Annotated in this window: 55 protein-coding genes and 1 tRNA gene (2 of these 56 running past the window's edge); 40 read left to right on the top strand and 16 right to left on the bottom strand. The window is 68.2% G+C overall.

The features are described 5' to 3' along the window. The 11 genes from flhA to LRK53_RS14960 form a co-directional block, all read left to right on the top strand. On the top strand, positions 1-606 hold the end of the coding sequence (gene flhA, locus LRK53_RS15010) for a flagellar biosynthesis protein FlhA (protein WP_027492103.1). 1,485 nt of this gene lie to the left of the window's left edge; the window shows 606 of its 2,091 coding nt (coding positions 1,486-2,091); its start codon lies beyond the left edge, outside the window; its stop codon occupies positions 604-606. 124 nt (positions 607-730) lie between these two features. After that, positions 731-1,993, top strand: a complete 1,263-nt coding sequence (gene flhF, locus LRK53_RS15005) for a flagellar biosynthesis GTPase FlhF (RefSeq protein WP_027492102.1) — start codon at positions 731-733, stop codon at positions 1,991-1,993. Further along, positions 1,990-2,943: a nucleotide-binding protein gene (locus tag LRK53_RS15000; RefSeq protein WP_027492101.1), complete on the top strand. Its 954-nt coding sequence runs from the start codon at positions 1,990-1,992 to the stop codon at positions 2,941-2,943. The genes flhF and LRK53_RS15000 overlap by 4 nt, the downstream gene beginning before the upstream one ends. Beyond that, positions 2,940-3,668, top strand: coding sequence for an RNA polymerase sigma factor FliA (locus LRK53_RS14995; protein WP_027492100.1), 729 nt, complete (start codon positions 2,940-2,942; stop codon positions 3,666-3,668). Before LRK53_RS15000 ends, LRK53_RS14995 begins: the two co-directional genes overlap by 4 nt. A 326-nt stretch (positions 3,669-3,994) precedes the next feature. Next, on the top strand, positions 3,995-4,402 hold the full coding sequence (locus LRK53_RS14990) for a chemotaxis response regulator CheY (RefSeq protein WP_027492099.1): 408 nt from the start codon (positions 3,995-3,997) through the stop codon (positions 4,400-4,402). Next, positions 4,399-5,040, top strand: coding sequence for a protein phosphatase CheZ (locus tag LRK53_RS14985; protein ID WP_027492098.1), 642 nt, complete (start codon positions 4,399-4,401; stop codon positions 5,038-5,040). The genes LRK53_RS14990 and LRK53_RS14985 overlap by 4 nt, the downstream gene beginning before the upstream one ends. Before the next feature lie 11 nt (positions 5,041-5,051). After that, positions 5,052-6,956, top strand: coding sequence for a chemotaxis protein CheA (locus tag LRK53_RS14980; protein WP_027492097.1), 1,905 nt, complete (start codon positions 5,052-5,054; stop codon positions 6,954-6,956). A gap of 5 nt (positions 6,957-6,961) precedes the next feature. Then, complete coding sequence (locus LRK53_RS14975; protein WP_027492096.1) at positions 6,962-7,702, top strand: flagellar motor protein; 741 nt, start codon at positions 6,962-6,964, stop codon at positions 7,700-7,702. Continuing rightward, entirely contained in the window at positions 7,699-8,709 is a 1,011-nt protein-coding gene (gene motD / locus LRK53_RS14970; RefSeq protein ID WP_027492095.1) for a flagellar motor protein MotD, read from the top strand. The genes LRK53_RS14975 and motD overlap by 4 nt, the downstream gene beginning before the upstream one ends. A gap of 37 nt (positions 8,710-8,746) precedes the next feature. Further along, complete coding sequence (locus tag LRK53_RS14965; RefSeq protein WP_027492094.1) at positions 8,747-9,226, top strand: chemotaxis protein CheW; 480 nt, start codon at positions 8,747-8,749, stop codon at positions 9,224-9,226. Then, positions 9,216-9,563 carry a DUF2802 domain-containing protein gene (locus LRK53_RS14960; protein WP_027492093.1) on the top strand — a complete coding sequence of 116 codons (348 nt, stop codon included), beginning with the start codon at positions 9,216-9,218 and terminating at the stop codon, positions 9,561-9,563. Before LRK53_RS14965 ends, LRK53_RS14960 begins: the two co-directional genes overlap by 11 nt. Before the next feature lie 16 nt (positions 9,564-9,579). On the opposite strand, the gene LRK53_RS14955 is transcribed toward LRK53_RS14960, so the two are convergent. Next, positions 9,580-9,840, bottom strand: a complete 261-nt coding sequence (locus LRK53_RS14955) for a hypothetical protein (RefSeq protein ID WP_027492092.1) — start codon at positions 9,838-9,840, stop codon at positions 9,580-9,582. Next, positions 9,837-10,979 (bottom strand): flagellar hook-length control protein FliK, encoded by a 1,143-nt coding sequence (gene fliK / locus LRK53_RS14950; protein ID WP_027492091.1) that lies wholly within the window; start codon positions 10,977-10,979, stop codon positions 9,837-9,839. The genes LRK53_RS14955 and fliK overlap by 4 nt, the downstream gene beginning before the upstream one ends. A 234-nt stretch (positions 10,980-11,213) precedes the next feature. Between fliK and LRK53_RS14945 the strand changes: the two genes are divergently transcribed. The 11 genes from LRK53_RS14945 (at position 11,214) to LRK53_RS14895 (ending at position 22,857) form a co-directional block, all read left to right on the top strand. After that, positions 11,214-11,609: an STAS domain-containing protein gene (locus LRK53_RS14945; RefSeq protein ID WP_235642358.1), complete on the top strand. Its 396-nt coding sequence runs from the start codon at positions 11,214-11,216 to the stop codon at positions 11,607-11,609. Between the two features lie 13 nt (positions 11,610-11,622). Continuing rightward, positions 11,623-11,985 carry a response regulator gene (locus LRK53_RS14940; RefSeq protein WP_027492089.1) on the top strand — a complete coding sequence of 121 codons (363 nt, stop codon included), beginning with the start codon at positions 11,623-11,625 and terminating at the stop codon, positions 11,983-11,985. A gap of 10 nt (positions 11,986-11,995) precedes the next feature. Further along, complete coding sequence (locus tag LRK53_RS14935; protein ID WP_027492088.1) at positions 11,996-14,011, top strand: chemotaxis protein CheA; 2,016 nt, start codon at positions 11,996-11,998, stop codon at positions 14,009-14,011. A 281-nt stretch (positions 14,012-14,292) separates the two neighbouring features. Further along, positions 14,293-15,999: a methyl-accepting chemotaxis protein gene (locus LRK53_RS14930; RefSeq protein ID WP_027492087.1), complete on the top strand. Its 1,707-nt coding sequence runs from the start codon at positions 14,293-14,295 to the stop codon at positions 15,997-15,999. A 399-nt stretch (positions 16,000-16,398) separates the two neighbouring features. Beyond that, positions 16,399-16,905, top strand: a complete 507-nt coding sequence (locus LRK53_RS14925) for a chemotaxis protein CheW (RefSeq protein ID WP_027492086.1) — start codon at positions 16,399-16,401, stop codon at positions 16,903-16,905. An 18-nt stretch (positions 16,906-16,923) separates the two neighbouring features. Then, the gene (locus LRK53_RS14920) at positions 16,924-18,648 is read left to right on the top strand and encodes a methyl-accepting chemotaxis protein (protein ID WP_027492085.1); all 1,725 of its coding nucleotides are present in this window, start codon (positions 16,924-16,926) and stop codon (positions 18,646-18,648) included. A gap of 2 nt (positions 18,649-18,650) precedes the next feature. Continuing rightward, positions 18,651-19,535 (top strand): CheR family methyltransferase, encoded by an 885-nt coding sequence (locus LRK53_RS14915; RefSeq protein ID WP_027492084.1) that lies wholly within the window; start codon positions 18,651-18,653, stop codon positions 19,533-19,535. Then, positions 19,532-20,182 carry a chemoreceptor glutamine deamidase CheD gene (gene cheD / locus LRK53_RS14910; RefSeq protein ID WP_037089273.1) on the top strand — a complete coding sequence of 217 codons (651 nt, stop codon included), beginning with the start codon at positions 19,532-19,534 and terminating at the stop codon, positions 20,180-20,182. Before LRK53_RS14915 ends, cheD begins: the two co-directional genes overlap by 4 nt. A 77-nt stretch (positions 20,183-20,259) precedes the next feature. Continuing rightward, positions 20,260-21,351 (top strand): protein-glutamate methylesterase/protein-glutamine glutaminase, encoded by a 1,092-nt coding sequence (locus LRK53_RS14905; RefSeq protein WP_027492082.1) that lies wholly within the window; start codon positions 20,260-20,262, stop codon positions 21,349-21,351. Between the two features lie 17 nt (positions 21,352-21,368). Further along, positions 21,369-22,547, top strand: a complete 1,179-nt coding sequence (locus LRK53_RS14900; RefSeq protein WP_027492081.1) for a methyl-accepting chemotaxis protein — start codon at positions 21,369-21,371, stop codon at positions 22,545-22,547. Positions 22,548-22,557: 10 nt separating this feature from the next. Beyond that, positions 22,558-22,857 (top strand): STAS domain-containing protein, encoded by a 300-nt coding sequence (locus LRK53_RS14895; protein ID WP_007507420.1) that lies wholly within the window; start codon positions 22,558-22,560, stop codon positions 22,855-22,857. A gap of 85 nt (positions 22,858-22,942) precedes the next feature. On the opposite strand, the gene LRK53_RS14890 is transcribed toward LRK53_RS14895, so the two are convergent. Further along, on the bottom strand, positions 22,943-23,293 hold the full coding sequence (locus LRK53_RS14890) for a hypothetical protein (RefSeq protein WP_027492080.1): 351 nt from the start codon (positions 23,291-23,293) through the stop codon (positions 22,943-22,945). Positions 23,294-23,503: 210 nt separating this feature from the next. Between LRK53_RS14890 and LRK53_RS14885 the strand changes: the two genes are divergently transcribed. Beyond that, positions 23,504-23,866: a hypothetical protein gene (locus tag LRK53_RS14885; RefSeq protein WP_027492079.1), complete on the top strand. Its 363-nt coding sequence runs from the start codon at positions 23,504-23,506 to the stop codon at positions 23,864-23,866. Between the two features lie 28 nt (positions 23,867-23,894). On the opposite strand, the gene LRK53_RS14880 is transcribed toward LRK53_RS14885, so the two are convergent. The 7 genes from LRK53_RS14880 to miaB all read right to left on the bottom strand — a co-directional run bounded on the left by LRK53_RS14880 (position 23,895) and on the right by miaB (position 30,862). Continuing rightward, on the bottom strand, positions 23,895-24,458 hold the full coding sequence (locus LRK53_RS14880; protein ID WP_027492078.1) for an NUDIX hydrolase: 564 nt from the start codon (positions 24,456-24,458) through the stop codon (positions 23,895-23,897). 73 nt (positions 24,459-24,531) lie between these two features. Next, positions 24,532-25,548 carry a magnesium and cobalt transport protein CorA gene (locus tag LRK53_RS14875; protein ID WP_235642357.1) on the bottom strand — a complete coding sequence of 339 codons (1,017 nt, stop codon included), beginning with the start codon at positions 25,546-25,548 and terminating at the stop codon, positions 24,532-24,534. A 40-nt stretch (positions 25,549-25,588) separates the two neighbouring features. Beyond that, complete coding sequence (locus LRK53_RS14870; RefSeq protein WP_027492076.1) at positions 25,589-26,794, bottom strand: lipoprotein N-acyltransferase Lnb domain-containing protein; 1,206 nt, start codon at positions 26,792-26,794, stop codon at positions 25,589-25,591. Between the two features lie 6 nt (positions 26,795-26,800). Further along, entirely contained in the window at positions 26,801-27,640 is an 840-nt protein-coding gene (locus tag LRK53_RS14865) for a CorC family transporter (protein ID WP_027492075.1), read from the bottom strand. A gap of 202 nt (positions 27,641-27,842) precedes the next feature. After that, positions 27,843-28,340: an rRNA maturation RNase YbeY gene (gene ybeY / locus LRK53_RS14860; RefSeq protein WP_051257526.1), complete on the bottom strand. Its 498-nt coding sequence runs from the start codon at positions 28,338-28,340 to the stop codon at positions 27,843-27,845. A gap of 27 nt (positions 28,341-28,367) precedes the next feature. Next, positions 28,368-29,390, bottom strand: a complete 1,023-nt coding sequence (locus LRK53_RS14855; RefSeq protein ID WP_027492073.1) for a PhoH family protein — start codon at positions 29,388-29,390, stop codon at positions 28,368-28,370. Between the two features lie 128 nt (positions 29,391-29,518). After that, positions 29,519-30,862, bottom strand: coding sequence for a tRNA (N6-isopentenyl adenosine(37)-C2)-methylthiotransferase MiaB (miaB, locus tag LRK53_RS14850; protein ID WP_037089269.1), 1,344 nt, complete (start codon positions 30,860-30,862; stop codon positions 29,519-29,521). Positions 30,863-31,086: 224 nt separating this feature from the next. Between miaB and LRK53_RS14845 the strand changes: the two genes are divergently transcribed. Continuing rightward, positions 31,087-32,199, top strand: a complete 1,113-nt coding sequence (locus tag LRK53_RS14845; protein ID WP_037089266.1) for a lytic transglycosylase domain-containing protein — start codon at positions 31,087-31,089, stop codon at positions 32,197-32,199. A 3-nt stretch (positions 32,200-32,202) separates the two neighbouring features. On the opposite strand, the gene LRK53_RS14840 is transcribed toward LRK53_RS14845, so the two are convergent. Then, positions 32,203-33,375 carry a S1C family serine protease gene (locus LRK53_RS14840; protein WP_027492071.1) on the bottom strand — a complete coding sequence of 391 codons (1,173 nt, stop codon included), beginning with the start codon at positions 33,373-33,375 and terminating at the stop codon, positions 32,203-32,205. 162 nt (positions 33,376-33,537) lie between these two features. On the opposite strand from LRK53_RS14840, the gene petA reads away from it, so the two are divergent. The 5 genes from petA (at position 33,538) to LRK53_RS14815 (ending at position 37,352) form a co-directional block, all read left to right on the top strand. Continuing rightward, a complete protein-coding gene (petA, locus tag LRK53_RS14835) occupies positions 33,538-34,143 on the top strand; it encodes a ubiquinol-cytochrome c reductase iron-sulfur subunit (protein WP_008439063.1) in 606 nt (201 codons plus the stop codon). Continuing rightward, positions 34,143-35,444: a cytochrome b gene (locus LRK53_RS14830; RefSeq protein WP_027492070.1), complete on the top strand. Its 1,302-nt coding sequence runs from the start codon at positions 34,143-34,145 to the stop codon at positions 35,442-35,444. Before petA ends, LRK53_RS14830 begins: the two co-directional genes overlap by 1 nt. Before the next feature lie 13 nt (positions 35,445-35,457). Further along, positions 35,458-36,198, top strand: a complete 741-nt coding sequence (locus LRK53_RS14825; protein WP_027492069.1) for a cytochrome c1 — start codon at positions 35,458-35,460, stop codon at positions 36,196-36,198. Positions 36,199-36,271: 73 nt separating this feature from the next. Beyond that, the gene (locus LRK53_RS14820; RefSeq protein ID WP_235642356.1) at positions 36,272-36,910 is read left to right on the top strand and encodes a glutathione S-transferase N-terminal domain-containing protein; all 639 of its coding nucleotides are present in this window, start codon (positions 36,272-36,274) and stop codon (positions 36,908-36,910) included. Further along, a complete protein-coding gene (locus LRK53_RS14815; RefSeq protein WP_027492067.1) occupies positions 36,897-37,352 on the top strand; it encodes a ClpXP protease specificity-enhancing factor in 456 nt (151 codons plus the stop codon). Before LRK53_RS14820 ends, LRK53_RS14815 begins: the two co-directional genes overlap by 14 nt. 46 nt (positions 37,353-37,398) lie before the next feature. Here the strand turns inward: LRK53_RS14815 and LRK53_RS14810 are convergent, their stop codons facing one another. The 4 genes from LRK53_RS14810 to LRK53_RS14795 form a co-directional block, all read right to left on the bottom strand. After that, positions 37,399-37,794, bottom strand: coding sequence for a DUF3301 domain-containing protein (locus LRK53_RS14810; protein WP_027492066.1), 396 nt, complete (start codon positions 37,792-37,794; stop codon positions 37,399-37,401). Positions 37,795-38,095: 301 nt separating this feature from the next. After that, on the bottom strand, positions 38,096-38,953 hold the full coding sequence (gene nadC, locus LRK53_RS14805) for a carboxylating nicotinate-nucleotide diphosphorylase (RefSeq protein WP_027492065.1): 858 nt from the start codon (positions 38,951-38,953) through the stop codon (positions 38,096-38,098). Next, entirely contained in the window at positions 38,950-41,208 is a 2,259-nt protein-coding gene (locus LRK53_RS14800; RefSeq protein ID WP_027492064.1) for a DUF1631 domain-containing protein, read from the bottom strand. Before LRK53_RS14800 ends, nadC begins: the two co-directional genes overlap by 4 nt. Positions 41,209-41,331: 123 nt before the next feature. Continuing rightward, positions 41,332-41,601, bottom strand: a complete 270-nt coding sequence (locus LRK53_RS14795) for a Trm112 family protein (RefSeq protein WP_027492063.1) — start codon at positions 41,599-41,601, stop codon at positions 41,332-41,334. A 58-nt stretch (positions 41,602-41,659) separates the two neighbouring features. Between LRK53_RS14795 and purE the strand changes: the two genes are divergently transcribed. Further along, the gene (gene purE / locus LRK53_RS14790) at positions 41,660-42,163 is read left to right on the top strand and encodes a 5-(carboxyamino)imidazole ribonucleotide mutase (protein ID WP_027492062.1); all 504 of its coding nucleotides are present in this window, start codon (positions 41,660-41,662) and stop codon (positions 42,161-42,163) included. Then, entirely contained in the window at positions 42,160-43,314 is a 1,155-nt protein-coding gene (locus tag LRK53_RS14785; protein ID WP_027492061.1) for a 5-(carboxyamino)imidazole ribonucleotide synthase, read from the top strand. Before purE ends, LRK53_RS14785 begins: the two co-directional genes overlap by 4 nt. Before the next feature lie 69 nt (positions 43,315-43,383). Here the strand turns inward: LRK53_RS14785 and LRK53_RS14780 are convergent, their stop codons facing one another. After that, positions 43,384-43,977, bottom strand: a complete 594-nt coding sequence (locus LRK53_RS14780) for a superoxide dismutase (protein WP_027492060.1) — start codon at positions 43,975-43,977, stop codon at positions 43,384-43,386. 112 nt (positions 43,978-44,089) lie between these two features. Here LRK53_RS14780 and grxD point away from each other — a divergent pair, with 112 nt between their 5' ends. The 9 genes from grxD to nirK form a co-directional block, all read left to right on the top strand. Then, a complete protein-coding gene (gene grxD / locus LRK53_RS14775; RefSeq protein ID WP_027492059.1) occupies positions 44,090-44,413 on the top strand; it encodes a Grx4 family monothiol glutaredoxin in 324 nt (107 codons plus the stop codon). After that, positions 44,410-45,180, top strand: coding sequence for an SDR family NAD(P)-dependent oxidoreductase (locus tag LRK53_RS14770; protein WP_027492058.1), 771 nt, complete (start codon positions 44,410-44,412; stop codon positions 45,178-45,180). The genes grxD and LRK53_RS14770 overlap by 4 nt, the downstream gene beginning before the upstream one ends. 60 nt (positions 45,181-45,240) lie before the next feature. Continuing rightward, positions 45,241-45,840, top strand: a complete 600-nt coding sequence (locus LRK53_RS14765) for a YhgN family NAAT transporter (protein ID WP_027492057.1) — start codon at positions 45,241-45,243, stop codon at positions 45,838-45,840. A gap of 99 nt (positions 45,841-45,939) precedes the next feature. Then, positions 45,940-47,652 (top strand): bifunctional ornithine lipid synthase OlsF, encoded by a 1,713-nt coding sequence (gene olsF, locus LRK53_RS14760; RefSeq protein ID WP_027492056.1) that lies wholly within the window; start codon positions 45,940-45,942, stop codon positions 47,650-47,652. Positions 47,653-48,005: 353 nt separating this feature from the next. Then, positions 48,006-51,248 (top strand): TonB-dependent receptor, encoded by a 3,243-nt coding sequence (locus tag LRK53_RS14755; RefSeq protein ID WP_027492055.1) that lies wholly within the window; start codon positions 48,006-48,008, stop codon positions 51,246-51,248. A 182-nt stretch (positions 51,249-51,430) separates the two neighbouring features. Next, entirely contained in the window at positions 51,431-52,831 is a 1,401-nt protein-coding gene (gene ppnN / locus LRK53_RS14750; RefSeq protein WP_027492054.1) for a nucleotide 5'-monophosphate nucleosidase PpnN, read from the top strand. Positions 52,832-52,898: 67 nt separating this feature from the next. Continuing rightward, positions 52,899-52,975: transfer RNA gene (locus tag LRK53_RS14745), tRNA-Asn, on the top strand. A 219-nt stretch (positions 52,976-53,194) separates the two neighbouring features. Then, positions 53,195-53,956, top strand: coding sequence for a helix-turn-helix domain-containing protein (locus LRK53_RS14740; RefSeq protein ID WP_027492053.1), 762 nt, complete (start codon positions 53,195-53,197; stop codon positions 53,954-53,956). 126 nt (positions 53,957-54,082) lie between these two features. Next, a protein-coding gene (nirK, locus tag LRK53_RS14735) for a copper-containing nitrite reductase (RefSeq protein WP_235642355.1) crosses the window boundary here: on the top strand, positions 54,083-55,217 show its 5' portion. The gene runs 389 nt beyond the window's last position; 1,135 of the gene's 1,524 nt are visible here — the first part of the coding sequence; its start codon is at positions 54,083-54,085; its stop codon lies off the right edge, out of view.

Raw genomic sequence — 55,217 nt, 5'->3', positions numbered from 1 at the left:
ATCCTGCAGGGCCACGCGCACGAACTGCTCAGCCACCAGGACGTGCAGCAGTTGCTGGACCGGCTCGCCGCCACCGCGCCGAAGCTGGTCGAGGACCTGGTGCCGAAGCGGCTGACGCTGGGCGTGGTGGTCAAGGTGCTGCAGAACCTGCTGGCCGAGCGGGTGCCGATCCGCAACATGCGCAGCATCGTCGAATCCTTGGCGGAGCACGCCGGGCAGAGTCAGGATCCCGGCGTTCTGACCGCCGCCGTACGCGTGGCGCTGGGCCGGCAGATCGTGCAGGAGATCACCGGGCTGGGCACCGAAGTGCCGGTGATCACGCTGGCGCCCGAGCTCGAACAGATCCTGCTGGGCTCGCTGTCCGGCGGCGGCGTGGCCGGCGCCGCGGTGGAACCGGGCCTGGCCGACCGCCTGCAGCAGAGCGTGGCCGATGCCGCGCGGCGCCAGGAGTTGAGCGGCGAACCGGCGGTGCTGCTGGTCGCACCGCTGCTGCGGCCATGGCTCGCACGCTTCACCCGCCACGTGGCACAAAACCTGCACGTACTCGCCTACAACGAAGTGCCCGACAACCGCCGGGTGCGACTGGTACAGGCCTTGGGGCGATGACTAGGAGCCGGGATTTGGGATTTGGGATTCGGGATTCGGAAAGAGCGGGTGCGCTACGAACTGGCGCGAACGGCTTTTGCGAATCCCGAATCCCGAATCCCGAATCCCGCTCGCGGAGCGAGCAATGAAAATCAAACGTTTCGTGGCGCCGGACATGCGCCAGGCGATGCGCGAAGTGCGCGAGGAGCAGGGACCGGAGGCGGTGATCCTGTCCACCCGCCGACTGGACGAAGGCATCGAGCTGGTCGCCGCGATCGACTACGACGAATCGCTGGTGCGCGAGGCCGTACGGCATGGCGCGCCGCTCGCCGCGGCACCAGCCGAGACGGAGGCGGCGACAGCCGATCCGCGTGCCGCCGCCGTCGAGGTGGTCGCGCCGCGTCAGCGCAAGGCCGCCGTGCCGCTGCCGGCGGCGCCGGCCAACGAGATGCCGGCGATGCGACCGCTGATGGAACAGGCGGCACAGGACACCGCGCAGCTGCGCAGCGAACTCGGCAGCCTGCGCGAGATGCTGGAGATGCAGCTGTCCAGCCTGGCCTGGAACGACATGGAGCGGCGCCAGCCGCTGCGCGCGCGGATCCTGCGCGAGATGACCCGGCTGGGCATCGAGCCCGACGTGGCGCGCACGCTGGTGGCCGGACTGCCCGAGCAGATCAACGCCGCGCAGGCGCGCTACCTGCCGCTGGGCATGCTCAGCCGCAGCCTGGCGGTGAGCGGCCGCGACCTGTCCGGCGATGACAATGGCGTCGTCGCGCTGGTCGGGCCGACCGGCGTGGGCAAGACCACCACCATCGCCAAGCTGGCCGCCCGCGCGGTGATGCGTCATGGCGCCGACCAGGTGGCGCTGGTCAGCACCGACCACTACCGCATCGGCGCCGCCGCGCAGCTGGAGCACTACGGCCGGCTGCTCGGCGCGCGGGTCTACCCGGCCTACGACGCGGCGAGCCTGCGCAAGGTGCTGGAGATGCTGCGCGGCAGCCATACCGTGCTGATCGATACCGCCGGCGTCGCCGGCAGCGACCCGCGGCTCAACCAGCAACTGGAAATCCTCGCCGACGCCGGCGGCCTGCGCACCTGTCTGGTGCTGGCGGCGAACGCGCAGTCGCAGGCGCTGGACGAGGCGGTGCGCGCCTACCTGCCGCTGAAACCGCAGGCCTGCATCCTGACCAAGCTGGACGAGGCGCCGGTGCTGGGCGGCGCGCTGTCGGTGCTGATCCGTCACCGGCTGCCGCTGGAGTACACCACCGACGGCCAGCGCGTGCCCGAGGACATCGCCGCGGCGGATGCGCGCGTGCTGGTGTGCCGCGCCGCGCAGTCGATGAGGCTGCCGGCGCCCGACGACGGCCTGATGGCCGAACGCTTCGGCTTCGCGGTGGCCGGCGCATGAGCGGAGTATTGGCGATGGATCAGGCTTCCGGGCTGCAGCAGATGTTGGCGGCGATGACCAGCCGGTCCGCCGCGGAGCCGCCGTCCGCGCACCAGGCCAGCAGCCTGCTGGCCGCGGCGCCTGTCGCGCGCCGGCACTGCCGCACGATCGCGGTGGCCGGCGGCAAGGGCGGCGTGGGCAAGAGCACGGTGGCGGTGAACCTGGGCGTGGCGCTGGCGGTGGCCGGGCGCGACGTGGTGCTGCTGGATGCCGACATGGGCCTGGCCAACGTCGACGTGATGCTCGGCCTGACGCCGTCGCGCCACATCGGCCACCTGCTCGACGGCGAGTGCACGCTGGACGAGTTGATGCTGAGCGCGCCGCGCGGCCTGCGCGTGGTGCCGGCCGGCTCCGGCGCGCGTCGGCTGGCGCAGCTCTCCAGCGGCGAGCATGCGGCGATCATCCGCGCCTTCGACGAACTGGCGCAGCCGCCGGAATACCTGCTGGTGGATACCGCCGCCGGCCTGTCGGACAACGTGACGATGTTCGCCGCGGCCGCCGCCGAGGTGATCGTGGTGGTGTGCGACGAGCCGGCGTCGCTGACCGACGCCTACGGCTTGACCAAGGTGCTCAGCCGCGACTTCGGCGTGCGGCGCATCCGCATGGTCGCCAACATGGTGCGCAACGAGGGCGACGCGCGGGCGCTGCACCAGAAGCTGGCGCGGGTCAGCGACCGCTTCCTCGACGTGGTGATCGAGTTCGGCGGCTGGGTGCCGCACGACGAGCGCCTGCGCCAGGCCATCCGCCGCCAAGGCGCGGTGGTCGACCTGTGGCCGTCCAGCCATTCCGCACTGGCATTCAAGCGATTGGCCACCGCGGCCGATAAGTGGGTGGAGCCCGACCGCGCAGGTCTCGACCGGATTGCTTTTTTTGCTGGCCGGACAACACCGGTGGGTGGGATGCCGAGATGAGCGTGGCTTCGGAATATCTGCAACTCTCCCGCGAGAGTGCCGACGAACTGGTGCGTCGGCACGCGCCGCTGGTGCGGAGGATCGCCTATCACCTGATGGGGCGGTTGCCGGCCAGCGTCGACGTGGGTGACCTGATCCAGGCGGGAATGATCGGTTTGCTGGAGGCGGCGCGCCATTTTGCCCACGACAAGGGGGCCAGCTTCGAGACGTATGCGGGCATCCGCATCCGTGGCGCCATGCTGGACGAATTGCGCCGCACCGACTGGACCCCGCGCTCGGTGCACCGCAAGACCCGCGAGGTGGCCGAGACGATCCGCCAGATCGAAACCGAGACCGGCGCCGAGGCGGACGACGCCGAGGTGATCCGCCGGCTCGGCATCAGCGCGGAGGAGTACCACCAGGTACTGGCCGACGCGGCCTGCGTGCGCCTGCTCAGCCTCACCGCGTCGGACGACGGCGAGGAAAGCACGGTGCTCGACGTGGTCGACGAAGGCAGCCTCGGGCCGGCCGAGAACGTCGAGCGCGACGGCATGCGCGAGGCGCTGGCCGGGGCGATCGGTGGCCTGCCCGAGCGCGAGCAGCTGGTGATGTCGCTGTACTACGAGCAGGAATTGAACCTCAAGGAAATCGGCGCCGTGCTCGGTGTGAGCGAGTCGCGCGTGTGCCAGATCCACGGCCAGGCGGTGATCCGGCTGCGTGCCCGGCTCACCGGGTGGCGAAGCTGAGAGCCTGTTTATGACCTCCAAGTACTCCGCGTTGTCATCGAGTGGCCGCCAGGTGGTAGTGCGTGGCGCAGCGCCTGACTGGCTGTCAGGCCAAGCCGCGCGCTGCCGCATGGCGGCCACTCGATGGCAACCCTTCGGGCCGGGTCTGTTTGCCCGCATGCCGGCGTCATCACTCGGTCGTGGACGGACGTCCACTCCCTCGTTCTTCCTTGGCCTGCGCGCAAACAGTTCCCGGCGCGGAGCACTTGGAGGTCATAAACAGGCTCTTAGAACCCCATGAATCCCCGCGGCCGGACCTCGGCCTGTACCGCACGTGGAGAAAGCGTTTGGACAAGAACATGAAAATCCTGGTGGTGGACGACTTTTCCACCATGCGTCGGATCGTCCGCAACCTGCTGGTCGAGCTTGGCTTCAGCAACCCGCTGATCCAGGAGGCCGACGACGGCGAGAGCGCGCTGGCGATGCTGCGCAGCCAGCCGTTCGACCTGGTGGTGACCGACTGGAACATGCCGAACATGACCGGCATCGACCTGCTGCGCGCGATCCGCGGCGAGGACGCGCTGAAATGCCTGCCGGTGCTGATGGTCACCGCGGAGAACAACCGTGACCAGATCATCGCCGCCGCACAGGCCGGCGTGAACGGCTACATCGTCAAGCCGTTCACCGCGGTCACGCTCAAGGAAAAGCTCACCAAGATCTTCGAACGGATCGCCGCCAGCGGAGTCAGCGCATGAACGTCACTTCACCCCTTGCCATCGACGAGATGCTGCCGCCGGAACTGCGTGATCTGCTGAACAGTCCCGAGGGCCCGGCGTTCGAGCAGGCGCTGGACGTGATGGTGCGCCAGCGCGAGCAGCGCCTGTTCCGCGCGCTCGGCCAGCTGGCCCGCGACCTGCACGACGCGGTGCGCCGGCTCGGCGGCGAACTGGCCCAGGAGGGCGTGCCCGGCATCGTGGCCGACGCGCGCCAGCATCTGCAGGACGTGCTGGAGATGAGCGCGCAGGCGGCCCACCGCAGCCTCGATTTCACCGATCGCATGCGGCCCCAGGCCGAATCGCTGACGCGCAACGCCGGCCAGGTGCTCGAGTGGACCAACGGCAACGACGCCGCCGCGGTGCTGGCGCGCGAGGCGGTGGCCTTCGCCGGCAGCTGCCGCGAAGGCCTGGCCGACATGGTGCTGGCGCAGTCGTGGCAGGACCTTACCGGGCAACGCATCAAGAAGGTCGCCAGCTTCATCGGCACGGTCGAATCCTCGTTGCTGGAACTGGTGCGGCTGACCGGCGCGCTGGCCGGCAGCGAGGCGCCGGCCAGCGCGGCCAAGGTGTCCAGTCAGGAGGATGCCGACCGCCTGCTGAGCGAATTCGGCTTCTGAGCGCACCGGCCATGGATGCGGAACTGGACAACGAGTTGCGCCAGGACTTCCTGGTCGAGGCGGGCGAACTGCTGCAGCGCCTGGACGAGCAGCTGGTCGGGCTGGAGGCGGCGCCGGGCGACGGCGAGCTGCTGAATGCCGTGTTCCGCGCCTTTCACACCGTCAAGGGCGGCGCCGGCTTTCTCGCCCTCGAGCCGATGGTGCTGCTGTGCCACCACGCCGAGGACTTGCTCAACGAGGCGCGCAACGGCAAGCTGGTGCTGGGCGCCGTGCAGATGGACGCGCTGCTGCACGCGCTGGACCTGCTCAACGGCATGATGGCCGCCGTGGGCGCCGCCGCGCCGCTGCAGATGCCGCCGCCGGCGTTGCTGGCCGCGCTGCTGCCGGAAGCCCGACCGGTGGCGGTCGCTGCGCCGGCGCCGCCGGTGGCCGCCGCCGGCGGCAGCATCGACGACAGCGAGTTCGAGGCGCTGCTGGACAGCATGTACGGCAACGCCGCGCCGGGCGCGGTTGCGCCGGCGCCGTTGCCCGCCGCGCCACCGGCGTCGGCGACGAGGACGATCGACGACGACGAGTTCGAGGCCCTGCTGGATACGCTGCACGGCAAGCCCGGCCAGCCGGCTGCGCCGATGCCGGCGCCGGTCGCCGTACCCGCGCCGGCCGCGCCCGGCACCCCGGCCAATGCCGCCACCACCACCCCGGCCGCGGCGCCCGCACACCACGCGGCGCCGGTGGAGAACAGCGTGCGGGTCGACACCGCGCGGCTGGACCTCCTGGTCAACCATGCCGGTGAACTGGTGCTGCTGCGCAACCGCCTGCTCAGCCTGGCCGCGCGCCACGGCAGCGAGGCCCTGGCCGCGGCGGCGAACGAGCTGGATCGGGTCACCGACGAGCTGCAGGGCGCGGTGATGGGCATGCGCATGCAGCCGGTGGGCCGGTTGTTCCAGCGCTTCCCGCGGATCGTGCGCGACCTGGCGCGCCAGCTCGGCAAGGACGTGGAACTGGTGCTGGAAGGCGAGGGCACCGACCTCGACCGCGGCCTGGTCGAGGCGCTGGCCGACCCGCTGATCCACCTGCTGCGCAATGCGCTCGACCACGGCGTGGAGCTGCCGGCCGAGCGCGAGCGGGCCGGCAAGCCGCGCAAGGGCCGCGTGTGCCTGTCGGCCAGCCAGCGCGGCGAGCGCATCGTGATCGCGGTGCGCGACGACGGTCGCGGCATGGACCCGGAGATCCTGCGCCGCAAGGCGGTCGAGAAGGGCGTGATCGACGCCGTGCAGGCCGCACGGCTGAGCGAGGCCGAATGCTATGAGCTGATCTTCCGCCCGGGTTTCAGCACCGCCGCGGTGGTGTCCGACATCTCCGGCCGCGGCGTCGGCATGGACGTGGTGAAGACCCGTGTGGCCGAACTCGGCGGCACCTTGCAGGTGCGCTCGCAGCTGGGCCACGGCAGCGAACTGGAGCTGACCGTGCCGCTGACCCTGGCGGTGCTGCGCGTGCTGATGGTGCGCGTGGACACGCGGCTGTTCGCGCTGCCGCTGGGCAACGTGGCGGAGGTGTTCGAGCTGGACGCGGGCCAGGACTGCCTGCTGGACGGCCGCCTGGTCGCCCGCCATCGCGGCCGCGCGCTGCCGCTGCTCGACCTCACCGGCTGGGCCGGGGCGCCGGCGGCGGCGGGCCGCCACGTGGTGGTGCTGCACATCGGCCACCGGCGGCTGGGTTGCCTGGTGCACGAGGTGCTCGGTCGCGAGGACGTCATCGTCAAGCCGCTGGGGCCGCTGTTCGGCGGCGTGCCGGGCATCGCCGGCGCCACCGTCACCGGCGATGGCCGGCTGGCGCTGGTGATGGACCTGGCTAGTCTGGCCGGCCTGGCCGGTGACGACGACCAACCTTCCACTTCACTGCAATCGACCGGCTGATCGGCATGGATCTGGTAAGCATCATCGGCACCATTCTGGCCTTCGTGGTGATCATCCTCGGCACCATCCTGAAGGGCTCCACCGTGGGTGCGCTGTGGAACGCCGCGGCGTTCGTGATCGTCTTTGCCGGCACCGCCGCCGCCTTGCTGGTGCAGACCCAGGGCAAGGTGCTCAGGCATGCGTTCAAGATGCTTTCGATGATCTACCGGCCGCCGCAGCACCAGCCGGGCGACCTGATCAGCCGCATCGTCGGCTGGAGCGAGATCTCGCGCCGGCAGGGCCTGCTCGGGCTGGAACCGCAGATCGAGGCGGAGCCCGACCCGTTCGTCAGCAAGGGGCTGCAGCTGCTGGTCGACGGCGGCGAGCCGGAGGCCATCCGCAGCGTGCTCGAGGTGGACCTGGAAACCCGCGAGTCGATCGACCTGGCCGGCGCCAAGGTGTACGAGATGGCCGGCATCTACTCGCCCACGCTGGGCATCATCGGCGCGGTGATGGGGCTGATGGCGGTGATGCAGAACCTGGCCGACCCGAGCAAGCTCGGCCACGGCATCGCCGCCGCGTTCGTGGCCACCATCTATGGCGTGGCGCTGGCCAACCTGTTCATGCTGCCGATGGCGGCACGGCTGAAGGGCCTGATCAGTAAACAGACGCGGATGCGCGAGATCCTGATCGAGGGCCTGGTGTCGATCGCCCAGGGCGACAACCCGCGGCAGATCGAGGCGCGCCTGCAGGGTTATGTCCCATGAGGAGGCGACGGCACGAGGAGCACCAGAACCACGAGGCCTGGGCGATTCCCTACGCCGACCTGATGACCCTGCTGCTGGCGTTCTTCGTGGTGATGTACGCGGTCTCGGTGGTCAACGAGGGCAAGTTCCGGGTCATGTCCGAGTCGCTGATCGAGGCGTTCAACGGCTCCAGCCGCGCCATCGCGCCGCTGCCGCCGACCAAGATCCGGCCGCACAACATCGCCCCGGCGATCGCCGCGCCGAGCGGGCAGTCCGGTTCGTCGATCGTGCCGATCGCGGTGCCCATCCCGCCGCATCCGGTGCCGGCCAGCGGCGGCAGCGGGCGCGAAGCGGGCCACAAGGCGAAGCCGCCGGAAACCCTGGGGCGCATCGAGGACCAGGTGCGCAAGGCGCTGCAGCCGCTGATCGACCGCAAGCTGGTGGTGGTGCGGCACAAGCCCGACTGGCTGGAGATCGAGATCCGCACCGACATCCTGTTCCCCAGCGGCGTGGCGCAGCTGTCGGAGCCGGCCACCGAGGTGCTGCACGACCTGGCGGCGATCCTGGCCAGCTTCGGCAACCCGCTGCGGGTGGAAGGCTTCACCGACGACATGCCGATCAGCAACACGCTGTACCCGTCGAACTGGGAACTGTCGGCGGCGCGCGCGGCCAGCGTGGCGCGGCTGTTTTCCACCAGCGGGATCGCCCCCGCGCGACTGGGCATCATCGGCTGGGGCGAGACGCGCCCGATCGCCGACAACGCCACCGTGGAGGGCCGCAACCAGAACCGGCGCGTGGTGGTGGTGGTGATGAGCGACCACCCGACCGCGCCGCGCGACCACGCCGCCCCGGAGAACGTCGGCCAGCTCGCCGGCCTGGCGGACCCGCCGCCGACGTCCGACGTGCTGCCCACCGTGCGCGTCACCAGTGGCGAGCCGGCCACCGCGCGCGCGCCGGCGGACGCCGCGGGAACTCCCGCGCCGTCACCGGTCGCCGGCAGTGCGCACCAGGCCGGCATGAGCAAGTGAAGCCGATGAATGCCTTACCCGGCCAAGGAGCACAAGCATGAGCGCCACCGCCCCCGCGTCCGCGTCGCCCGCCCGCCACTGGCTGTCGTTCCGCATCGGCGCGCAGCTGTATGCAGCGCCGCTGGACGAGGTCGGCGAAGTCATCCGCGACGGCGACCTGACCCCGGTGCCGGGCGCCGCCGCCGACCTGCTCGGCGTACGCCACCTGCGCGGGCGCATCGTGCCGGTCATGGACGGCCGCCGCCGGCTCGGCCTGCCGGCGCTGCCGGAGGCCAACCCGGCAAGCGTGCGCGTGGTGATGTTGTCGCAGGCGGGCCAGCGGGTCGGCCTGCGCGTGGATGCGGTCGGCGAGCTGCTGTGCAGTGACGGCATCGACATCGCGCCGCCGCCGCCGGGTCGCGCCAGTCGCGACGACGACCCGGTCAGCGGCGTGCTGGCCTGGCAGGGCGGTTTCGTGGCCCTGCTCGACGTGCGCCGGCTGTGCCGGGCGGACGATGGCGGCAGCCATGTGGCTTGAGCTTGGCGTGGCCGTGCTGCTGCTGTTGGCGCTGGCGCAGTCGTTGCTGCTGTGGCATGGCGGGCGCCAGTTGCGCGAGCTGCAGCGGCGCGTCGCTGCGCTGTCGCACGAGGCGGGCTTCGCCTGCACCGACGTGCCGACCTCGATGCTGGTGACGGTGCTGGGGCGGCTGGAGCGCCAGCTCGGCCGGGCCGAACAGCCGCCGCTACGGCAGTCCTATGAACTGGCCCAGCGGCTGGCGCGCGAAGGCGCCGACGTCGAGCAACTGGTCAGCCGCTGCGGCCTGTCGCGCGACGAGGCGAAGCTGGTGCTGCAGATGCATCCGGCCGGTTCCTGAACGTGGATCGGGGCGGTCATTCTTCCGCCGCGTCGTACACCGCGGCCAATACCGAGGCCGCTGCCGCGTAGAGCAACGCCGGCACGTCATCGCGCAGGCGCAGCGAAGCCAGCAATGCGGCGATCTGCGGATCGTGATGCAGCGGCAGGCCCAGCACCTGCGCGCGTGCCAGCAGCGCTTCCAGTGCCTCGGGCGGCATCGGCCTGGTCTCGGCCTGGTTGGCGCCGGCCAGCCGCAGGCTGACTCGGCGCGGGGGCGAGTAGGGCGGCGCGTTCATGCGGTGGCCTGCAGCAGCACGGCGCTGTGCCGGCCCGGCGGTTGCGGCAGGCCGACCTGGCAGCTCAGCTGGTCGAGCAGTACGCCGCAGGCGGCCAGCCGCTGGCGCAGTGGGCCGAACTGGCGTTCCAGCCGCTGCGCGGTTTCCATCTGCTCGGCCCACAGGCGTACCGTCAGCCGCGGTTCGCGCAGTTGCAGCTCGCCCTGCAGCGGGCCCAGCGCGGGCAGGTCCAGCGCGAAACCGAGCGTCCAGCCGTGGCCGCCGTCGGCGGGATCGATGCTGAGCTCCAGCTGCAGTTGCAGCACGTCGCGGCCATCCTCGCCCTGCAGCGGAATCTCGATCATCCAGGCTGGCAGCGGGCTGGCGCTGGCGTCCAGCTGGGCCACCTCCACCCGCGCCAGCGCCGCCTTCACCTCGCCATGCAGGCGGTCCAGCAGCGGACCCACGCCATCGTCGGCGGGCGCCAGCGGCAGCGGCACGCGCGGCTGCGCATGCATGCCACGCTGCAGCATCGGCGGCGCGGCATCGTTGCGGTTGGCTGGCACGGGCGCCGGCGCGCGACGGTCGAGCAGCGCGGCCAGGCGCAGCAGCGCGCCTTTCCAGTCGTCCTCGGCCAGCGCTGCCAGGTTGCCGTGCGGGCTGGCCAGGCGCGACTCGAAAAACAGTCCGCTGCGATTGATGGCCTCGCGCAGGCCTTCGCCACGGGTGATTTCGGCCGGCGTGCGCAGCGATTGCTCGAGCAGCGCCAGCGCCGTGCGCAGCTCCGGCGGCAACTGGCGCAGCACCGGTCGTTGCGCCAGCGTGCCCAGCGTGGCGAGCAGCGGCGCGTAGCCGTTCTGCTGCGGCAGGCGCTCGCGCAGCACGCGCTGGAAGGTGGCGTCGGCCGGCTGCGGCAGCATCTCCAGTTGCGGCTGCGCGCCCAAGCTCAGCACGCGCACCTGGAACTGCGCCGGCAACTGGCCGCCGGGCAGCTCCGTCTCCACCGCGAGCGCGCCAACCTGCAGCACCAGCAGGCCCTGCGGATTCACCCCCAGCGGGCGCGCCGACAGCACCGTGCCGATGCGCCAGCTTTGCGCCGTGGTGCCGGAGGCGGCACCGGCCCAGGTGAGGGCGGCCAGGCTGGTCGGTTGGATGATCAAGTCGGTTCCTGCGCGCGGGGCGGTGGGCGATCGGGTCCGTCCTGCAGGACATCGGCCGCGCGCGGCCGAACTTGAGCCGCGGTCGGCAGCGGACGCACGGCGGATGCGCCACCGGCATTTTCGCTCGCCATTGCTGCGCAAGCAGGGATTCAGTGCCGTTGTCCTGCAAGGGTCTGCAGGCGGCCTTCGCCTGGGTGACGAAGGTTGCCGAGGCGCCCTAAAGCGATCGCGCCGGTGGCCGATAAGCAATTCGTCAGCGCCAACGAGCGCGCGTGGAGCGGCGGCATGGCCGGCAAACGAGCGGCGACGCAGAAACAGGACGAGCGGCCAGCGGCGCCGGACGGCGCGGCCGCGGTGGTGCTGCCCGCGGACTGCCGCCTCGCCGCCCAGGCCGCGCTGCAGGCGGAGCTGGTCGGAGCGCTCGAACGCGGCGCCGGTGTGGTGCTGGACGCCAGCGCGGTGGAGCGCGTCGACACCGCGGCGCTGCAGTTGCTGGTGCTGCTGCGGCGTGAGCTTGCGTCACGCGACGGCGCGCTGGCGTGGCGTGGCGCGAGCGCGGCTTTCAACGAGGCGGCCGGCCTGCTCGGCCTGGCGCGGATTCTGGAACTGCCGGCCGCGGGGCCGGCCTGAACGAGGTGGCAGCATGGCAAAGATTCTTGCGGTGGACGATTCGGTTTCGATGCGCGGCATGGTGGCGTTCACCCTGCGCGGCGCGGGACACGAGGTGGCCGAGGCCGAGAACGGGCAGCTGGCGCTGGACGTCGCGCGCGGCAGCTCGTTCGACCTGGTGCTGGCCGACGTCAACATGCCGGTGATGGACGGCATCGCGATGGTGCGCGAGCTGCGTGCGATGGATGCCTACAAGGGCGTGCCGATCCTGATGCTGACCACCGAGTCGCACACCGAGAAGAAGATGGAAGGCAAGGCGGCCGGCGCCACCGGCTGGCTGGTCAAGCCGTTCGATCCGGAACAGCTGCTGGCCACCGTCAAGCGCGTGCTGGGCTGAGGAAACGCCGATGGCGACGGTCGACCTGACCCAGTTCCACAAGACCTTCTTCGAGGAAAGCCTGGAAGGGCTCGACGCGATGGAGGCGGCGTTGCTGGCACTGGACTCGGGTTCGACCGACCACGAGTTGGTGCACACGATCTTCCGCGCGGCGCATTCGATCAAGGGCGGCGCGGCGACCTTCGGCTTCGCCGACGTCGCCGCGTTCACCCACGTGGCCGAATCGCTGCTCGAAGAAGTGCGCAGCGAGCGCCGCGCGGTGGATACGGCACTGGTCGACCTGCTGCTGCGCTCGGTCGACTGCCTGCGCGCGATGCTGGCGCGATCCGCCGGCGGCCAGCCGGCAGCTGATGCCGACAGCGAGACGCTGCGCGGCGAACTGCTGCGCCTGGCCAGTGGCGAGGCGGTGGCGGCGCCCGCCGCGGTCGCGTCCGGAGTCGCATCGGCAAGCGGCTGGGACATCCGTTTCGTCGCGCTGCCGCACCTGCTGCAGACCGGCAATGATCCGCTGCGGCTGTTCCGCGAGCTGGAGCAGCTGGGTCGGCTGGAGGTGCGGCGCGCGTTCGTGCTCGACAGTGCGCCGGCGCGGCTGGCCGAGCTCGATCCCAGCCAGTGCCACCTGGGCTGGGAGCTGCGCCTGCACGGCGCGGTGGCGCGCGGCGACGTCGACGCGGTGTTCGACTGGCTCGACGGCGACTGCGAACTGGCCATCGAGGCGTTGCCCGGGGAGACGTCGGCGACCGCGGCGGATCCGGTGGCGATGGCCGCGCCGGCAACGGCACCCGTGCCCGCAGCTGCTGCGCCGCCGGCGCGCGAGACGGCCACCGTTCGCGCCGCTTCCGGCGAAGGCAGTTCGATCCGCGTGGGCGTCGACAAGGTCGATGCGCTGATCAACATGATGGGCGAGCTGGTGATCACCCAGTCGATGCTCAGCGACATCGGCGAGAATTTCCGGCCGTCGCAGCTGGAGCGCCTGCGCGAAGGCCTGCTGCAGCTTGAACGCACCACCCGCGAGCTGCAGGAGAGCGTGATGCGCATCCGCATGCTGCCGATCGGCTCGGTGTTCAACCGCTTCCCGCGGCTGGTGCGCGACCTGGAGCGCAAGCTCGGCAAGCAGGTCAGGCTGGAGTTGCACGGCGAACATACCGAGCTGGACAAGACGGTGCTGGAAAAGATCGGCGACCCGCTGGTGCACCTGGTGCGCAACGCGATCGACCACGGCCTGGAGCTGCCGGCGCAGCGCAAGGCCGCCGGCAAGCCGGAGAACGGCACGCTCAAGCTCAACGCCTACCACGAAGGCGGCAACATCGTGGTGCAGATCAGCGACGACGGCGCCGGGCTCAACCGCGCCGCCATCGTGGCCAAGGCGCAGCAGCGCGGGCTGCTCGGCGCCGGCCAGGAACCCAGCGACGCCGAGGTAGCCGAGCTGATCTTCCAGCCGGGCTTCTCCACTGCCGCGCAGGCCACCGACCTGTCCGGCCGCGGCGTCGGCATGGACGTCGTGCGGCGCAACGTGCGCGATCTCGGCGGCAGCGTCGGCGTGAAGAGCGAAGCGGGCAAGGGCAGCGTGTTCACCATCGCGCTGCCGCTGACCCTGGCGATCATCGACGGGCTGGTGACCGCGGTGGGCGATGAGCGCTACATCGTGCCGCTGACCTCGATCGTCGAGTCGCTGCGGCTCAAGCCAGAGGCGGTGCGCCGGATCACCGGCGGCGGCGAGGTGTTTCATTTCCGCGAGGAATACCTGCCGATCATGCGCCTGCACCGCGCCTTCGGTTGCGCCGACGCGGTCACCGAGATCGAACGCGGCATCGTGGTGGTGATCGAGGACGCCGGCCGGCGCATGGGCCTGCTGGTGGACGACCTGCTGGGCCAGCAGCAGGCGGTGATCAAGTCGCTGGATGCGCATTACCGCCGCGTGCAGGGCATCTCCGGCGCAACCATCCTCAGCGACGGCTCGGTGGCGTTGATCGTCGACGTGGGCGGCGTGGTGCGGCTGGGACAGCGCAGCAAGGCCGCTGCCTGAGAGGTCGTGATTTTTCAACCTCTCAGGCCGGCCACGGCGAGGGCATGGCGAGGGCATGTCGAGGGCATGGATGCCCGAGTTGAGGCAACGCATGTGAGCGAGTCCGGGCGTGTACCGGACTCGCGACGGAAGAAAACCACAGGAAGTGGTTTTCTTCACAAGCCCTGAGCGCAGGAGTCGGCCGGTCTGTGCCCAAGCAGCCAGGGAGCCGTCATCGACGTGAAGGAGGGTATCAAATCAATCGAGGCCATGGGGTCCGCATACTCCAACGGGAGGGAGGCATGTTTTCCAATGTGCACGACTTTTTTCATCGCTTGAGTCTCAATATCAAGGTGATGCTGGTGGTGGCCGTGGTGCTGGTCGGCTTGGTCGCGCTCACTGTGATGAACACCTTCCAGGGCCGCGATCTGTTGGTGCGTGGCGTGCAGGGGGCGTTGCAAAACAACGTGGAATCGGCGATCTCCATCGCCACGGCCTGGGATGAACGTGCCGCCAGGGGCGAATTGAGTCGGGCCGAGGCGCAGAAGCACGCATTGGCGCAGATCCACGACATGCGGTGGGGCGATGGTGCAGGCTACGTGTTCGCCTTCGGCGACGACTACACGCTGGCCGAGCATCCGATAATGCTGGACAGGCTCGGCAAGAGCGTACGCGACATGGTGGACCGGAATGGCAAGCCGATCTTCCAGCTGATGCGCGAAGTGGACGCTCGGGACGGCAGCGGCGTCACCTATTACGACTGGCCGAAGCCCACCAGCAAGAAGATCGTGGGCAAGATCACCTACTCGGCGTTGTACAAGCCTTGGGGCATGCACTTTGGCGCCGGCGCCTACCTCGACGAGGTCGATGCGCAATTCGTGCACATGATGAAAGTGCGCATGGCCAGGGTGGCGTTGATGGCGCTGCTGGTGGTGCTGGTGGTGTGGTTGACCATGCAAAGCATTCGTCGCAGCATCGGCGGCGAGCCGACATTCGCGGTGAAGATGGTGGGCCGCATGGCTGACGGCAATCTGTCGGTGGAAGGCGCCGAGGGCGTGAAGCTGGCGCCGGGCAGCATGATGCACGCGATGCAACGGCTGCACCTGAAACTGATCGAGGTGGTGGGCCAGGTGCAACATGGCTCGCAGGCAGTGAGCAGTGCCGCGCAGCAGATCGCCAAGGGCAATGACGACCTGAGCCAGCGCACGCAGGAACAGGCCTCCAGCCTGGAGGAAACCGCCTCGTCGATGGAGGAAATGACCTCTACCGTGAGGCAGAACGCGGAGAACGCCAGCCACGCCAATCAGTTGGCGAACGGCGCGCGCGAACAGGCCGAGCGCGGCGGCCAGGTGGTGGCGCAGGCAGTGGCGGCGATGGGCGAGATCAGCGCATCGAGCCGCCGGATCGCCGATATCGTCGGTCTGATCGACGAGATCGCGTTCCAGACCAACCTGCTCTCGTTGAACGCAGCGGTGGAGGCGGCACGCGCCGGCGAGCAGGGCCGCGGCTTCGCGGTGGTGGCCAGCGAGGTGCGCAGCCTGTCGCAGCGCAGCGCAGCGGCGGCGAAGGAAATCAAGGTGCTGATCGGCGAAAGCGTGGATCGGGTGCAGGCCGGCAGCGCGCTGGTGGAGCAGTCCGGTGCGGCGCTGGCGGACATCGTGGACAGCGTGAGGAAGGTCACCGACATCGTGGCGGAGATCGCGGCAGCCAGCCACGAGCAGTCGGCCGGCATCGACCAGGTGAACCGCGCGGTGATGCAGATGGACGAAGTGACCCAGCAGAACGCGGCGCTGGTGGAGGAAGCCGCGGCGGCGGCGCGGGCGATGCAGGAGCAGGCCGGCCAACTGCAGCGGCAGATGAGGTTCTTCCGGCTGGACGGCGCGCCGGCAAAGCCCGCGCAGGCGGCGTCGGCCTCGGCGCGCGTGGTGGCGTTGCCGCGCAAGCCGGCGACTCGCACGGCCGAACCGACCCGGTCGACCGCGGCGGCTGGCGGCTGGACCGAGTTCTGAGAGGTTGTGATTTTTTCAACCGCTCAGGCCGGCCACGGCGAGGGCATGTCGAGGGCATGGATGCCCGAGTTGAGGCAACGCAGGAGCAGTTGCCCGATGCCCGAGTTGAGGCAACGCAGGGAGCGGTTGCCCGATGCCCGAGTTGAGGCAACGCATGTGAGCGAGTCCGGGCGTGTACCGGACTCGCGACTGAGGAAAACCACAGGATGTGGTTTTCTTCACAAGCTCTGAGCGTAGCCGTTTTCCGCTGCCGCTGTTGCCGCTGCTGCCGCTGCTGCCGCGAGGCCGGCAGTAGCGGTTTTGCCCGGCGACTGCGCTGTACTCAAGTCCTCCCTGGCAAGGCCGATACAGGCATCGAGGCCGGGTGCCTGCAGACACCCCTCACAAGGTAGACGATCCATGCATGAAAACAACGCGGACACGGCGCCCACCGTGCAGCAGCTCACCTTCAGCCTGGCTGGCGAGGAGTACGGCGTCGACATCCTGACGGTACGCGAGATCCGCGGCTGGACGCGGGTCACCCGCATTCCGCAGACGCCCGCCTATGTGCTCGGCGTGTTGAACCTGCGCGGCGCGATCGTGCCGGTGATGGACCTGCGCCTGCGCTTCGGGCTCGAGCGTGAGAGCTACGGCGACAGCACGGTGATGATCGTCGTGGCGGTGGCCGAGCGCCTGTTCGGCATCGTGGTGGATGCGGTGTCCGACGTGGTGGACATCGACATGGCGGCGATCCGGCCGGTGCCCGACATGGGCGCGATCGTCGACACCCGCTACCTGAAGGGCCTGGCCACCCATGCCGAACGCATGGTGATGCTGCTGGACGTGGAGAAGCTGATGCGTCCGGAAGACGTTGAAACCCTGGACGCCGCGCTGACGGACGTCCGGGATGTCGAAGTTGCCGCCTGATCCGATCCGGGAATCACGATGAACATCAAGAAATTCATGGCACGTTTTACCAGGCTGCCGACGCTGTCCGTCAGGGCGCGCCTGATCGGCACGTTCGCGCTGCTCGGGCTGATGCTCGCGGCGGGCGCGGCGGTCGGCCTCGGCATGATGCAATGGCAGAACGAGGGCCTGCGCCACAGCTACGAGGAGGGTATGGTGCCGGCGCAGCTGATGGCCACCTTGCGCGCCAGGTCGCTGATGAACTTCGTCGTGCTCGGCGAGGCGGCGGGGGCGATCAAGAAGCCTGACCAGGTGAGGCAGAAGGTTGCGGAGTCCGAGAAGCTCCAGCAGGAGGTCGCCGGGATCGACAAGCAGCTGTCGGCGCTGCCGATGAGCCCGCAGATCGCGGCGAAGTACAAGGCCTACCGCGCCACCGACGCGGAGTACGAGAGCGGCCTGAAGGACATCTACGATGCCCTGCGCCAGGCCGATGAAGGCACCAGCGACCTGCTGGAAATGCAGGTGCGCCCGCAGCTGATGCTGCGCGTGGACACGCTCGACAAGCTCACGCAGGCGCAGAGCGACGAGGTGAAGCAGACGTACCAGACCCAGGTCGGCCGCTACAAGGTGGTGCGGCTGCTGGTGCTCGCCGCGCTTATTGGCGGCCTGCTGCTCGCACTGCTGGTGTCGACCTTGCTGGTGCGCTCGATCAGCGGCACGCTGGCGCATGTGGTGAAGGTGGCGCATGCCATTTCCGAAGGCCAGCTGGGCCATGCGATCAGGGTCGGGCGGCACGATGAGCTGGGCCGGCTGCTGGAGGCCTTCCGCGTCATGGACGAGCGCCTCGGCGCGATCGTGGGCGAGGTGCGCCACGGCTCCGATGCGGTCAGCAGCGCGGCGCAGCAGATCGCGCGCGGCAACGACGACCTCAGTCAGCGCACGCAGGAGCAGGCCTCCAGCCTGGAGGAAACCGCCTCGTCGATGGAGGAGATGACCTCCACCGTGAAGCAGAACGCGGAGAACGCCAGCCACGCCAACCAGCTCGCCCGCGGCGCGCGCGAGCAGGCCGAGCGCGGCGGCGAGGTGGCCGGCAAGGCGATTGCCGCGATGGGCGAGATCGACGCCTCCAGCCGCAAGATCGGCGACATCGTGGGGCTGATCCAGGAGATCGCGTTCCAGACCAACCTGCTGGCGCTGAACGCGGCGGTGGAAGCGGCGCGTGCCGGCGAGCAGGGCCGCGGCTTCGCGGTGGTGGCCAGCGAGGTGCGCAGCCTGGCGCAGCGCAGCGCCGGCGCGGCGAAGGAGATCAAGGGCCTGATCGCCGAGAGCGAGGAGAAGGTGAAGAGCGGCTCGGAGCTGGTCAACCAGTCCGGCAAGGCGCTGGCCGAGATCGTCGAGAGCGTGAAGAAGGTCACCGACATCGTGGCCGAGATCGCCGCGGCCAGCCAGGAGCAGTCGGCCGGCATCGACCAGGTCAACAACGCGGTGATGCAGATGGACGAGATGACCCAGCAGAACGCCGCGCTGGTCGAGGAGGCCTCGGCGGCGGCCCGCGCCATGCAGGAGCAGGCCGGCGAGCTGTCCGAGCAGGTCGGCTTCTTCCACCTGGCCGGCGATGGCGCAGCGAAGGAGGCCGCGCCGCAGGATCGCGCGAAGGACGTGAGCCGGGCCACAGAGGCGGTGTTCGCCGCCGTGCGCAAGACGCCGCCGCGGATGGCGTCCGCCGCCGAGACGGCGGACGCTGGCGCCTGGAAGGAATTCTGAGCATGGGCGCCGTCGCCGGCATGATCGGAGGCGATCCGGGGCCGGCGGACGGCGGCGCGGTGCTGCTCGGCGATGCCGAGTTCCGCTTCCTGCGCGAGTTCGTCCACGAGTATTGCGGCATCTCGCTGGGCGAGCACAAGCGCCAGCTGGTGCAGGGGCGCCTGGCGCGGCGGCTGCGCGCGCTGGGCCTGCACCACTTCGGCGCCTATTGCGAGCTGTTGCGGCGCGACCCGGACAGCGAGCTGGACAACCTTGCCAGCGTGATCAGCACCAACGTGACCTCGTTCTTCCGCGAGCAGCATCATTACGACCTGCTGGTCGACGAATTGCTGCCGCAATGGCTGCAGCAGAAGCGCCGCAGCGGCGATCGCCTGCGGATCTGGTCCGCCGGCTGTTCTACCGGCGAGGAGCCGTACGCGCTGGCGATGGTGCTGGCCGAGGCGCTGGAGCGCCATGGCGGGGCGGGCCTGGATGCGAAGATCCTCGCCACCGACCTGTCGCCGCAGGTGCTGGAAACCGCGCGCAACGGCGTCTACCCGCTGGAACGGCTGGCCGGCGTCAGCGACGAACGCCGGCGCCGCTGGATGCTGCGCGGCGCCGGCGAATATGAAGGCTTCGCCTGCGTGCATCCGCGCCTGCGCGAACTGGTGAGCGTGCAGCCGCTGAACCTGTTGCACGAGTGGCCCATGCGCGGTCCGTTCGACGCGATCTTCTGCCGCAACGTGGTGATCTACTTCGACCAGCCAACCAAGCAGCAGCTGTTTCGCCGCTACGCCGCGCTGCTGCCGGCGGGCGGCTACCTGTTCCTCGGCCATTCCGAGTCGCTGCACGGCATCAACGACGATTTCGAGCTGATCGGCCGCACCGTCTACCGGAAGCGCGGATGACGCCGGTAGTGACGGTCGAGCGCCGTAGCGCCACGCTGCCCGAGGCCATGCCCGGCTTCGAGCACCTGCGCCGGTTCTGGGACCCGACCCAGGGCCGCATGGTGGTGCGGGTGCTGCCGGGCGAGTTCTACGTGAGCGGCAGCGACGAGCTGGTCAGCACCGTGCTCGGTTCGTGCGTGTCGGCCTGCATCCACGACGCGGAACGCGGCGTCGGCGGCATGAACCACTTCATGCTGCCCGAGCCCACCGGCGAGCGCGACAGCTGGTCGTCGGCCAACGGGCGCGCGGCGCGCTATGGCAGCGACGCGATGGAGCAGCTGATCAACGCCGTCCTGAAGGCGGGCGGCCAGCGCGCGAACCTGCGCGTGAAGGTGTTCGGCGGTGGCCGCGTGCTGGCCCAGCTGAGCGACGTGGGCCAGCGCAACATCGACTTCGTGCACCGCTACATCGAGGCCGAAAGGCTGCAGCTGGCGGCGGAGGACCTGGGCGACGTCTACCCGCGCCAGGTGCAGTTCTTCCCGCACAGCGGCCGGGTCCGCGTGCGCCAGTTGCGCCGCAGCGACGACGTGGCGCTGGTGGCCGACGAGCGCGGCTACCTCAAGCGTTTGGCAAACGATCCGATAAAGGGTGAGGTCGAGCTGTTCTAGCGCCGTGGTTCCGGCGTGGCGATCGACCGGGCGACCGTCGCGGGCGACGGGGCCGTGGCTGCATGGCAAGGTGAGCAATGGATAGAGTGCGTGTTCTGGTAGTCGACGATTCCGCATTGGTGCGCAAGCTGATGTCGGCCATGCTCGCCTGCGATCCGGGCATCGAGGTGGTCGGCACGGCGGCGGACCCACTGATCGCCCGCGAGAAGATCAAGCAACTCAACCCCGACGTGCTGACCCTGGACGTCGAGATGCCGCGCATGGACGGGCTGACTTTCCTGGAAAACCTGATGCGGCTGCGACCGATGCCGGTGGTGATGGTGTCGTCGCTGACCACGGAAGGGGCCGACGTGACGCTGCGTGCGCTGGAGCTGGGCGCGGTGGACTTCTTCGCCAAGCCGAGCAGTGACCTCGCGTCCAGCTTCGGCGACGGCGCGCAGGAGATCTGCGCCAAGGTCAAGCTGGCGGCGCTGGCCAGGCCGCGCGCGCGCACCACGGTGCGCAAGCTGGATGTGGCGCCGCGGTTGTCGGCCGATGCGGTGCTGCCGCGCGTGCAGACCACGGGCACGCGCGGCGGCAGCCCGATCATCGCGATCGGCGCCTCCACCGGCGGCACCGAAGCGGTGCGTGTGGTGCTGGAGGCGATGCCGCCTGACGCGCCGCCGATCCTGGTGACCCAGCACATACCCGCCGCCTTCAGCGGCCCGTTCGCCGCGCGCATGGACCGCTGCTCGGCGATGCGCGTGTGCGAGGCGCAGGACGGCCAGCCGGTCCAGTCCGGCCATGCCTACATCGCGCCCGGCAGCCACCACCTGCTGGTGATGTGGGACGGCGCCAAGTACGTGTGCCGGCTGCACGACGGCCCGCCGGTGAACCGGCACCGCCCCAGCGTCGATGTGCTGTTCCGCTCGCTGGCGGCCAGCGCCGGCGCCGCCACCATCGCCACGCTGCTCACCGGCATGGGCGACGACGGCGCACGCGGTTTGCTGGAGTTGCGCCAGGCCGGCGCCGCCACCCTGGTGCAGGACGAGCCAAGTTCGGTGGTGTGGGGCATGCCCGGCGCCGCCTGGAAGTTGGATGCCGCCGCCGAGATGCAGCCGATCGACCACATGGCGGCACGCCTGCTGGCGCTGGCCCGCCGACCCCATACCGGCGCCAGCGGCGCCTGACCCGCGGATACTGGACCATGTCATTCACTCCTGCCTCGTTGTTCCGACACCAGCTTGTGGGCTGGATCGCCAGCGCCGTCGCCTTGTTGCTGGCGCTGGCCTGGCACCCCGCCTGGCTGGCGCCGCTGCTGGTGGTTGCGCTGACCTTGGCTTGGGCCGTGCCGACACGACCCGCCGCGCCGCCGGTTGCGCAGACTGTTGCCGGCGCGCGCGCCGAGCCGGTACGCGAGGCGCTGGAGGATGTGCGCAGCGCGCTGGTCGACGAGCTCGGCCATGCCACCCGCGAGCTGCATCAGGGCCTGGACCTGCTGCGCGACGCGGTGTCCGAGCTGGGCGGCGGCTTCGACGGCCTGTCCAGCAAGACCGCGCTGCAGCAGTCGCTGCTCAAGCAGATCATCGAGGTGCAGGACGGCGACGTGTCGGTGCAGGATTTCGCCGCGCGCACCGGCGACCTGCTGGAGCACTTCGTCGGCATGATCGTGCAGATGTCGCGCGAGAGCCTGCGCATCGTCTACCGCATCGACGGCATGGCGAAGGAGATGGACGCGGTATTCGGCCTGCTGCGCAACGTCAATACCATCGCCGAGGAGACCAACCTGCTGGCGCTGAACGCCGCGATCGAGGCCGCGCGCGCCGGCGAATCCGGTCGCGGCTTCGCGGTGGTGGCCGGCGAGATCCGCAACCTGGCGAGCAACTCCAACCAGCTCAACGAGCAGATCGGCGGCCACGTCGAGCGCGCGCGCTCGGCGATGGAGCAACTGCGCGGGCTGATCGGCGCAATGGCCTCGCAGGACCTCAACGTGGCCTTGTCGGCCAAGGGCGGCATCGACGCGATGACCGCCCATGTCACCGAGAGCGACGCGCGCACCAGCGCGGTGGCCGACCAGGCGGTGGAAATCAATCGCGGCCTCGGCAGCGACGTCTCCACCACCATCCGTTCGCTGCAGTTCGAGGACATCCTGAGCCAGCTGATCAGCCAGACCCGCACCCGGCTGACCGAGCTGCAGGAAGTCACCACCGAATGCACCCGCGACATCGAGGAGCTGGCCTGCGCTTCGCTGGAGGCCGACGCGCTGGAGGAACGCGCCCAGCGCGTGCGCAGCCGGCTGGCGATCCAGCGCGAGAAGGCGCGCCTGCGCTCGCGCGGCCCGGCGCTGCAGAACACCATGGACGCCGGCGAAATCGAACTCTTCTGAGGATTGCCCCATGATCGTCCACCACGACAGCGAACTCGATTGCCTGACCCTGCAGCTGGGCGAGCGTTTCGACTTCAGCATCCACCGCGATTTCCACGACGCCTGCCTGGGCAGCGGCAAGCCCGCGCGCAGCTACGTGATCGACCTGGGCGAGGTCACCGGCATGGACAGTTCGGCGCTCGGCATGCTGCTGCTGCTGCGCGAACACGCCGGCGCCGACCGCGCCGACATCCGCATCGTCAACGCCTCCGGCGAGCTGCGTGGCACCTTGCGCGTGGCCGGTTTCGACAAGCTGTTCGTGCTGCACTGAAGGCCCGCTGGCGCGGAGCGCTGCGCAGCGGCGGATACCAAAAAGGCTCCGCAAGGAGCCTTTTTGCGTCACGCTGCCGGCAGTATCACCAGGTGCGCACGTCGACCACGCTGACGGTGTAGCTGTCCATGTCCGCCTGGTAGCGGAACAGCCGGCCCAGGTCGAAGTGCACGGTTTCGCCCGGGGCGATGTTGGCGGTGCCGGCCGGCCAGCCCTGCTTGCTCTGCAGCACCTTGCCGCCGGCGTCCTTGACCTCGATGCGGATCTGCGCGGCCGAGGCCGCGGCACAGTTGTTGACCAGATCGCCGCGCAGGCTGAGGCGCGATGCCGCGACGCCGGGCTTGAAATCCTTGATGGCGAAATCGCCAGGTGCGCAGGCGGCCTGGGCAGCCAGCGGGGCGAACAGCAACACGGCGGAAACAACGAGGGCCTTCATGGGGGGAACTCCATCGGACAGTGGGGGAACCGCAACGCGGGAAACAGAACCACCCTCTATCGACACCACCACGCAGAACTTGAGCGCCATGCCGCGATCCCGCCGCCGCGCCGCGGTGCCGGGCGGCGCCGTCGGCTAAAGAATCCCCGCCGCGTGCCGATCTTTTTCCATGCCCGCATCGAAGGCATACATCGGGATGGCCCCAAACTCATGAAGACGCTCCTCCTCTCCGCGGTACTCCTGTTCGCCCCGCTGGCCGCCCAGGCCAACTGCACTCCGAAGGACTTCGCCGTCAAGGACTTCAAGCCCGGGGTCAACAACACCGGAACGTCGACACGGATGAGCCTGCGCGGCGACCTGGTCAACAACTGCGCCGCGGCCTCGGCCGCGCAGATCCGCATCGACATCAAGGACGATGCCGGTTCCGTCATCCAGAGCAAGCAGGCGTGGCCGGCCGGCACCTCCAACATTGCCCCGGGCGAAACCGTGCACTTCGACCTGGGCCGGCTGTTCCGCTACCAGTCCGGCATGAGCAGTTTCACCATCAGCGTGGTCGACGTGCGCACCTGGTGAGCGGTCCTGCCCGTCGCGGCCGGTGCACTCAGCCGTTGGCGTGCTCGATGAACCACAGCCCGGCGAACAGCTTGGGGTCGATCGAATAGCCTTCGGCGGCGCGCGCGAACAGCCAGGCGCCCGCTTCGCGGCGCGGCACCTCGTGCACGGTGATGTTCTCGGTGTCGTCGCCGCCGCCGGGGCCGACCTTTTCCAGTTCCCACGCACGCACGAAGGTGATCATCTCGGTGCTCATGCCCGAGGACGACGGGCCGCGATGGACGAACTCCACCCGCTGGCAGCGCCAGCCGGTTTCTTCCTCCAGCTCGCGCCGCGCGGCCAGCTGGGCGCTCTCGTCGGCCTGACCAGCCAGATCGCCGACCAGGCCGGCCGGCATCTCGATGGTGTTCTGCAGGATCGACACGCGGTACTGCTCGACGAACAGCACCTTGTCCGACGGCGTCACCGCCAGGATGATCACCGCCCCGCCGGGGTTGTTGCGCTCGGCGTATTCCCAGCGGCCGCGCTTGCGCAGGCTGAGCCAGCGGCCTTCGTAGAGGGTTTCCACCGGCGCGGCGGCGTCGGCGGGAATGTGGCTGCGGGAGTCGTTCATCAATGATCGCGTCCGGGGGAAGGCCGGCGGACATCTTGGACGTTCCGCATGACAGCGACAACCGCCGGTCGCGTTACAGCCATTTCGCGCGCTTGAGCCCGAGGTAGATGCCGCCGACGACGCCGCCCACCACCACGATGATGCCGGGATAGGCCCAGGGCTGGGCGAGCTCGGGCATGTGGGTGAAGTTCATGCCGTACCAGCTGGTCAGCAGGGTCGGCGCGGCGAGCATGGCGGCCCAGCCGGCGAGCTTCTTCATCACCTCGTTCTGGCGCAGGCTGACCAGCGAGAGGTTGACGTTGATCGCCGCGGTGAGCATCTCGCGCATCGCGCCGATCGCCTCGTTGACGCGGAAGGCGTGGTCGTAGACGTCGCGGAAGTACGCCTGCAGCACTTCGGGGATCAGGTTTGGGTGCAGCCGGATCAGCTGGTTGACGATGTCCTGCAGCGGCGCCACCGCCAGGCGCAGCGTCATCAGGTCGCGTTGCATGTCGTACAGCCGGCGCACCGTGCTGCTCTTGTACGTTTCGCCGAAGATGTCGTGTTCGAGCTGCTGCACCTCCTCGCGGAAGTCGCGCACGATCGGCAGCAGGTTGTCGACGATGAAGTCGAGCACGGCGTACAACCCGTAGCTGGGGCCGTTCGCCAGCAGTTCCGGCGTTTGCTCGCAGCCGCGCCGCGCCGGTGCGTAGGATTGCGAGGCGCCGTGGCGCACGGTGACCAGGTAGCGCGGGCCGAAGAAGATGTGCGTTTCGCCGAACGCCAGTTCGCCGTTGACCAGCTGCGCGGTCTGCACCACCAGGAACAGCGAGTCGCCGTAGGTTTCCAGCTTGGTGCGCTGGTGCGCGGCGTGCGCGTCCTCGATCGCCAGGTCGTGCAGGCCGAACTCATCCTGGATCTTGCCCAGCAAGGTCTCGTCCGGCTCGTACAGGCCGACCCAGACGAAGGTGTCGGGCTCGGCCAGCACCTCGCTGATGGCGTCGATGGTGACCTCGCCGATCCGCGTGCCGTTGTTGCGGTAGGCGACGCAGTTGACCACCATCGGCAGGTCGGTGCTCGGGGTCGCGGCGGGCGGCGTGGTCGGGTTCATGCCTGCATGATGCCCCGCGCGGTGGGGCGCGGCAATTGCATCAGCGGCGGCGCAGGCTCCACGCCAGCGCCAGCCAGCACGGCAGGGCGAACAGCAGCCACGGCTGGTTCTGCTGCGCGGTGCCGGGCAGCAGGTGCAGCAGCACGGCGACCATGCAGGCGAGCAGTTGCAGCGCGATCGCGCCGTCGATGAAACGCGAGGCGGCAAGGCCGCGGCGCGCGCGCCACAGCGTCGGCAGCAGCACGAACGCGAGCGGGTTGAACAGCAGCAGGTTCGCGTTGGCCCACGCCGAGTGGTGGGTGGTCAGCGTCCACAGCACCAGCAGCAGCAGGCCGACCGCACCGGCCGCGAGCAGGTATAGCGTGCCGAGCAGGGCGTAACCCGCGGGCCAGCCGCGGCGGGCGAGCAGGAGCAGCCCGGCCAGCAGCAGGCCGGCCAGCGCCAGTGGCAGGCGCAGGTCGGGCGCGGCCGCCGGCGGCGCCTGCAGGCGGTTGGGCGAGACCAGCTGCTCGTCGCGCAGCAGCGGATGCAGGGCGCCATGGCCGTCGTCGACGCGCACCTCGCGCAACTGCGCCTGCAGCACCTCGGGCAGGAAGCTTTCCTGCCAGGCATTCAACGGCTGGTCGGCATACGGTCCCAGACCCAGATCGAGCAGCAGCGCCAGCCAGGGCTGTGCGCTCATCAGGCGCACGGTCTGCTGGCGGTAGGTCATGCCGCCGGCATGCGCCTTCAATGACGTTGCCAGCACGCCGCCCAGCGCCTTGTCCAGCGCGTCGCGCACGCGGGTAGTGCAGTTGTCGACGTAGTAGTCGTAGGCGTAGCCGGCATTTTCCGGGCGCAGGTTCCACAGCAGGTAGTCGCGCAGCGCGGCGGCCTGCGCGGGGCCGAGCGCCAGCGTCTGACGGGTGACCGAGCGGCCGGCCTCGACGTAGTAGCTCTCATCCTGCGCGCTGGGCCCCGCGTCCATCAGGTAATGCATGCGGCCGCGGGCGAAATTCACGAAGAAGTTCTTCTCGCTGAAGTCGAACACGCCGTAGTTGAAGTTGACCGCCTCGCCGGAGACCGTGTCGCGCAGCTCGATCGCGTCGTGGCCGAAGCGTTCCCAGTAGGTTTCGCCAGGGCCGTAGGTGACCAGCGACACCTCGAGGTTCGCGCCGGGGGCGTTGGCGATGCCGGCGTGGGCGGGCGAAAGCGCGGCCAGCAGCAACAGCGCGAGCAGCAGGAGGTGGCGGCCGACCAGTTTCATGCGGTGCTACTGCTTGACCACGCGGAAGGCCTGCACGCGGCGGTCGTCGGCTTCGGTGACGTGGAACAGGTAGCCGCCGACGGCGACTTCCTCGCCGATCTCGGGCAGGTGGCCGAACTCGGCAGTGACCATGCCGCCGACGGTGTCGTATTCCTCGTCGGGGAAATCGGCGCCGGTCTGTTCGTTGAAGTCCTCGATCGGGGTCAGCGCGCTGACCAGCCAGTCGCCGCCGGGCTGTTCATGCATCAGTTCGGGTTCTTCCTCGTCGTCGTGCTCGTCGTCGATCTCGCCGACGATCTGCTCCAGCACGTCTTCGATGGTGACCAGGCCGGCGACGCCGCCGTATTCGTTGACCACCAGCGCCATGTGGTTGCGGCTGAGCCGGAATTCCTCCAGCAGCACGTTCAGGCGCATCGACTCGGGGATCAGCACGGCCGGGCGCAGGATGGCGCGGATGTCGAAGTGCTCGGCGGCGCCGAAGTACTTCAGCAGGTCCTTGGCCAGCAGGATGCCGAGGATCTCGTCCTTGTCCTCGCCGTGCACCGGGAAGCGCGAGTGGCCGGATTCGACCACGGCGGCGAGGACGTCGGGCAGCGGCGACTCGGCGGCCAGCATCACGATCTGCATGCGCGGCACCATCACATCGTCCACGCTCAGTTCGGTGACCTTGATCGCACCCTCGACCATGGTGAGGGTGTTCACGGACAGCAGTCCGTTGGTCTGGGCGGAGCGCAGTTCCTCGATCAGTTCGTCGCGGTTGCGCGGTTCGCCGGAAAACATGTGGCCCAGTCGATCCCACCAGGTTCGGTGGGCCGGGCCGCTGGTACTGCCAGGGTCGTCGCTCATTACTCGTTGGGGGTCTGCCCGAAACCGGGCGGAAGGCCGATTCTAGCGGAAAAAACGTGACGGTTCAGGGCACAAGCGCGCTGTTGCTGCTTTCCCTGCGGGCAGGGGGAGGCTGGAAGGAGGTGGCGGCGGGTGGCGGGGAAGATCAAAAGCGCACCCCACCCCGACCCTCCCCTGCGTTGCAGGGGAGGGAGCAAAGCGTTCAGGCGTAGGGGTCGGCGATGCCGAGGCCGGCCAGGACGCGGGTTTCCAGCGCTTCCATCGCTTCGGCTTCGGCCTCCTCGGTGTGGTCGTAGCCGAGCAGGTGCAGCACGCCGTGGACGGTGAGGTGGGCCCAATGGTCGCGCGGCGATTTGCCCTGCTCGGCGGCCTCGCGCAGCACTACCGGGGCGCAGATCGCCAGGTCGCCGATCAGCGGCAGCGCCACGCCTGGCGGCAGCTCGGCGGGGAACGACAGCACGTTGGTGGCGTAGTCCTTGCCGCGGTAATCGCGGTTGAGCGCGCGGCCTTCGTGGGCATCGACGATGCGGATCGCCAGCTCGGCGCCTTTGCGCCGCTTCGCCCCGCGCAGCGCCGCCTCGACCCAGCGGCGGAAGCTGGCCGGCGCGGGCAGGCCGGCGCGCGGCACGGCGTAGCCGAGGTGGACGAGAACGGGATTCGGGATTCGGGATTCGGGATTCGGAAGAGCGGTGTGCGGCATGTCGGGTATCCGTGGCTGCGATGAAGATCAGGTTGCCGGTTTCGGCTTTTCCCGAATCTCCAATCCCGAATCCCGAATCCCGGCTTCTTCCTCGAACGCCTCGTAGGCGCGCACGATCTTCGCCACCAGCGGGTGGCGCACCACGTCGCGCGAGGTGAAGAAGGTGAAGCTGATGCCGGTGACCCCGCGCAGCACCTCGACCGCCTGGCGCAGGCCCGAACGGGTACTGCGCGGCAGGTCGACCTGGGTGACGTCGCCGGTGATCACCGCCACCGTGCCGAAGCCGATGCGGGTGAGGAACATCTTCATCTGCTCGACGGTGGTGTTCTGTGCCTCGTCGAGGATCACGTACGAATCGTTCAGGGTGCGCCCGCGCATGTAGGCCAGCGGGGCGATCTCGATCACGTTGCGCTCGATCAGCTTGGCCACCTTCTCGAAGCCGAGCATCTCGTACAGCGCGTCGTACAGCGGGCGCAGATAGGGGTCGACCTTCTGGCTGAGGTCGCCAGGCAGGAAGCCGAGCTTCTCGCCGGCCTCGACCGCCGGGCGCACCAGGATCAGTCGCTGTACCCGGTTCGCCTCCAGCGCCTCGACCGCGCTGGCCACCGCCAGGTAGGTCTTGCCCGTGCCGGCCGGGCCCACGCCGAAGTTGATGTCGTGGCTGGCGATCGCGTGCAGGTAGCGCGCCTGGTTCGGACCGCGGCCCTTGATCACCCCGCGCTTGACCTTGATCACCATCTCCTGGGCGCCTTCGACGGCCGCCTCGGTGATCGCATCGATGCCGGATTCGGCCAGCTGCAGGTTGATCTGCGCACCGGTCAGCATCTCGCTCCCGGTGCTGGCGTACAGCGCGCGCAGCACCTTCTCGGCGGCGCGCACGGGCGCCTCCTCGCCGATCACCTGGAAGATGCTGCCGCGGTGGTTGATCTCCACGCCCAGGCGCAGCTCCACCTGGCGCAGGTGCTCGTCGAACGCCCCGCACAGGTTGGCGAGCCGGGCGTTGTCTTCGGGGTCGAGGGTGAAATCGCGCTGGTTGAGGCCGTTGGTCATGGGATACGTGTCGAATGCGTGTTCCTGTGGGCGTCATTCCCGCGACAGTGGGAATCCATTTCGTCGAAGCATCAAGCTCAAGCCGGACTCCCGCTTTCGGGGGCGGCGTCGGCATGCGAGGGACGGAGTCAAGCGGTCGCGGCGTCGGCTGTTTTCACCCGCCCGCGCAGCGAATTGCTCATTGCGTCGGTGATCACCACGTCGACGAACTGGCCGATCAGGCGCGGGTGGCCGGCGAAGTTCACGTAGCGCATGTTCTCGGTGCGGCCGCTGAGTTCGTGCGGGTTGCGCGTGCTGGGCTTTTCCACCAGCACGCGCTGCACGCTGCCGACCATCGCCTCGTTGATCTTCTTCGCGTTGGCGTTGATCGCGGCCTGCAGGCGTTCGAGGCGTTGGTGCTTCACCGCCATCGGCGTGTCGTCGGCGAGCTTGGCCGCCGGCGTACCGGGGCGGGCGGAGAAGATGAAGGAGAAGCTCTGGTCGAAGCCGACGTCGTCGATCAGCTTCATGGTCTTGCCGAAATCCTCGTCGGTCTCGCCGGGGAAGCCCACGATGAAGTCGGACGACACGCAGATGTCCGGCCGCACCGCGCGCAGCTTGCGGATCTTCTGCTTGAATTCCAGCGTGGTGTAGCCGCGCTTCATCGCCGAGAGGATGCGGTCGGAGCCGGCCTGCACCGGCAGATGCAGGAAATTCGCCAGCTGCGGCACGTTGGCGTAGGCCTCGATCAGCGAATCGGAGAACTCCAGCGGATGCGAGGTGGTGAAGCGGATGCGGCCGATGCCGTCGATCTGCGCGATCGCGTGGATCAGCACGGCGAGGTCGGCGATGCCGCCGTCGAAGGTCGGGCCGCGGTACGCGTTGACGTTCTGGCCGAGCAGGTTCACCTCGCGCACGCCCTGCGCGGCGAGCTTGGCCACTTCCACCAGCACGTCGTCGAATGGCCGGCTGATCTCCTCGCCGCGGGTGTAGGGCACCACGCAGTAGCTGCAGTATTTCGAGCAGCCTTCCATGATCGAGACGAACGCGGTGGGGCCTTCCGCGCGCGGTTCGGGCAGGCAGTCGAACTTCTCGATCTCGGGGAAGCTGATGTCCACCTGCGGCTTGCCGCTGGCGCGCTGCGCCTCGATCAGCTGGGGCAGGCGGTGCAGCGTCTGCGGGCCGAACACCAGATCCACGTAGGGCGCGCGCTTGACGATCGCCGCGCCTTCCTGCGAGGCCACGCAGCCGCCGACGCCGATCAGCACCGGCTTGCCGTCCCGCTTGTGCTGCTTCCAGCGGCCGAGCTGGCTGAACACCTTTTCCTGGGCCTTTTCGCGGATCGAGCAGGTGTTGATCAGGATCACGTCCGCCTCGGACTCGTCCTGGGTCAGCTCCAGCCCGTGCGAGGCCTTGAGCACATCGGCCATCTTGGCCGAGTCGTACTCGTTCATCTGGCAGCCGTGGGTCTTGATGAAAAGTTTGCCGCTCATGGGCGTGGGGTACCGTGGTTCGTGAGGCCGGACGCACCATCCGGTGAACCGCGCAGTCTACCCTCCTGGTGGCGCCGCCGCCAGCAATTCGGCATGGCGGATCAATCACTTGCGGAGCAGGCGCGCGGTGTGGCCGGTGCCTGCAGGCGCCCGGAACGCTGCATGGCGCACGGAATCGCCGGTTCGCACTTGGCGCTGGCGTCCGCCGGCGGCACACTGCGCCCATGTTCGGCGTCGCAAGCCAAGGGGGAAGCGCCGATCGGCCTGCCGGGGGCTTCCCAACACGTTCGATCCTTTGCGGGATCGCGTTCGGCTGTGCCTTGCTGTGGTGGCCGGCGGTGCGGGCCGGTGTCCTCTACCAGTGCAATGGTGTCAGCGGCGAAGCAGTGTTCAGCAGCAGCAAGGCCGGCTACCGCGGTTGCAAGGCGATCAGCAGTTACGCCGCGCCCGCGCCACGCCGTCGGGCGCCGCTGGACAAGGTACCTGGCTCGGCCGCGCCCACGGCGCGCCGCCTGGCGGCGGACGGTGCCGAGGCGACCTCGCTGACCGGCGTGCGCGGCACGGTCGAGACCAGCGCGCGCCGCATCGGCGAAGCCCCGGCGGAGCAGGTGTCGCTGGCCGCGGTGCAAGGCTCGGCGGTGAGCAGCGCGAAGCTTCCGGCCGCCGCCGGCAAACCCGGCCGGTGGGACTATCGCGAAGCGCCGGCGGCCGCGCCGGCGGCGGACAACCCGGCCGACCGGGTCCTGCGCGGTGCGGTGTACCGCATCGTGCGCGCGGACGGCAGCGTGGAGTACACCAACTTGGCGCCGGCCGGCGGCAAGGGGCGCGCGGTGACCATGCTGTTCACCTACATCGCTACCTGTGCCGCCTGCAATCTGCATTCGACCATCCGCTGGGGCAGCGTGTCGCTCAACCTCACCGCGTATGCCGACATCATCCGTGCCGCCAGCATCGAGTACGGCGTCGACGAGGCGTTCCTGCGCGCGGTCATCCACGCAGAGAGCGCGTTCAACCCGCGCGCGCTGTCGCTCAAGGGCGCGCAGGGGCTGATGCAGCTGATGCCCGGCACGGCCAGCGACATGGGCGTGCTGGACGCGTTCAACTCCGACCAGAACATCCGCGGCGGTGCGCGCTACCTGAGCCTGCTGTTGCGCGACTTCGACGGCAACGAGCGGCTCGCCGCCGCCGCCTACAACGCCGGCCCCGGTGCGGTGCAGCGCTACAAGGGTGTGCCGCCGTACGCCGAGACCCAGGTCTACGTGGAGCGGGTAGGCACCTTGCGCCGGCGCTATGGCACGGCGATCCACCCGCCGCTGGCGTCGCGCGGGCCGGGCTGAAGATCAGCTGTCCGGCATGCTGCCGGCGCTCAAGGCGGGGCGCTGAACCGGCGTGACTTCGAGATGGAACGGGCTGCCGTTGCGCAGGCCGGAGATCGTCACCGTGCTGCCCGGCTTGAGCGCCGCCTCGCGCCGGCGCAGGTCGGTCGGGTCGAGGATGTCGTCGCTACCGATGCGCAGCAGGATGTCGCGCGGGCGGATGCCGGCCAGCGCGGCCGGGCTGCCGGGATAGGCCATGGTGACCAGGGCGCCGCGCGCCGCCCCGGGCAGGCCGCCGTTGGCGGCCACCGGCACGAACGCGTAGTCGGCGCCGAGCCAGCCGCGCACCACGTGGCCGGTGGCGATGATCTGGTCCAGCACCTTCTTGGCGGTAGTGACCGGGATGGCGAAGCCGATGCCTTCGGCACCGGCGGCCTTGCCGATCAGCAGGGTGTTGATGCCGACCAGTTCGCCCTCGGCGTTGACCAGCGCGCCGCCGGAGTTGCCCAGGTTGATGGCCGCGTCGGTCTGGATGAAATCCTCGGCGCTGGAACTGTTCAGTTGGCGGCCGATCGCGCTGACGATGCCCATGGTGACGGTCTGGTTGAGGCCGAGCGGGTTGCCGATCGCCAGCACCACGTCGCCGGGCCGCAGCGGCTGTCCGGCGATGTGGATCACCGGCAGGTTGCTGGCGTCGATCTTCAGCACCGCCAGGTCCGATTCCTCGTCGGCGCCGACCAGGCTGGCCTTGGCGATGCGGCCGTCGTACAGCAGCACCTGGATGTCGGCGGCGCGTGCGATCACATGGTTGTTGGTCAATACGTAGCCCTGGCCCTGCGCGCTGACGATCACGCCGGAGCCGAGCGTCTGTTCGCGATGCTGGAAGGTGGTGGGCTGGCCCCCGAACAGTTGCTGCAGCACCGGGTTGTCGTACATCCGCACGGCCTGCTCGGTGACGATCCGGTTGGCGTAGATGTTGACCACCGAGGGCGCCGCGGCCGCCACCGCGTCGGCGTAGGAGACCGGGCCGCGGCCCGGGGAGGCCGGCGTGGCGGACGGTGTCGCCGGCCTTAGGCCGAAACGTTCGCGCAGGCGCCCGCCGCTGCCGGGCCAGAACAGGCCGACCACGAAAGCCATGGCCAGTCCGAGGATGGCGAAGCGCGCGATGAAGAGGAGCGTGCCGGCGGCATGTTTCATGTCGAAAGGAGAGGTCCCGGCAATCGTGTCGAGTGTTGCGGCGGCTGGACTTCGCCGCGATGCGGTTTATTGTACGGGGCGGGGCCTGACGCTACACTAACGCGATTTTTTGCGGGGTCCCAAACCCCACCTGGCATGGCATTGCAAGTACCGGAGAGCCTGATGGCGAACGAAGTCGTCGATCATGGCCGCCGTCGTTTTCTGACAGCAACCACCTCGGTGGTTGGTGGCATCGGAATCGTCGCGGCGGCTGTGCCCTTCATCAAGTCGTGGGAACCCAGCGCGCGCGCCAAGGCCGCTGGTGCTCCGGTCACCCAGTCGCTGGCCAAGATCGAGGCGGGGCAGATGCTCACCGTGTCGTGGCGCAGCCTGCCGGTGTTCGTGCTCAACCGCACCAAGGCGCAGCTCGCCACGCTGCCGATGGTCGACTCTCGCCTGGTGGACCCCAAGTCCGACGGCGGCTCCGCCGACCAGCAGCCGAAGTACGCGCAGAACGAAGCGCGCTCGATCAAGCCGGAATGGCTGGTGGTCATCGGCATCTGCACGCACCTGGGCTGCGTGCCCGACTTCGTGCCGGAGATCAAGCCCGAGCCGTTCGACCCGGACTGGAAGGGCGGTTTCTACTGCCCCTGCCACAAATCGCGCTATGACCTGGCCGGCCGCGTCTACGCCGGCGTGCCGGCGCCGAAGAACCTGCCGGTGCCGCCGTACCACTTCATCGACGACAGCACCATCCAGATTGGCGTGGATCCGAAGGAGGCTGGCTAATGGCCAACGTATTCACGAGCATCGGCGACTGGGTCACCGAGCGTGCACCCGGCATGATGCCGATGTACCGCAAGCACATGACCGAGTACTACGCGCCGAAGAACTTCAACCTCTGGTACTACTTCGGTTCGCTGGCGCTGCTGGTGCTGGTCAACCAGATCGTCACCGGCATCTTCCTCACCATGAACTACAACCCGAGCGCGGCGGGAGCCTTCGCCTCGGTCGAGTACATCATGCGTGACGTGGAGTGGGGCTGGCTGATCCGCTACATGCACTCCACCGGCGCTTCGCTGTTCTTCGTGGTGGTGTTCCTGCACATGTTCCGCGGCATCATGTACGGCTCGTACAAGAAGCCGCGCGAGCTGGTGTGGCTGCTCGGCATGCTGATCTTCCTGGTGCTGATGGCCGAGGCGTTCATGGGCTACGTGCTGCCATGGGGCAACATGTCGTTCTGGGGCGCCAAGGTGATCATCTCGCTGTTCGGCACCATTCCCTACATCGGCGGCGACCTGGTCGAGTGGATCATGGGCGACTTCCTGCCGGCCGACGCCACGCTCAACCGCTTCTTCGCGCTGCACGTGGTCGCGCTGCCGATCGTGCTGCTGCTGCTGGTGGTGCTGCACCTGGCCGCGCTGCACGAGGTGGGTTCGAACAACCCCGACGGCGTGGAGATCAAGAAGGGTCCCAAGGGCAACCGCTGGGATGCGTTGAAGCCGACCGACGGCATCCCGTTCCACCCGTACTACACGGTGAAGGACCTGGTCGGCGTGGGCGCGTTCCTGCTGATCGCCGCGTTCATCATCTTCTTCGCGCCGACCTTCGGCGGCTGGTTCCTCGAGCACGACAACTTCATCCCGGCGAACAACCTGGCGACGCCGTCGCACATCAAGCCGGTGTGGTATTTCACCCCGTTCTACGCGATCGTGCGCATGATTCCGTCCTTCCTCGGCTCGGCCGTGTGGGGCGTGATCGCGATGTTCGGTGCGATCGCGGTGCTGTTTCTGCTGCCCTGGGTCGACCGCGGCAAGGTCAAGTCGGTCCGCTACCGCGGCACCGGCTTCAAGGTGGCGCTGGGGCTGTTCGTGGTGTCGTACATCATGCTGGGCGCGGTCGGCGCGGGCGTTACCGCCGAAGTGATCCCGGCGTGGTTCGGCGATGTCGACGTGACGTTCTGGGAGAACCTGTTCGGCCGCGTGATGACGCTGATCTACTTCGGGTTCTTCGTATTCCTTTGGGTCTACACATACTACGGCTGGGAAAAGACCAAGCCGGTTCCGGAACGGGTGACGACGCATGACTAAGCGGCAGCTGCTAATGAAGCGGTACATCTTCCCGGTGGCGTTGGCGTTCGGTCTGGTCGTCGGCGGTGCGCCGGCGCAGGCGGCGGAAGGCGGCGGCCTGCCCCATGCCGGCACCAACGTGCAGGACCAGGCCTCGCTGCAGCGCGGCGCCAAGCTGTTCTTCAATTACTGCGTTGGCTGCCACTCGCTGAAGTACATGCGTTACGAGCGGATCGCCAGCGACCTGGGGCTGACCGAACAGGACGTGATGCAGAACCTCAACTTCACCGGCGCCAAGTTCGGTGAGACCGTGGTCTCGCACATGCCGGAGGCCGACGCCACCAAGTGGTTCGGCAAGGCTCCGCCGGATCTCTCGCTGGAAGTGCGCGCCAAGGGCGCCGACTGGGTCTACGCCTACCTCAACTCGTTCTACCTGGACCCGAACCGTCCGGTGGGCTGGAACAACACGGTGTTTCCGAATGCGTCGATGCCGTTCCCGTTGTGGGAGCTGCAGGGCCTGCAGACCGCGGTGATGACCGAGGCCAAGCCGGGCGAGGACGCCAGGGTCGAGAAACTGGTGCTGTCGCAGCCAGGCAAGCTGACCCCGGCGCAGTTCCAGCAGGCCAGCCGTGACCTGACCACCTTCCTGGAATATGCTTCCGAACCGGCTGCCCTGCAGCGCCATCATTACGGCGTCTGGGTGCTGCTGTTCCTGGCGTTCTTCACCTTCCTGTCCGCCATGCTGAAGAAGGAATACTGGAAGGACGTCCACTGAGCAGCCTGGTTGGCATTATCCGACTGCGGCGGCCACGAGCCGCCGCAGTCGTCTCACCGATGGGGAATTGCGCATGGTCCCAAGCGCCCGCTCACGCAGCGTATTGACGCTCTACACCACCGCCGACGACGTGCAGTGTCACCGCGCCCGGCTGGTGCTGGCCGCCAAGGGGGTCAGCTACGAGCGGGTACTGGTGGATCCGGCGCGGCCGCCGGAAGACCTGGTCGACCTGAATCCGTATGCCAGCACGCCGACCCTGGTCGATCGCGACCTGACCCTGTTCGACACCTCGGTGGTCTGCGAATACCTCGACGAGCGCTACCCGCACCCGCCGCTGATGCCGATCGACCCGCAGTCGCGCGCGCGCCTGCGGGTGGCCGCGGTGCGCATCGAAAAGGACTGGCTGACCGAGGTGGACATCATCCGTGCCGGCGGCCGACCCGCGGACGCGGCGCGCAAGCGCCTGCGCGGGCACCTGCTGGCTTCGGTGCCGCTGTTCAAGGCCGCGAAATTCTTCCTCAATCCGGAGATGAGCCTGGCCGACTGCCTGGTGGCTCCGGTGATCTGGCGGCTGCCGTGGCTGGGCGTGGAACTGGGGCGTGAGGGCAAGCCGGTGGTCGATTACGGCGAGCGTTTGTTCCACAGTCAGGGTTTTGCGCGCAGCATGACCGATCAGGAAAAGGCGATGCGGCAAATCCATGAGCAAGAATGAAGCGGCGCCGATGAGCTCCAACCGCCCGTACCTGCTGCGGGCGATCTACGACTGGATCAGCGACAACAACCTGACTCCGTACGTGCTGGTCGACGCCGGCGTCGCCGGTGTGCGGGTGCCGCCGCAGGTGGTCAAGAACGGCCAGGTGGTGCTCAACCTGGCCATGCGCGCGGTGGCGAACCTCGACCTCGGCAACGAGTGGATCAGCTTCGAGGCGCGCTTTTCCGGGGTCAGCCAGGCGATCCAGATTCCGGTGCCGGCGGTGCTGGCGCTGTATGCGCAGGAGAACGGCCAGGGCATGATGTTTCCGGCCGAGGAAGAGGGCGGCGATACGCCGCCACCCGCTCCTGAACCTGACGATCCCACGCCGGCGCCGGGTGCTGCCGATGCCGGTGGCGACAAGCCGAAACGCAGCACGCCGCACCTGCGCGTGGTCAAGTAGCAACGGGCTGCCGCGCTCAACGTGCGCGGCGGGGCTTCACTCGTACTCAGTTCAGCCGGTTGCGCGGACGCAGCGGCACCACCTTGCCGGACACGGCCGCAGTGCTCCGTGCCGCGGCTTCTTCCTGCGGCAGCAGTTCGATGGTGGGCAGGCTCAGGCTGCTGAGCGCGTCGCCGATCATCCACAGCCGGCCCGGCTCGCGGTCGTGGCCGTCGATGCTCACCTCGAAGCCGTAGCAGCGCTCGACCCTGCGCAAGCCGTTGATCCGGCGCAGCCGCACGGCGCGCAGGCCGACCGTTTCGTCGAGCAGTTGCAGGCCGTGTTGCTGGCATTGCTGGCGCGCTTCGCGCACGGCGCGTTCGCGCGCGGTGCTGAGTTTCAGCCACAGCCCCACCACGGCGACAAGCGCCAGCAGCAGCAACAGATTGGAAAGATCGCTCATCCCTGCAGTGTGTGGGCGCGGGCGGATGGGCGCAAGCTCGGCTCGGAGCTCGTGAAGAAAACCACCTCCTGTGGTTTTCTTCTGTCGCGAGTCCGGTACACGCCCGGACTCGCTCACATGAAACAGTCACTGGCGTGACTGTTTCATGCCCGGCCGTCGGGCAACCGCTCCTGCGTTGCCTCAACTCGGGCATCGGGCAACCGCTCCCTGCGTTGCCTCAACTCGGGCATCCATGCCCTCGCCATGCCTTCGCCATGCCCTCGCCGTGACCGGTCTGAGAGGTCGAAAAAAACACAACCTCTCAGTCCAGTTGCAGGCGCAGCGACAGGTCGACGGCGTGCACGTGCTTGGTCAGCGCACCGACCGAAATGAAGTCCACGCCGGTGCGGGCGTATTCGCCGATCGTGCCCAGGTCGACGTTGCCGGAGGCTTCCAGCGGCACGCGGCCGGCGGTGCGCCGCACCGCCTCGTGCATCTGCGCCGGCTCGAAATTGTCCAGCATGATCCGGTCCACACCGGCCTGCAGCGCCTGCTCCAGTTCGTCGAGGTTCTCCACCTCGACTTCGAGCAGCAGGTCCGGGTGCAGGCGGCGCGCCGCCCGTACCGCGGCGGCGATGCCGCCGGCGGCGATGATGTGGTTTTCCTTGACCAGCACCGCGTCGTACAGGCCCATGCGCTGGTTGTGGCCCCCGCCACAGCGCACCGCGTACTTCTGCGCGACGCGCAGGCCGGGAATGGTCTTGCGCGTGTCCAGCACGCGCACCGGGGTGCCGGCGACCGCGGCGACGTACGCGGCGGTCGCCGTGGCAGTGGCTGACAGCAGCTGCAGGAAATTCAGCGCCGAGCGCTCGGCGGTGACCAGCGAGCGGGCATGCCCGGACAGGCGGCAGATCACCGCGCCGGGGGCGGCCCGCTCGCCGTCACGCACCTGCCAGTCGATCCGCACGGCGGGGTCGAGGCGGCGGAAGCAGGCGTCGAACCATGCCGTGCCGGCGATCACCGCCGCGTCGCGGCAGGTCAGTTCGGCATGGGCGCCGGCGGCGGCCGGCAGCAGCCCCGCGGTGGCGTCGCCCGGGCCGAGATCCTCGGCAAAGGCGCGGTCGATGTCGGCGGCGATCTGCGCGGCATTCGGAGCCGCAAACGGCGAGGCTTCGATCATTCGGCGGTGGCGTCCGCCGGCGGCGTGGGGGCATCCGGCTGGCTCAGCTTGTTGACGATCGCGCTCATCGCCCGATCGAACAGCGCGTTGGCGGCAAGCAGGCGGGCACGGCCATCGGTGATCAGCACGGTCAGTTCCTGCGGCGAATAATCAGCCACCTTCAGGCCGCGCCGGTTGACGAACAGGTAGCGACCGCTCATCGGGCTGATCCACGACAGCTTGGCGCGGGTCATCGCCTCGTCGGGCAGGCAGAACTCCAGCCAGGTGCCCGGTTGCAGCGCCTGCACCTGGTGCCACTCCGGACTGTCCAGCGGTGCTTCGGCGAGATCCTCCTCGACGCTGTCCGGCGGCGTGGTGCCCTGGTCGATGACCGGCTGGATGCTGTCGGGGATCGCCAGCATCGCGGCATCCTCCTCGACCGCCACGGCCCCGGTGGCGCCCACGGTTTCGCCGAGCCGCTGCCGGTAATAGGTGTGCAACTGGCCCAGCAGGCGCTCGATATCCTGTTCCTGGAACGCCACGTTCGCCAGGCCCTGGCGCAGCGCGCGCTCGATGCCGGGCAGCATCTGGCGCAATGCCTGCCGGCTTTCCGCAGTGGTCGCCGGCTTGGTGCTGGCGATGAAGTCGTCGACGAAGCGCAGCGCGCTCTTGAACTCGGGTGAGCTTTCGCCCTGGCGCAGCAGGGTCAGCACCAGATGGTTGGCCCAGGCGCGGGCGAGCACGCCGTGCACCAGCGGCGGCAGCCTGTGCTCGCCGACGCGGTCGAGGATTTCGCGCGCGGCGCGGCGGCGCGCCTGCTCGAGCTTCTCGCGACCGCGGGTGGATTCGGCTACGCGTTGCTCGGCCAGTTCGGAACGGCGCTTGTTGAGATCCTGGAACTGCTGCAGGTCGAGCAGCAGGCGTTCGAAGATGCCCATGTCGTCGTCGAAGTCGTGCAGCAACTGGTCGACGATCGACTTCACCTTGTCGTGCAGGCGACGGTCGCGGTCGGATTCTTCGGACCAGCCCTTGGCCTGCTCGGCCAGGCAATCCAGCAGTCGTCGCGCCGGATGCTGGCGGTGCGCGAACAGCTTGCGGTCGAGAATCGCCGCCTTGAGATACGGGATCTGCAGGCGCGCCAGCATCACCTGCATCGTGGCCGGCAGGTTGCGGTCTTCCAGGATGAATTCGAACAGCATGCCGACCAGGTCGATGGTGTCTTCATCGATGGTGGCGACATGGCTGGGCTTCTCGCCGCGCAGCGCACCCAGCTGGGTCAGCAGCTGGCCCTTGAGCTGGAGTACCTCGCGGCTCAATGCGGCGGCATCGCCCGGTTGCGCGTATGGCAGCGGGCCGGCGCTGGCGATCTGGCTCTGCAGCACGCTGAGCGCGCCCAGCAGCTCGTTCGCCGACGGCAGCGGCCCGCTCGGCATCGCATGCATGGCGTTGCCGCCGGTGGCCGGGCCGCGGCGCGCGCTGAACAGCGCGTGCAGGGTCTGCAGCAGGTCGCCGGGAATCTCGCCGGTCGCCTCGCCGGCCGTCTCGGCAGCTGCCTGCGCGGCGCCCGTCGCATCACCGCGCAGCGCTTCATGGCGCAGCTGCGGCAGCACGCCGGCGCGGACCAGCTCGGTGTTGATTTCCTGGTAGAGCTCCTCCAGCGAGGACAGCACGTAGCGATCGAACAGCTTGTAGATGATCAGTTTGACGCGCATGTCGGCGCTGAGCTCGTGCAGCGCCTGGCGGAACGCCTGGGCCAGGATCGACGGCGCCACCGGGTTGCTGGAATCCTCGATCTTGCGGCCGCCGCAGATCACCGACAGGCGCTGGTTGACCGCGAACAGGTCGCGCGCGAGGCGCGCGTCGTTCTTGCTGATCATGCTGGTGATGGCCAGCGATTCCTCCAGCTCGTTGTCGGCCACCAGCGTCAGCTCGGGCGTGCCGAACGGCGAGGCCGGATTGCCCGTGGGCTGCGGGTGGATCAGCTCGCCGATCTGGCGGTTGATCGCGCCGAGGAAGCTGCGCTCCACCGCGGGCCGGCGCTTGCGCACTTCGCGCATGCCGTCGAAGTAATGCATCTGCGCGGCGTTGTTCTCGGCCTTCTCGGCCAGGTCGAACAGGGCATCGTCGACGTGCTCGAAGGCGTTGCCGACCCATTGCTGCAAGCGCTTGCCGGCGATGTTGCGCACAGAGGCGAGCAACTCGCCGACGCGCTCGCTGGCCGGGTCCAGGCGCTGGCTGAGATGGATGACTCGGGATGGATCACTGGCTTCGTTCATCGCCAACCCCTGCAACGTTGGTACGCGATCCGACCTGGGAAGGCGCCGCGCAGGCGTTGACGATAAGGCAAAGCGGGGGCCCGTGTCATGCCTCGGGCGCCCGTCGGGAAGCGTTGTGCGGCCTCAACCGGCGGGGAATCCGTTCAGCTGGGCGGTGCCGATGCCTTCCTCGGGCAGCATCACCGGAATGCCGTCCTCGACCCGGTAGATCACCTTGTGGTCGGTGGTGATCAGGCCTTCGCCGATCCGTTCGCGCACGGCGGCGCCGGCGACGGTGTCGACCTTGCCTGCGCCGATGGCGTCGTTCAGCGCGTCGAGCTCGCGCTTGCCCAACGGACGCAGGGGCATTTTGCTGACCGGGCAGCACAGGATATCGAGCAGACGCTTGTCCATGCTTGCATGTGCGGAGTGGGGAAAGCCCTTACAATAGCCGTTTTTGGACGGCCCGGCCATGACAGGAACAAGCAGGGCGCCGCGTGTCGGCGTGGTGATGGGCTCGCGTTCGGACTGGGAAACCATGCAGCACGCGGCGAACGTGCTGACCGAGTTGGGCGTGGCGCACGAGGTGCGGGTGGTTTCCGCCCACCGCACGCCGGACCTGCTGTTCAGCTACGCCGAACAGGCACCGGCACGCGGAGTGCAGGTGATCATCGCCGGCGCCGGCGGCGCGGCCCACCTGCCGGGCATGCTGGCGGCGAAGACCCGCCTGCCGGTGTTCGGCGTGCCGGTGCAGTCGAAGGCGCTGAACGGGATGGATTCGCTGCTGTCGATCGTGCAGATGCCGGCCGGCGTTCCGGTCGGCACCCTGGCGATCGGTCGGGCCGGCGCGGTGAACGCCGGCCTGCTGGCGGCCGCGGTGCTGGCGCTGCACGATCCGGCGCTGGCTACGTCGCTGGAGCATTGGCGCGCACGCCAGACCGAGGCCGTGCTCGAACAGCCGGACCCGAGCCGATGAGCGATCGGCGGCAGCCCGTGCTGGGCGTACTCGGCGGTGGCCAGCTGGCGCGCATGCTGGCGCTGGCGGCGGCGCCACTGGGCGTAAAAACGCTGGTGGTGGACAACGTGGCCGACGCCTGCGCGGGGCAGGTTGCGCCGCTGGTGGTGGCCGACTGGGCCGACTACGACGCGCTGGAGGCTTTCGCCGCGCAGGTCGACGTGGTCACCTTCGATTTCGAGAACGTGCCGGCCGGGACGGCGCGCTGGCTGGCCGAGCGGGTGGCGGTGTCGCCGGCGCCACAGGCGCTGGCGGTGGCGCAGGACCGGCTGGCCGAGAAGACCCTGTTCCGCGAGTGCGGCCTGCACACGCCCGACTTCATGACGGTGGATACGCGCCAGCAGCTGGATCAGGCGCTGGCCGTGATCGGCGTGCCGGCGATCCTCAAGACGCGCCGGCTCGGCTACGATGGCAAGGGCCAGTTCCGCCTGCACGCGCTGACGGATGCGGAGACGGCCTGGGCCGCGCTGGGCGCCCAGGCGGCGAAGCATGGCCTGATCCTGGAAGCCTTGGTGCCGTTCGAGCGCGAGTTGTCGGTGATTGCCGTGCGCGGCCGTGACGGCGATTTCCGCACCTGGCCGCTGACCCGCAACTGGCACGTCGACGGCGTGCTGTCGATGAGCCTGGCACCGGCGCCGGACATCGGGCAGTTGCAGCAGCGCGCCACCGCGCTGGCGCGCACGTTGGCCGAGCGGCTGGGCTACGTCGGCGTATTCGCGCTGGAGCTGTTCGTCAAGGACGGCGAGTTGCTCGGCAACGAGATGGCGCCGCGCGTGCACAACTCCGGCCACTGGACCATCGAGGGCGCGCATACCAGCCAGTTCGAGAACCACGTGCGCGCGGTGCTCGGCCTGCCGCTGGGCGACACCGGCGCGCGCAGCCCGTCGGCCATGTTCAACTGGATCGGCGAGCTGCCCGACGCGTCCGCGCTGCTGCGCACCGTCGACGCGCACTGGCACGACTACGGCAAGCAGGCCCGCCCTGGCCGCAAGGTGGGCCATGCCACGGTGTGCGCGCCGGACGCCCGGCAACTGGCCGCGCGGCTGGGCGCGATTGCCGCGGCGCTCGGGCGCGAGGCGCAGGTGGCGCCGGTGTTGTCCGCGCTCGGTTGAGCGGGGTCGGCGGGGCACAAAAAAACGGAGCCATCAGGCTCCGTTTTTTCTGTCTATACCGGGGGAGAATCAGGCCAGGTTGCCGGCCGCGAATTCCCAGTTCACCAGGTTCCAGAACGCCTCGACGTACTTCGGGCGGGCGTTGCGGTAGTCGATGTAGTAGGCATGCTCCCACACGTCGGTGGTGAACAGCGGCTTGTCGCTGCCGGTGATCGGGGTGGCCGCATTGGAAGTGTTGACGATGCCGAGCGAGCCGTCCGGACGCTGCACCAGCCAGGTCCAGCCGGAGCCGAAATTGCCGGCGGCGGACTTGCTGAATTCCTCCTTGAACTTCTCGAACGAGCCGAACGCCTTGTTGATCGCGTCGGCCAGCTTGCCGCTCGGTGCGCCGCCGCCCCGGCCCTGAGGAGCGGGGGGGCTCATCGAATTCCAGTAGAAGGTGTGGTTCCAGACCTGCGCGGCGTTGTTGAACATACCGCCGGAGGATTTCCGGATGATCTCCTCGAGCGGGGCACCGGCGAACTCGGTGCCCTCGATCAGCTTGTTGAGGTTGGTCACGTAGGCCTGGTGGTGCTTGCCGTAGTGGTATTCCAGCGTTTCGGCGGAGATGTGCGGCTCCAGTGCGTTCTTTTCGTACGGCAGCGGAGGAAGTTCGATCGCCATGATGGGGCTCCTTGGAGGTGGCTGGGAGGAAAGGTCGGCGCAGCGGACGGCAGCCGACGGGTGACTGGTACAATACCGGCTTGCCTGCATTGTAAAGATGAAACACCGAGCCATGGACATCAACGAGCAAATCAAGTCGATGCTGGCCGAGCATCCCATCGTGCTTTTCATGAAGGGCACGCCCGAGTTCCCGATGTGCGGCTTCTCCAGCCGCGCGGCCAGGGCGCTGGTCGACGCCGGCGCCGTGTTCCATGCAGTGAACGTGCTGGCCGATCCGCAGGTTCGCGCGGCGCTGCCGCACTTCTCGAACTGGCCGACGTTTCCGCAATTGTTCATCCAGGGCGAACTGATCGGCGGCTGCGACGTCATCGAGGACCTGAAGTCCTCCGGCGAGCTGGCCCGCATGGCTTGCGACGTCGCCGGGGTGGCGCCTTGACGACGCTGCGCACGTCGCACCTGCCCACGGGCTGGCAGCCGGCCGCCGACACCCTGGCCGATCGCGTGGTGCTGGTCACCGGCGCCTACGGCGGGCTCGGCGGCGCGGTGGCGCGGGCCGCGTCGCGCGCCGGCGCCACGGTGGTGATCACCGGCAAGCGCAAGCGCCAGCTGGAGCAGCTGTATGACGCCATGCTGGCCGAGGGCCTGGCCGAGCCGGTGATCCATCCGCTGGACATGGAAGTGGCCACGCCGCGCGATTACGCCACGCTGGCCGAAGGGCTGGAACGCGACTTCGGCCGGCTCGACGGCATCGTGCACGCGGCGGTCAGCTTCGGCGGACTGACTCCGATCAGCATGCACAAGCCCGATGCCTGGTTGCGCTCAATGCACGTCAACGTGAACGCGCCGTTCGCACTGACCCAGGCCTGCCTGCCGCTGCTGACCCAGGCTGCCGACAGCGCGGTGGTGTTCGTGCTGGATGATCCCGCGCTGCTGCAGCGCGCGCACTGGGGCGGCTACGGCGCATCGAAGGCGGCGCTGGAACGGTTCGTGGCGATCCTGCACGAGGAGACCGATAGCGGTCCGCTGCGCACCCATGCGATGCTGCCGGCGCCGATGCGCACCGCGCTGCGGCAGCTGGCGTATTTCGGCGAGGACATCCTGCAGCGGCCGTTGCCGGACGCCGCCGCCGCCGCTGCGGTGTACCTGCTCGGCGTGCAGGGCGCCGCGGCACGCGGCACGGTGTTGGACCTGCGGGCCGGTTGATGGTTTTACCGGCGGTGCTGCGGCGCTGCCAGCGAGAAGGGAGTCGAGATGGAATCGCAGATGACCACATTGTCGGCGGGCATCCTGCTGTTCCTGATCATGGACCCGCTGGGCAACATCCCGTTGTTCCTGAGCCTGCTGAAGGAGGTGCCGCCGAAGCGCCGGCGCCGGGTGATGGTGCGCGAGCTGCTGATCGCGCTGGGCGTGCTGCTGGTGTTCCTGTTCGGCGGCCAGTACATCCTCAAGCTGCTGCAGCTGAAGCAGGAGTCGATCAGCATCGCCGGCGGCATCGTGCTGTTCCTGATCGGCATCCGCATGGTGTTTCCGCCGGCCGACGGCAGCGGCATCTTCGGCAAGGCCGGCGGCGGCGAACCGTTCATCGTGCCGATGGCGATTCCCGGCGTGGCCGGCCCCTCGGCGATGGCCGCGTTGCTGCTGCTGACCAACACCCAGCCCGGCCGCACCGCCGACTGGACCATCGCGCTGCTGCTGGCGTGGCTGGCCAGCTCGTTGATCCTGCTCAGTGCCACCTACCTGTTCCGCTGGCTCGGCGAGAGCGTGCTCACCGCGCTGGAGCGCGTGATGGGCATGCTGCTGATCGCATTGTCGGTACAGATGTTCATGGCCGGCGTGGCCGCCTTCCTGCACGAGAGCGTTTGAAACGATGACCTTAAGCTTTGTTGTCGCAGAGCAAGGTTCGCATGATCGTGCGGCTGTCATAATAGGCCGGCAGGATGGGGGGAACCCGAGGAGGCAGACATGCTGAGCATCGAACAGTCCCTTGTCGATCGAGTGCCCTGGTTGGCGCAATACCCGCGTCTGCGCCGACCGATGGCGGGCATGCTGGGGCGGCTGGCCGACGAAGACGGCTTCAACCGCGTGCTGGCCCGGGTCGGTGGTGCCGAAGGCTTCGACTTCGTCGATCGCGTGCTGGACGTGCTCGGCACCAGCCACCACGTCAACCCCGGCGACCTCGAGAACATTCCCATCGACGGCCCGCTGCTGGCGGTGGCCAACCATCCGCTGGGCATGCAGGACGCGCTGGCGCTGCTGCAGCTGATCGGCTCGGTGCGCCGCGACGTGCGCATCCTCGGCAACGACTGGCTGGCGACGGTGCCGCAGCTGGGCCAGTTGCTGCTGCCGGTGGACGTGTTCGGCAAGGGAGCCGCCTCGCGCCTGCGCGGCATCTATCGCGCGCTGGAACATGGCGAGGCGCTGATCGTGTTCCCCGCCGGCGAGGTCTCGCGCATGCGCCCCGGCGGCGTGCGCGACGGCCACTGGTCGGACGGCTTCGCGCGGTTGTCCTTGCGCAGCAAGACGCCGGTGCTGCCGGTACACGTGTCGGCGCGCAATTCGGCCATGTTCTATGGCCTGTCGATGCTGGCCAAGCCGCTGAGCACAGCGATGCTGCCGCGCGAGGCGGTGGCGCCCGGCAAGCGGCGGATCGGTTTCAGCATCGGCGCGCTGGTCAGCGCCGAGGAGCTTGCGCAGCGCAGCGGCGGCTCGCCGAAGCAGGCCGCCAAGCTGATGCGCCGGCACGTCTACCGGGTCGGCCAGCATCGCGGCCTGGTGTTCGGCGGCCAGGCGCCGCTGGCCTTGCCCGAGCCGGCCGCGGAGGTCGCGGCGGAGCTCTCGCGCTGCGAGAAACTGGCTGACCTGGGTGACGGCAAGCAGGCGTGGCTGTTCATGGGGACGCCCGACAGCGCGGTGATGCGCGAGATCGGCCGCCTGCGCGAACTGACCTTCCGCAAGGTCGGCGAAGGCACCGGCGCCCGGCGCGACCTGGACGCCTACGATCCGCATTACGAGCACCTGGTGCTGTGGGACCCGCAGGCGCTGCGCATCGTCGGCGCCTACCGCTTCGGCCACGGCGGCCGCTTGATCGCCGAGCGCGGCATGGGCAGCCTGTACACCTCCAGTCTGTTCGACTATTCGCCAGCGCTGGAATCGCGCCTGGCGCAGGGGCTGGAACTGGGGCGCAGTTTCATTGCGCCGGCGTACTGGCGCTCGCGCGCGCTGGATCAGTTGTGGCAGGGCATCGGCCTGTACCTGCAGCGGCACCCGGAGCTGCGCTATCTGTTCGGCCCGGTGAGCATGTCGATGAGCCTGCCGCGTGAGGCGCGCGAATGGATCGCCGCGGCGCATCAGCATTATTTCGGCGCACCGGGTCTGGCCGCGGCGCGCCAGCCCTTCGTGGTCTCGCCCGAAGTGGTGCAGGGGGTGCGCACGGCGCTGGAGGGGCTGGACGCTGTCGCCGGCCTGGGCAAGCTGAAACACCACCTGGACGCGCTGGGCGTGAGCATGCCGGTGCTGTATCGCCAGTATGTCGATCTGGTCGAACCCGCCGGCGTGCAGTTCTTCGACTTCGGCGAGGACCCGGGTTTCTCCGGCTGCGTGGACGGCCTGGTGATGCTCGACCTGGCCAACCTGAAACCGGCGAAACGTGCGCGTTATCTCGGCAAAAGGGAATGATCCAAGATAGGCGACGGCGCTGGCCTGGCCGCAATGAAGGCGCCAGCTTGGCTCTATCTCATTGAGCAGAAAGGATTCACGTTGCAACCAAGGGAGATTCGATGACCGCCGTTGTCGTGTGACCGTTACAAAAATGTCACACAATATCGTTAAAATCGCTTAACGAGCGCGCGGGCGGGAAGGTCCAGCGAGCGGAAATTTTTGCGGGTCCATGCTCCATGGGGCCGCAGCAATACCAAAACCGGGGTTACGCATCGCGTCTGTGCACGCCTGGCACCTGCCGGGCGTGACGGCGTTCTTGACCCCAAGCATGAGTCTTTTTTTCGTTGTGAGCCTGAGGGACGACCCAAGTGATGAATAATCGAATTCGCGCCAAACTCCTGCCGTTTGCCATTGCCTCGTTGCTGGCGGGTGCACCGGCTATGGCACAAAATGTGACTTCATCCGCGGTGAATGGCCGAGTGGTGGATGCCAACGGTCAACCGGTGACTGGGGCCACAGTGCAAATCGTGCACGTGCCGTCGGGTACCACCAAGATCGTGACGACTGATTCCGACGGTCGCTATGCCGCACAGGGTCTGCGTGTAGGCGGCCCGTTCGACATCACGGCAGCCAAGGCGGGTCTGAGCCAGTCCGAACGGGACAACGTTTACCTGCAGCTGGGCCAGACCTCAGCCATCAACCTGACGATGGCGGCGAGCACGGCCGAGGCGAAGAACCTTGGCGAGGTGACGGTATCCGCATCGACCTTGGCGCAGACGTTCTCGGCGGACAACAAGGGTCTTTCGACCAACGTCTCCGGGCGCAAGCTCGAGACCACGCCGCAGGGCAACCGGTCGATCGACGACATCGCGCGACTCGATCCGCGCATCAACGTGACGGATCAGGGTGACGGCTCGATCTCCGCGGCCGGTCTGCCGAATCGTTACAACAACATCAGCGTCGACGGCATCTCCCAGGGCGACCCGTTTGGCCTCAACGCCAACGGCCTGCCGTACCAGGGGTCGCCGATCTCGGTCGACACAATCGGTGAATACAACATCTCCACCGCCAATTTCGACGTCACGTCGGACACGGTGGGCGCCGACATCAATGCAGTGACCAAGTCTGGCACCAACGAGTTCCACGGGTCGGTCTACTACGCCTACCGCAACGCCAACAAGATGGTGGGTGACGCCGGCTGGCTGGAGAGCAGCGATCGGGGCTACAACTACACTGGCTATCAGCGGGACTGGACCGGTGGCGTGACCGTCGGTGGCCCGATCATCAAGGACAAGCTGTTCTTCTTCTTCTCCGCCGAGCGGGAGAAGACCGTGGGCATCGGCGCCGATTCGGCGAATGGTCTGGACTCGTCGCTGGGCAACGGCCCGTCGACGTCCAACAGGGTTTCCCCGGGCGACCTGCAGCAGGTTATCGATACGGCCAAGGCATTGGGTCTGCAGCCGGGCAGCCTTGGCGCCAGTGGCACCACGCTGGAGGACAAGCGCTATCTCGGCAAGATCGACTGGAACATCACCGACAACCATCGTGCGAGCCTGACCTATCAGTACACCAAGGAAACCCAGCCAATCGTGCAGGGCAACTCGTCCAACACCATTGGCCTGAGCAGCTACTGGTATACCAAGAACAGCCTGACCAAGAACGCCGCACTGCAGTTCTATGACGACTGGACACCCAACTTCTCCACCGAGGCGAAGATCAGCTACCAGTCGTTCGAGCAACTGGCGGGCAACGCGTTGAACCAGCCGCAGGTGAGGGTCTACCTGTCGCCCAACAGCAAGGGGCCGTCCGTCTATCTGGGCGAGGACCAGTATCGCCACGAGAACGCGATCAACACCAAGAAATGGTCCGCCTTCCTCGCCGGTACGTTCTATCTCGGCGACCATACGATCAAGGGTGGCATCGACTACCAGCGCAACGAGATCTACAACCTGTTCGGGCGTACCGAACATGGCAACTACACGTTCTACGGCCTGAACAACTTTGCCCAGGGCAAATACGACTCGTATTACCTGTACCAGCCGGCACCGGGCTACACGTTGAATGACGTGGCTGCGACCTGGACCTACAGCCAGTTCAGCCCGTTCCTGCAGGATACCTGGCAGGTCAACAACAACCTGTCGCTGACCTACGGCGTGCGCGTGAACATTCCGCATGCGAATCATGCACCGCTGTACAACGCGGCTTTCGAACGGACCTTCGGCTACCCAAACAACACCAAGCTGGGCACCAAGAACAAGGTGGTCGAGCCGCGCCTGGCCTTCAACTACAGCTTCGACACCGAGCGCATGACGCAGCTGCGCGGCGGCGTCGGCCTGTTCCAGACCGTGCCGCCGACGGTGTGGATGACCAACCCGTACCAGAACAACGGCCTGACCGTGGCGAGCTACTCCTCGTTCGATCCGGCGACGGCACCGTTCAGCCCGAACCCCTATGGCCAGAACATTCCGACAGGCACGCAGAGCCAGCCGGCGGCAGTGGTCGATACCATCGACCCGAACTTCAAGCTGCCGAGCGTCTGGAAGGCCACGCTGGCGTTCGATCGCGAATTGCCGTGGTGGGGCATGGTCGGCACGGTGGAGTTGCAGCACATCAAGGTGCGCAACGGCATCTTCTACCAGGCGATCAATATCGGCGCTCCGACCGGCCTGTTGCCGGATGGTCGCGAACAGTACTGGGCCAGGCCGGGCCAGGCTGCGTCAAGCAGGGATGCTGCCGCAAATCGCAACAAGGCGTTCGACAGGCAATCGACCTTGCTGACCAACACCCAGAAGGGCAAGTCGGACAGCCTGACGCTGAGCTTGTCCAAGCCGTTCTCGGAAAACTGGTTTGGCGACGTCAGTTTCACCATGACTCATGCGACGGACGTCAACCCGGGCAACAGCTCGCAGGCCTTCTCGGGTTACCAGTACGTGGTGCGCAAGAATGTCAACGACGAAGTGGCCGGTACCGCCGACCGGAACACCGCCAGGACGGTGAAGGCCTCGCTGACCTGGCAGCACGCGTTCTTCGGTGACTACAAGACCTCAGTGTCGGCCTTCTACAGCGGCCACAGCGGCTTGCCCTACAGCTGGATCTTCTCCGGCGATGCCAACGGCGACGGCATCTTCTACCAGGATCCGATCTATATCCCGACGATCGGCGATTCGAAGGTCAGCTACGGCAAGGCTTCGCCCCAGCTGATCCAGCAGTTCCAGGATTTCGTCTCCGGCAACAAGTACCTCAATGCGCATCGGGGCCAGATTGCCTCTCGCAATGGCGATCATTATGGCTGGGTGAACCAGCTCGACATGAGCTTCTCGCAGGAGATCCCGGGTCTCTTCAAGGGCAACAAGGGCGTGGTACGGCTGGACGTGTACAACTTCCTGAACCTGCTCGACAAGAAATGGGGGCAGACGGTCAACACGCAGTACAACACGCGCACGCTGGCCGGTTATGACGGCGTCAACGCGCAGGGTCAGTACATCTACTCCCTGCCGACCGACAAGAGCGGCAACTACCAGCCGCAGCAGCTGATCCGCTATGACGCCGGCAGCAACCCGACCCGTGTCGTCTCGCGCTGGTCGGCCATGCTGACTCTTCGCTACACCTTCTGATCCTGACTTCAGGATTCGATCCGAAAGCGATCAGCCGGTGCCCGCGAGGGCACCGGCTTTTTTCTGGCCGGTGCGAATGCGCGGACTTGGGACTACCACTTGACCCTGTTCGGCGTATGGCCTGAAGCTACGCGACCGGCTCTGCGGAAAGCGGGGCATGGCGCAAGAACTATGGAGACTCGATGAACACCCGTTACGCCGATCCTTCCGGTACCACCAGCACCGTCAGCGCCCGCATCTCGCCGATCGGCGGCCTGGACGTCCTTTCCCGCAACGAAGTGGCGCGCCTGCGCGGTGCCAGCGGCTCGGGCCTGCACGTGCTGCTGCGGCGTTGCGCACTGGCGGTGCTGACCTCCGGCAACGTCAGCGACGACCCGCGCGCGATCCTGGAGCAGTACCCGGATTTCGACATCCAGGTGCTGCAGCAGGATCGCGGCATGAAGATCGAGCTGTCCAACGCGCCGGCGCAGGCGTTCGTGGACGGCCAGATCATCCGCGGCATCAACGAGCTGCTGGTCGCGGTGGTGCGCGACATCGTGTACGTGTCGACCCAGCTGGAACAGATCGGCTTCGACCTGGACGCGTCCGCTGCGCTGACCCAGAGCGTGTTCGAGATCCTGCGCAACGCGCGCATCCTCAAGCCGCAGGTCGATCCGAACCTGGTGGTGTGCTGGGGCGGCCATTCGATCTCGCGCGAGGAGTACGACTACACCAAGCTGGTCGGCTACCAGCTCGGCCTGCGCGGGCTGGACATCTGCACCGGCTGCGGCCCGGGCGCGATGAAGGGGCCGATGAAGGGCGCCACCATCTCGCACGCCAAGCAGCGGCGCCGGCACAACCGCTATATCGGCATCACCGAGCCGGGCATCATCGCGGCCGAGTCGCCGAACCCGATCGTCAACCACCTGGTGATCATGCCGGACATCGAGAAGCGGCTGGAGGCGTTCGTGCGTCTGGGCCACGGCATCATCGTGTTCCCCGGTGGCGTCGGCACGGCCGAGGAGATCCTCTACCTGCTCGGCATCCTGCTGCACCCGGACAACGCCAGCACGCCGTTCCCGCTGATCTTCACCGGTCCGCGCCAGTCGGCCGCCTATTTCGAGCAGATTGACCGCTTTCTGCGGCTCAGCCTGGGCGACGGGGTGGCCCGGCATTACCAGATCGTCGTGGACGACCCGGAAACGGTGGCGCGCATGATGATCAAGGGCCTGGAGAAAGTGCGCCACAACCGGCTCGACACCAAGGATGCATTCTTCTTCAACTGGGCGCTGCGGATTCCGCTGGAGTTCCAGCAGCCGTTCCGCCCGACCCACGAGGCGATGCGCGCACTGCAGATTCACCACGAGCGTCCGCGGCACGAGCTGGCGGCCGACCTGCGCCGGGCGTTTTCCGGCATCGTCGCCGGCAACGTAAAGGAAGAGGGCATACAGGCGATCGAGCAGCACGGCCCGTTCGCCATCGACGGCGACGCGGACATCATGCGGGCGCTGGACAAGCTGCTGCAGGCCTTTGTCGACCAGCACCGCATGAAGCTTCCCGGCGGTACCGCATACGTGCCGTGCTACCGGGTGCTGAGCGCCTGACGAAGCGCGGCGACGGTCCGGCGCGGCTTGACAGTTCGCCGGGTGCTCAGCAAACTACGCAGCTCCCGCCCGAATAGCTCAGCCGGTTAGAGCACTTGACTGTTAATCAGGGGGTCGTTGGTTCGAGTCCAACTTCGGGCGCCAGATGCAAGCCAGGGGCCGGCAGTGATGCCGGCCCTTGTTCTTTCCGGGGCCGGCAAAACCGGGCGTAGACGTTGCTGCGACGTCATGCCCCGTGGCAATCGCCACCGCAATCGCCGCCGTTGCGTATCATCGCGATATATTCCGCCTCATGTTGACGTGATGGCTGCAACCTGACGCCATCACGCCCGAGCCCCCACGCGCGATCCCCACAGGTTCCCCATGCGCCGCAATCATCCGGCAGGCCGCCTGCCCGAACCGCCTAGCCCGATCGCCGACGACGGCGACGAGACGCACTTCTGCCGCACCTGTGCGTTCTCCGGCGCGTGCATCGCCGAAGGTTACGGCAAGCCAGAGCTGGTCGAGCTGCATTGCCTGGTCGAACACGTCGGGCCATTCCATGCCGGCGAGCACATTTTCCGTACCGGCGATCCGTTCCGCTCGATCTTCGCGGTGCGCGCCGGCACGGTGAAGACCAGCATGGTCGATCCCGCCGGGCGCGAGCAGGTGCTCGGCTTCTACCTGCCCGGCGAGGTGATCGGCCTCAACGCGATCTACCCGGATCGGTTCCCGTGCGATGCGATGGCGCTGGATACTGCGTATTTCTGCCGCTTCTCGTTCCCCGCGATGAGCGCGCTGGCCACGCGCATGCCGGCGGTGCAGCAGCGGCTGTTCCGGCTGATCAGCAAGGAGCTGGGCATGGCCACCCTGCTGGCCGGCGACCACAATGCCGACGTGCGCATGGCTGCTTTCCTCACCGACCTGGCCGCGCGCTACAAGGAACGCGGCTTCTCCGGCACGCGCTTCCATCTCAGCATGTCGCGCGGCGACATCGCCAACTACCTGCGGCTGGCGGCCGAGACGGTGAGCCGCGTGCTCAGCCGGTTCCGCCAGCAGGGCCTGATCGAACTGGAGGGGCGCGAAATGGTGTTGCGCGACCCCGAAAGGCTGTGCGCGATCGGCAAGAATCTGCTGCCGCAGTGAGCGTCTCCGCGGCGGCTGTGGCGGCTTGACGCAGTAGCCGTTTTCCATCGGCAGGGATGACATATGTCAAGCGCGATTCGCGACGCCTCCCTAGGCTCTGCGCGCAGAAACCACAGGGAGACACCCATGTCACGTTCGTTGTTCCTTGTTCTTGCCGCGGCAGGCGCGTTGGCGCTTGCCGGCTGCTCCGGCAAGCCGTCCGCGGTATCGCCGGTGGGGGAGGCTGACGCCAGCCCCAGCCCCGCCGCGATCGCCGCCACCCATGGCGACTTCGGTCCGCCGCAGGGCGAGCCGATCCACGCCGTGCTGACCAGCCCGCCGCACGTGCCGCCGCCGGTCAACCGCAACCATCCGGCCAAGGTGATCGTCGAGCTGGAGGTGGTGGAGAAGGAGATGCCGATCTCCGAAGGCGTCAGCTACACGTTCTGGACCTTCGGCGGCACCGTGCCGGGCAGCTTCATCCGCGTGCGCCAGGGCGACACGGTGGAGTTCCACCTGAAGAACGCGCCGGACAGCAAGATGCCGCACAACATCGACCTGCACGGGGTGACCGGGCCGGGCGGTGGCGCGGCGTCCAGCTTCACTGCGCCGGGGCACGCCTCGCAGTTCACCTTCAAGGCGTTGAACCAGGGCATCTACGTGTACCACTGCGCCACCGCGCCGGTGGGCATGCACATCGCCAACGGCATGTACGGGCTGATCCTGGTCGAGCCGCCGGAAGGGTTGCCGAAGGTCGACCACGAGTACTACGTGATGCAGGGCGACTTCTACACCACCGGCAAGTACCGGCAGAAGGGCCACCAGCCGTTCGATATGGAGAAGGCGATCGACGAGCACCCGACCTACGTGCTGTTCAACGGCAAGGAAGGGGCGCTGACCGGCGACAACGCGCTGACCGCGAAAACCGACCAGACGGTGCGCCTGTTCGTGGGCAACGGCGGGCCGAACCTGGTATCGAGCTTCCACGTGATCGGCGAGATCTTCGACAAGGTGCAGCCCGAAGGCGGCACGGTGGCGCAGCACAACGTGCAGACCACGCTGATCCCGGCTGGCGGTGCGGCGATGGTGGAGTTCCACACCGATGTGCCGGGCAGCTACGTGCTGGTCGACCACTCGATCTTCCGCGCATTCAACAAGGGCGCGTTGGGCATCCTCAAGGTGGACGGCCCGGAAGACAAGACGATCTACTCGGGCAAGGAAGTCGACTCGGTGTACCTGGGCGACCGTTCGGAGCCGAACCTGAAGGCGGTGACCACCGCGG

It is taken from the genome of Rhodanobacter thiooxydans (assembly GCF_021545845.1).
Taxonomy (GTDB): domain Bacteria; phylum Pseudomonadota; class Gammaproteobacteria; order Xanthomonadales; family Rhodanobacteraceae; genus Rhodanobacter.
This window is presented reverse-complemented; position numbering and strand designations above follow the sequence as displayed.

What these genes read in the sequence shown, in the direction of transcription:
- LRK53_RS14825 (WP_027492069.1), top strand. Translation starts at nt 35,458, where the DNA reads ATGAAGCGGTACATCTTCCCGGTGGCGTTGGCGTTCGGTCTGGTCGTC.
- cheD (WP_037089273.1), top strand. Translation starts at nt 19,532, where the DNA reads ATGACGCCGGTAGTGACGGTCGAGCGCCGTAGCGCCACGCTGCCCGAG.
- LRK53_RS14830 (WP_027492070.1), top strand. Translation starts at nt 34,143, where the DNA reads ATGGCCAACGTATTCACGAGCATCGGCGACTGGGTCACCGAGCGTGCA.
- LRK53_RS14815 (WP_027492067.1), top strand. Translation starts at nt 36,897, where the DNA reads ATGAGCAAGAATGAAGCGGCGCCGATGAGCTCCAACCGCCCGTACCTG.
- LRK53_RS14795 (WP_027492063.1), bottom strand. Translation starts at nt 41,601, where the DNA reads ATGGACAAGCGTCTGCTCGATATCCTGTGCTGCCCGGTCAGCAAAATG.
- motD (WP_027492095.1), top strand. Translation starts at nt 7,699, where the DNA reads ATGAGGAGGCGACGGCACGAGGAGCACCAGAACCACGAGGCCTGGGCG.
- LRK53_RS14870 (WP_027492076.1), bottom strand. Translation starts at nt 26,794, where the DNA reads ATGAAACTGGTCGGCCGCCACCTCCTGCTGCTCGCGCTGTTGCTGCTG.
- LRK53_RS14965 (WP_027492094.1), top strand. Translation starts at nt 8,747, where the DNA reads ATGAGCGCCACCGCCCCCGCGTCCGCGTCGCCCGCCCGCCACTGGCTG.
- LRK53_RS15000 (WP_027492101.1), top strand. Translation starts at nt 1,990, where the DNA reads ATGAGCGGAGTATTGGCGATGGATCAGGCTTCCGGGCTGCAGCAGATG.
- LRK53_RS14980 (WP_027492097.1), top strand. Translation starts at nt 5,052, where the DNA reads ATGGATGCGGAACTGGACAACGAGTTGCGCCAGGACTTCCTGGTCGAG.
- miaB (WP_037089269.1), bottom strand. Translation starts at nt 30,862, where the DNA reads ATGAGCGGCAAACTTTTCATCAAGACCCACGGCTGCCAGATGAACGAG.
- LRK53_RS14925 (WP_027492086.1), top strand. Translation starts at nt 16,399, where the DNA reads ATGCATGAAAACAACGCGGACACGGCGCCCACCGTGCAGCAGCTCACC.
- flhF (WP_027492102.1), top strand. Translation starts at nt 731, where the DNA reads ATGAAAATCAAACGTTTCGTGGCGCCGGACATGCGCCAGGCGATGCGC.
- LRK53_RS14985 (WP_027492098.1), top strand. Translation starts at nt 4,399, where the DNA reads ATGAACGTCACTTCACCCCTTGCCATCGACGAGATGCTGCCGCCGGAA.
- LRK53_RS14820 (WP_235642356.1), top strand. Translation starts at nt 36,272, where the DNA reads ATGGTCCCAAGCGCCCGCTCACGCAGCGTATTGACGCTCTACACCACC.
- LRK53_RS14890 (WP_027492080.1), bottom strand. Translation starts at nt 23,293, where the DNA reads ATGAAGGCCCTCGTTGTTTCCGCCGTGTTGCTGTTCGCCCCGCTGGCT.
- ybeY (WP_051257526.1), bottom strand. Translation starts at nt 28,340, where the DNA reads ATGCCGCACACCGCTCTTCCGAATCCCGAATCCCGAATCCCGAATCCC.
- LRK53_RS14780 (WP_027492060.1), bottom strand. Translation starts at nt 43,977, where the DNA reads ATGGCGATCGAACTTCCTCCGCTGCCGTACGAAAAGAACGCACTGGAG.
- nadC (WP_027492065.1), bottom strand. Translation starts at nt 38,953, where the DNA reads ATGATCGAAGCCTCGCCGTTTGCGGCTCCGAATGCCGCGCAGATCGCC.
- LRK53_RS14895 (WP_007507420.1), top strand. Translation starts at nt 22,558, where the DNA reads ATGATCGTCCACCACGACAGCGAACTCGATTGCCTGACCCTGCAGCTG.
- LRK53_RS14740 (WP_027492053.1), top strand. Translation starts at nt 53,195, where the DNA reads ATGCGCCGCAATCATCCGGCAGGCCGCCTGCCCGAACCGCCTAGCCCG.
- LRK53_RS14995 (WP_027492100.1), top strand. Translation starts at nt 2,940, where the DNA reads ATGAGCGTGGCTTCGGAATATCTGCAACTCTCCCGCGAGAGTGCCGAC.
- petA (WP_008439063.1), top strand. Translation starts at nt 33,538, where the DNA reads ATGGCGAACGAAGTCGTCGATCATGGCCGCCGTCGTTTTCTGACAGCA.
- LRK53_RS14810 (WP_027492066.1), bottom strand. Translation starts at nt 37,794, where the DNA reads ATGAGCGATCTTTCCAATCTGTTGCTGCTGCTGGCGCTTGTCGCCGTG.
- olsF (WP_027492056.1), top strand. Translation starts at nt 45,940, where the DNA reads ATGCTGAGCATCGAACAGTCCCTTGTCGATCGAGTGCCCTGGTTGGCG.
- LRK53_RS14840 (WP_027492071.1), bottom strand. Translation starts at nt 33,375, where the DNA reads ATGAAACATGCCGCCGGCACGCTCCTCTTCATCGCGCGCTTCGCCATC.
- LRK53_RS14855 (WP_027492073.1), bottom strand. Translation starts at nt 29,390, where the DNA reads ATGACCAACGGCCTCAACCAGCGCGATTTCACCCTCGACCCCGAAGAC.
- LRK53_RS14940 (WP_027492089.1), top strand. Translation starts at nt 11,623, where the DNA reads ATGGCAAAGATTCTTGCGGTGGACGATTCGGTTTCGATGCGCGGCATG.
- LRK53_RS14905 (WP_027492082.1), top strand. Translation starts at nt 20,260, where the DNA reads ATGGATAGAGTGCGTGTTCTGGTAGTCGACGATTCCGCATTGGTGCGC.
- grxD (WP_027492059.1), top strand. Translation starts at nt 44,090, where the DNA reads ATGGACATCAACGAGCAAATCAAGTCGATGCTGGCCGAGCATCCCATC.
- LRK53_RS14900 (WP_027492081.1), top strand. Translation starts at nt 21,369, where the DNA reads ATGTCATTCACTCCTGCCTCGTTGTTCCGACACCAGCTTGTGGGCTGG.
- LRK53_RS14955 (WP_027492092.1), bottom strand. Translation starts at nt 9,840, where the DNA reads ATGAACGCGCCGCCCTACTCGCCCCCGCGCCGAGTCAGCCTGCGGCTG.
- LRK53_RS14975 (WP_027492096.1), top strand. Translation starts at nt 6,962, where the DNA reads ATGGATCTGGTAAGCATCATCGGCACCATTCTGGCCTTCGTGGTGATC.
- LRK53_RS14865 (WP_027492075.1), bottom strand. Translation starts at nt 27,640, where the DNA reads ATGAGCGACGACCCTGGCAGTACCAGCGGCCCGGCCCACCGAACCTGG.
- LRK53_RS14915 (WP_027492084.1), top strand. Translation starts at nt 18,651, where the DNA reads ATGGGCGCCGTCGCCGGCATGATCGGAGGCGATCCGGGGCCGGCGGAC.
- LRK53_RS14920 (WP_027492085.1), top strand. Translation starts at nt 16,924, where the DNA reads ATGAACATCAAGAAATTCATGGCACGTTTTACCAGGCTGCCGACGCTG.
- LRK53_RS14765 (WP_027492057.1), top strand. Translation starts at nt 45,241, where the DNA reads ATGACCACATTGTCGGCGGGCATCCTGCTGTTCCTGATCATGGACCCG.
- purE (WP_027492062.1), top strand. Translation starts at nt 41,660, where the DNA reads ATGACAGGAACAAGCAGGGCGCCGCGTGTCGGCGTGGTGATGGGCTCG.
- LRK53_RS14935 (WP_027492088.1), top strand. Translation starts at nt 11,996, where the DNA reads ATGGCGACGGTCGACCTGACCCAGTTCCACAAGACCTTCTTCGAGGAA.
- LRK53_RS14800 (WP_027492064.1), bottom strand. Translation starts at nt 41,208, where the DNA reads ATGAACGAAGCCAGTGATCCATCCCGAGTCATCCATCTCAGCCAGCGC.
- LRK53_RS14875 (WP_235642357.1), bottom strand. Translation starts at nt 25,548, where the DNA reads ATGAACCCGACCACGCCGCCCGCCGCGACCCCGAGCACCGACCTGCCG.
- LRK53_RS14785 (WP_027492061.1), top strand. Translation starts at nt 42,160, where the DNA reads ATGAGCGATCGGCGGCAGCCCGTGCTGGGCGTACTCGGCGGTGGCCAG.
- LRK53_RS14960 (WP_027492093.1), top strand. Translation starts at nt 9,216, where the DNA reads ATGTGGCTTGAGCTTGGCGTGGCCGTGCTGCTGCTGTTGGCGCTGGCG.
- LRK53_RS14755 (WP_027492055.1), top strand. Translation starts at nt 48,006, where the DNA reads ATGAATAATCGAATTCGCGCCAAACTCCTGCCGTTTGCCATTGCCTCG.
- LRK53_RS14885 (WP_027492079.1), top strand. Translation starts at nt 23,504, where the DNA reads ATGAAGACGCTCCTCCTCTCCGCGGTACTCCTGTTCGCCCCGCTGGCC.
- LRK53_RS14845 (WP_037089266.1), top strand. Translation starts at nt 31,087, where the DNA reads ATGTTCGGCGTCGCAAGCCAAGGGGGAAGCGCCGATCGGCCTGCCGGG.
- ppnN (WP_027492054.1), top strand. Translation starts at nt 51,431, where the DNA reads ATGAACACCCGTTACGCCGATCCTTCCGGTACCACCAGCACCGTCAGC.
- LRK53_RS14930 (WP_027492087.1), top strand. Translation starts at nt 14,293, where the DNA reads ATGTTTTCCAATGTGCACGACTTTTTTCATCGCTTGAGTCTCAATATC.
- LRK53_RS14880 (WP_027492078.1), bottom strand. Translation starts at nt 24,458, where the DNA reads ATGAACGACTCCCGCAGCCACATTCCCGCCGACGCCGCCGCGCCGGTG.